Annotated in this window: 54 protein-coding genes, 1 other RNA gene and 1 pseudogene (1 of these 56 only partly in view); 33 read left to right on the plus strand and 23 right to left on the minus strand. The window is 73.6% G+C overall.

The genetic code is table 11. From position 1 onward, the window contains the following. From LG395_RS27775 to LG395_RS27785, 3 genes are all read right to left on the minus strand, one after another. Positions 1 to 424 carry the 5' portion of an N-acetylmuramoyl-L-alanine amidase gene (locus tag LG395_RS27775; protein ID WP_225811601.1) on the minus strand. Its footprint begins 530 nt before the window's first position, so only the first 424 of its 954 coding nucleotides appear in the window; the start codon lies at positions 422 to 424; its stop codon lies beyond the left edge, outside the window. Positions 425 to 446: 22 nt separating this feature from the next. Further along, a complete protein-coding gene (locus tag LG395_RS27780) occupies positions 447 to 1,097 on the minus strand; it encodes a class I SAM-dependent methyltransferase (RefSeq protein WP_225811602.1) in 651 nt (216 codons plus the stop codon). 157 nt (positions 1,098 to 1,254) lie between these two features. Then, positions 1,255 to 2,997, minus strand: coding sequence for an MFS transporter (locus LG395_RS27785; RefSeq protein WP_171156807.1), 1,743 nt, complete (start codon positions 2,995 to 2,997; stop codon positions 1,255 to 1,257). 193 nt (positions 2,998 to 3,190) lie between these two features. Between LG395_RS27785 and LG395_RS27790 the strand changes: the two genes are divergently transcribed. Then, positions 3,191 to 3,730: a SigE family RNA polymerase sigma factor gene (locus LG395_RS27790; protein WP_171156809.1), complete on the plus strand. Its 540-nt coding sequence runs from the start codon at positions 3,191 to 3,193 to the stop codon at positions 3,728 to 3,730. Further along, positions 3,727 to 4,551, plus strand: coding sequence for a hypothetical protein (locus LG395_RS27795; protein WP_225811603.1), 825 nt, complete (start codon positions 3,727 to 3,729; stop codon positions 4,549 to 4,551). Before LG395_RS27790 ends, LG395_RS27795 begins: the two co-directional genes overlap by 4 nt. Before the next feature lie 22 nt (positions 4,552 to 4,573). On the opposite strand, the gene LG395_RS27800 is transcribed toward LG395_RS27795, so the two are convergent. Continuing rightward, a complete protein-coding gene (locus tag LG395_RS27800; RefSeq protein WP_225811698.1) occupies positions 4,574 to 5,206 on the minus strand; it encodes a response regulator transcription factor in 633 nt (210 codons plus the stop codon). Positions 5,207 to 5,586: 380 nt separating this feature from the next. On the opposite strand from LG395_RS27800, the gene LG395_RS27805 reads away from it, so the two are divergent. Further along, positions 5,587 to 6,204, plus strand: coding sequence for a TOPRIM nucleotidyl transferase/hydrolase domain-containing protein (locus LG395_RS27805; RefSeq protein WP_225811604.1), 618 nt, complete (start codon positions 5,587 to 5,589; stop codon positions 6,202 to 6,204). A gap of 78 nt (positions 6,205 to 6,282) precedes the next feature. Beyond that, positions 6,283 to 7,017 carry an AbfB domain-containing protein gene (locus LG395_RS27810; RefSeq protein WP_308071381.1) on the plus strand — a complete coding sequence of 245 codons (735 nt, stop codon included), beginning with the start codon at positions 6,283 to 6,285 and terminating at the stop codon, positions 7,015 to 7,017. On the opposite strand, the gene LG395_RS27815 is transcribed toward LG395_RS27810, so the two are convergent. Further along, the gene (locus LG395_RS27815; RefSeq protein ID WP_225811605.1) at positions 6,983 to 8,368 is read right to left on the minus strand and encodes a sensor histidine kinase; all 1,386 of its coding nucleotides are present in this window, start codon (positions 8,366 to 8,368) and stop codon (positions 6,983 to 6,985) included. The two genes, LG395_RS27810 and LG395_RS27815, sit on opposite strands and share 35 nt — an antisense overlap. Positions 8,369 to 8,685: 317 nt before the next feature. Here LG395_RS27815 and chsH3 point away from each other — a divergent pair, with 317 nt between their 5' ends. Next, entirely contained in the window at positions 8,686 to 9,543 is an 858-nt protein-coding gene (gene chsH3 / locus LG395_RS27820) for an enoyl-CoA hydratase ChsH3 (RefSeq protein WP_225811606.1), read from the plus strand. 82 nt (positions 9,544 to 9,625) lie between these two features. On the opposite strand, the gene LG395_RS27825 is transcribed toward chsH3, so the two are convergent. Next, positions 9,626 to 9,784, minus strand: a complete 159-nt coding sequence (locus tag LG395_RS27825) for a hypothetical protein (RefSeq protein WP_225811607.1) — start codon at positions 9,782 to 9,784, stop codon at positions 9,626 to 9,628. A gap of 96 nt (positions 9,785 to 9,880) precedes the next feature. Beyond that, positions 9,881 to 11,173: a hypothetical protein gene (locus LG395_RS27830; protein WP_225811608.1), complete on the minus strand. Its 1,293-nt coding sequence runs from the start codon at positions 11,171 to 11,173 to the stop codon at positions 9,881 to 9,883. Between the two features lie 187 nt (positions 11,174 to 11,360). Here LG395_RS27830 and LG395_RS27835 point away from each other — a divergent pair, with 187 nt between their 5' ends. From LG395_RS27835 to LG395_RS27845, 3 genes are read left to right on the plus strand one after another with little or no spacing between them, the layout of a single operon-like run. Next, positions 11,361 to 12,314, plus strand: coding sequence for a Nif3-like dinuclear metal center hexameric protein (locus tag LG395_RS27835; protein ID WP_225811609.1), 954 nt, complete (start codon positions 11,361 to 11,363; stop codon positions 12,312 to 12,314). After that, positions 12,311 to 13,054 (plus strand): zinc ribbon domain-containing protein, encoded by a 744-nt coding sequence (locus LG395_RS41500; RefSeq protein ID WP_171160055.1) that lies wholly within the window; start codon positions 12,311 to 12,313, stop codon positions 13,052 to 13,054. Before LG395_RS27835 ends, LG395_RS41500 begins: the two co-directional genes overlap by 4 nt. A 12-nt stretch (positions 13,055 to 13,066) precedes the next feature. Next, complete coding sequence (locus LG395_RS27845) at positions 13,067 to 14,503, plus strand: bifunctional RNase H/acid phosphatase (RefSeq protein ID WP_225811611.1); 1,437 nt, start codon at positions 13,067 to 13,069, stop codon at positions 14,501 to 14,503. Between the two features lie 12 nt (positions 14,504 to 14,515). Here LG395_RS27845 and eda read toward each other — a convergent pair whose 3' ends face one another. After that, complete coding sequence (gene eda, locus LG395_RS27850; RefSeq protein ID WP_225811612.1) at positions 14,516 to 15,178, minus strand: bifunctional 4-hydroxy-2-oxoglutarate aldolase/2-dehydro-3-deoxy-phosphogluconate aldolase; 663 nt, start codon at positions 15,176 to 15,178, stop codon at positions 14,516 to 14,518. A gap of 72 nt (positions 15,179 to 15,250) precedes the next feature. Beyond that, positions 15,251 to 16,033 carry a peroxide stress protein YaaA gene (gene yaaA, locus LG395_RS27855; protein WP_171156828.1) on the minus strand — a complete coding sequence of 261 codons (783 nt, stop codon included), beginning with the start codon at positions 16,031 to 16,033 and terminating at the stop codon, positions 15,251 to 15,253. A 74-nt stretch (positions 16,034 to 16,107) separates the two neighbouring features. Between yaaA and LG395_RS27860 the strand changes: the two genes are divergently transcribed. The 4 genes and pseudogenes from LG395_RS27860 to rnpB all read left to right on the plus strand — a co-directional run bounded on the left by LG395_RS27860 (position 16,108) and on the right by rnpB (position 19,803). After that, entirely contained in the window at positions 16,108 to 17,541 is a 1,434-nt protein-coding gene (locus LG395_RS27860) for an RNB domain-containing ribonuclease (protein ID WP_225811613.1), read from the plus strand. Positions 17,542 to 17,651: 110 nt separating this feature from the next. Next, positions 17,652 to 18,500 carry an AraC family transcriptional regulator gene (locus LG395_RS27865; RefSeq protein ID WP_225811614.1) on the plus strand — a complete coding sequence of 283 codons (849 nt, stop codon included), beginning with the start codon at positions 17,652 to 17,654 and terminating at the stop codon, positions 18,498 to 18,500. Between the two features lie 59 nt (positions 18,501 to 18,559). After that, a pseudogene (locus LG395_RS41720) lies at positions 18,560 to 19,276 on the plus strand (DMT family transporter); the annotation flags it as partial. Between the two features lie 115 nt (positions 19,277 to 19,391). Next, an RNA gene (gene rnpB / locus LG395_RS27875) (RNase P RNA component class A) lies at positions 19,392 to 19,803 on the plus strand. 164 nt (positions 19,804 to 19,967) lie between these two features. Here rnpB and LG395_RS27880 read toward each other — a convergent pair. Then, the gene (locus tag LG395_RS27880; protein WP_171156833.1) at positions 19,968 to 20,513 is read right to left on the minus strand and encodes a DoxX family membrane protein; all 546 of its coding nucleotides are present in this window, start codon (positions 20,511 to 20,513) and stop codon (positions 19,968 to 19,970) included. 120 nt (positions 20,514 to 20,633) lie between these two features. On the opposite strand from LG395_RS27880, the gene LG395_RS27885 reads away from it, so the two are divergent. The 3 genes from LG395_RS27885 to LG395_RS27895 all read left to right on the plus strand — a co-directional run bounded on the left by LG395_RS27885 (position 20,634) and on the right by LG395_RS27895 (position 23,252). Then, the gene (locus tag LG395_RS27885; RefSeq protein WP_225811615.1) at positions 20,634 to 20,852 is read left to right on the plus strand and encodes a hypothetical protein; all 219 of its coding nucleotides are present in this window, start codon (positions 20,634 to 20,636) and stop codon (positions 20,850 to 20,852) included. A gap of 72 nt (positions 20,853 to 20,924) precedes the next feature. Further along, entirely contained in the window at positions 20,925 to 21,905 is a 981-nt protein-coding gene (locus LG395_RS27890) for an aldo/keto reductase (RefSeq protein WP_225811616.1), read from the plus strand. Between the two features lie 120 nt (positions 21,906 to 22,025). After that, positions 22,026 to 23,252, plus strand: a complete 1,227-nt coding sequence (locus tag LG395_RS27895; protein ID WP_372463475.1) for a D-alanyl-D-alanine carboxypeptidase family protein — start codon at positions 22,026 to 22,028, stop codon at positions 23,250 to 23,252. Between the two features lie 315 nt (positions 23,253 to 23,567). Here LG395_RS27895 and LG395_RS27900 read toward each other — a convergent pair whose 3' ends face one another. Then, the gene (locus tag LG395_RS27900; RefSeq protein ID WP_225811618.1) at positions 23,568 to 24,326 is read right to left on the minus strand and encodes an SDR family oxidoreductase; all 759 of its coding nucleotides are present in this window, start codon (positions 24,324 to 24,326) and stop codon (positions 23,568 to 23,570) included. A gap of 86 nt (positions 24,327 to 24,412) precedes the next feature. Further along, positions 24,413 to 25,444 (minus strand): Gfo/Idh/MocA family protein, encoded by a 1,032-nt coding sequence (locus LG395_RS27905; protein WP_225811619.1) that lies wholly within the window; start codon positions 25,442 to 25,444, stop codon positions 24,413 to 24,415. Between the two features lie 128 nt (positions 25,445 to 25,572). Between LG395_RS27905 and LG395_RS27910 the strand changes: the two genes are divergently transcribed. From LG395_RS27910 to LG395_RS27930, 5 genes are all read left to right on the plus strand, one after another. Further along, positions 25,573 to 26,889: a multidrug effflux MFS transporter gene (locus LG395_RS27910; RefSeq protein ID WP_225811620.1), complete on the plus strand. Its 1,317-nt coding sequence runs from the start codon at positions 25,573 to 25,575 to the stop codon at positions 26,887 to 26,889. Next, entirely contained in the window at positions 26,826 to 28,010 is a 1,185-nt protein-coding gene (locus tag LG395_RS27915) for a serine hydrolase domain-containing protein (protein ID WP_225811621.1), read from the plus strand. Before LG395_RS27910 ends, LG395_RS27915 begins: the two co-directional genes overlap by 64 nt. A gap of 167 nt (positions 28,011 to 28,177) precedes the next feature. Continuing rightward, the gene (locus LG395_RS27920; protein WP_225811622.1) at positions 28,178 to 29,152 is read left to right on the plus strand and encodes a small ribosomal subunit Rsm22 family protein; all 975 of its coding nucleotides are present in this window, start codon (positions 28,178 to 28,180) and stop codon (positions 29,150 to 29,152) included. Between the two features lie 43 nt (positions 29,153 to 29,195). Continuing rightward, positions 29,196 to 29,810 (plus strand): TetR/AcrR family transcriptional regulator, encoded by a 615-nt coding sequence (locus tag LG395_RS27925; RefSeq protein WP_171156844.1) that lies wholly within the window; start codon positions 29,196 to 29,198, stop codon positions 29,808 to 29,810. 139 nt (positions 29,811 to 29,949) lie between these two features. Then, on the plus strand, positions 29,950 to 30,690 hold the full coding sequence (locus tag LG395_RS27930; protein WP_225811623.1) for a bifunctional DNA primase/polymerase: 741 nt from the start codon (positions 29,950 to 29,952) through the stop codon (positions 30,688 to 30,690). A 30-nt stretch (positions 30,691 to 30,720) separates the two neighbouring features. Here the strand turns inward: LG395_RS27930 and LG395_RS27935 are convergent, their stop codons facing one another. Genes LG395_RS27935 through efeO form a run of 4 tightly spaced genes read right to left on the minus strand, consistent with a single transcriptional unit; the run spans position 30,721 to position 34,959 of the window. After that, the gene (locus LG395_RS27935) at positions 30,721 to 31,713 is read right to left on the minus strand and encodes an SCO2278 family lipoprotein (RefSeq protein ID WP_225811624.1); all 993 of its coding nucleotides are present in this window, start codon (positions 31,711 to 31,713) and stop codon (positions 30,721 to 30,723) included. Continuing rightward, a complete protein-coding gene (gene efeU, locus LG395_RS27940; protein ID WP_171156850.1) occupies positions 31,673 to 32,545 on the minus strand; it encodes an iron uptake transporter permease EfeU in 873 nt (290 codons plus the stop codon). Before efeU ends, LG395_RS27935 begins: the two co-directional genes overlap by 41 nt. A 3-nt stretch (positions 32,546 to 32,548) precedes the next feature. After that, on the minus strand, positions 32,549 to 33,805 hold the full coding sequence (gene efeB / locus LG395_RS27945) for an iron uptake transporter deferrochelatase/peroxidase subunit (RefSeq protein WP_171156852.1): 1,257 nt from the start codon (positions 33,803 to 33,805) through the stop codon (positions 32,549 to 32,551). Between the two features lie 17 nt (positions 33,806 to 33,822). Continuing rightward, a complete protein-coding gene (efeO, locus tag LG395_RS27950; protein ID WP_171156854.1) occupies positions 33,823 to 34,959 on the minus strand; it encodes an iron uptake system protein EfeO in 1,137 nt (378 codons plus the stop codon). Between the two features lie 313 nt (positions 34,960 to 35,272). Here efeO and LG395_RS27955 point away from each other — a divergent pair, with 313 nt between their 5' ends. Continuing rightward, a complete protein-coding gene (locus tag LG395_RS27955) occupies positions 35,273 to 35,917 on the plus strand; it encodes a PhzF family phenazine biosynthesis protein (RefSeq protein ID WP_225811625.1) in 645 nt (214 codons plus the stop codon). Positions 35,918 to 36,043: 126 nt separating this feature from the next. After that, entirely contained in the window at positions 36,044 to 36,241 is a 198-nt protein-coding gene (locus tag LG395_RS27960) for a hypothetical protein (RefSeq protein WP_171156858.1), read from the plus strand. Between the two features lie 51 nt (positions 36,242 to 36,292). On the opposite strand, the gene map is transcribed toward LG395_RS27960, so the two are convergent. Further along, positions 36,293 to 37,150: a type I methionyl aminopeptidase gene (gene map / locus LG395_RS27965; RefSeq protein ID WP_171156859.1), complete on the minus strand. Its 858-nt coding sequence runs from the start codon at positions 37,148 to 37,150 to the stop codon at positions 36,293 to 36,295. Between the two features lie 58 nt (positions 37,151 to 37,208). Here map and LG395_RS27970 point away from each other — a divergent pair, with 58 nt between their 5' ends. Beyond that, positions 37,209 to 37,442: a hypothetical protein gene (locus LG395_RS27970; RefSeq protein WP_171156861.1), complete on the plus strand. Its 234-nt coding sequence runs from the start codon at positions 37,209 to 37,211 to the stop codon at positions 37,440 to 37,442. Here the strand turns inward: LG395_RS27970 and LG395_RS27975 are convergent, their stop codons facing one another. After that, positions 37,443 to 38,711, minus strand: a complete 1,269-nt coding sequence (locus LG395_RS27975) for an MFS transporter (protein WP_171156863.1) — start codon at positions 38,709 to 38,711, stop codon at positions 37,443 to 37,445. Positions 38,712 to 38,799: 88 nt separating this feature from the next. Next, on the minus strand, positions 38,800 to 39,396 hold the full coding sequence (locus LG395_RS27980; protein ID WP_171150015.1) for a hypothetical protein: 597 nt from the start codon (positions 39,394 to 39,396) through the stop codon (positions 38,800 to 38,802). A gap of 115 nt (positions 39,397 to 39,511) precedes the next feature. Here LG395_RS27980 and LG395_RS27985 point away from each other — a divergent pair, with 115 nt between their 5' ends. The 3 genes from LG395_RS27985 (at position 39,512) to LG395_RS27995 (ending at position 41,596) form a co-directional block, all read left to right on the plus strand. Beyond that, positions 39,512 to 40,585: a sialidase family protein gene (locus LG395_RS27985; RefSeq protein ID WP_225811626.1), complete on the plus strand. Its 1,074-nt coding sequence runs from the start codon at positions 39,512 to 39,514 to the stop codon at positions 40,583 to 40,585. A gap of 37 nt (positions 40,586 to 40,622) precedes the next feature. Then, complete coding sequence (npdG, locus tag LG395_RS27990) at positions 40,623 to 41,336, plus strand: NADPH-dependent F420 reductase (RefSeq protein ID WP_171156867.1); 714 nt, start codon at positions 40,623 to 40,625, stop codon at positions 41,334 to 41,336. A gap of 71 nt (positions 41,337 to 41,407) precedes the next feature. After that, the gene (locus tag LG395_RS27995; protein WP_171156869.1) at positions 41,408 to 41,596 is read left to right on the plus strand and encodes a hypothetical protein; all 189 of its coding nucleotides are present in this window, start codon (positions 41,408 to 41,410) and stop codon (positions 41,594 to 41,596) included. Here the strand turns inward: LG395_RS27995 and LG395_RS28000 are convergent. After that, positions 41,586 to 42,386 carry a site-2 protease family protein gene (locus tag LG395_RS28000; RefSeq protein ID WP_225811627.1) on the minus strand — a complete coding sequence of 267 codons (801 nt, stop codon included), beginning with the start codon at positions 42,384 to 42,386 and terminating at the stop codon, positions 41,586 to 41,588. The genes LG395_RS27995 and LG395_RS28000 overlap by 11 nt on opposite strands. Before the next feature lie 133 nt (positions 42,387 to 42,519). Between LG395_RS28000 and LG395_RS28005 the strand changes: the two genes are divergently transcribed. Then, complete coding sequence (locus LG395_RS28005) at positions 42,520 to 43,065, plus strand: Uma2 family endonuclease (protein WP_171156873.1); 546 nt, start codon at positions 42,520 to 42,522, stop codon at positions 43,063 to 43,065. 35 nt (positions 43,066 to 43,100) lie between these two features. Further along, on the plus strand, positions 43,101 to 46,358 hold the full coding sequence (locus tag LG395_RS28010; RefSeq protein ID WP_225811628.1) for an AfsR/SARP family transcriptional regulator: 3,258 nt from the start codon (positions 43,101 to 43,103) through the stop codon (positions 46,356 to 46,358). 13 nt (positions 46,359 to 46,371) lie between these two features. On the opposite strand, the gene LG395_RS28015 is transcribed toward LG395_RS28010, so the two are convergent. From LG395_RS28015 to panB, 3 genes are all read right to left on the minus strand, one after another. Continuing rightward, a complete protein-coding gene (locus LG395_RS28015; RefSeq protein ID WP_171156877.1) occupies positions 46,372 to 47,193 on the minus strand; it encodes an ABC transporter permease in 822 nt (273 codons plus the stop codon). Continuing rightward, entirely contained in the window at positions 47,190 to 48,215 is a 1,026-nt protein-coding gene (locus tag LG395_RS28020; RefSeq protein ID WP_171156879.1) for an ATP-binding cassette domain-containing protein, read from the minus strand. The genes LG395_RS28015 and LG395_RS28020 overlap by 4 nt, the downstream gene beginning before the upstream one ends. 144 nt (positions 48,216 to 48,359) lie before the next feature. After that, positions 48,360 to 49,238: a 3-methyl-2-oxobutanoate hydroxymethyltransferase gene (gene panB, locus LG395_RS28025; protein WP_171156881.1), complete on the minus strand. Its 879-nt coding sequence runs from the start codon at positions 49,236 to 49,238 to the stop codon at positions 48,360 to 48,362. 180 nt (positions 49,239 to 49,418) lie between these two features. Here panB and LG395_RS28030 point away from each other — a divergent pair, with 180 nt between their 5' ends. The 5 genes from LG395_RS28030 (at position 49,419) to LG395_RS28050 (ending at position 54,874) form a co-directional block, all read left to right on the plus strand. Then, entirely contained in the window at positions 49,419 to 51,005 is a 1,587-nt protein-coding gene (locus tag LG395_RS28030; protein ID WP_225811629.1) for an MFS transporter, read from the plus strand. Positions 51,006 to 51,081: 76 nt separating this feature from the next. After that, on the plus strand, positions 51,082 to 51,711 hold the full coding sequence (locus tag LG395_RS28035; protein ID WP_171156884.1) for a TetR/AcrR family transcriptional regulator: 630 nt from the start codon (positions 51,082 to 51,084) through the stop codon (positions 51,709 to 51,711). 187 nt (positions 51,712 to 51,898) lie between these two features. Continuing rightward, the gene (locus tag LG395_RS28040) at positions 51,899 to 52,948 is read left to right on the plus strand and encodes an endonuclease/exonuclease/phosphatase family protein (RefSeq protein WP_171156886.1); all 1,050 of its coding nucleotides are present in this window, start codon (positions 51,899 to 51,901) and stop codon (positions 52,946 to 52,948) included. 97 nt (positions 52,949 to 53,045) lie between these two features. Continuing rightward, a complete protein-coding gene (locus LG395_RS28045; protein WP_171156887.1) occupies positions 53,046 to 54,263 on the plus strand; it encodes an MFS transporter in 1,218 nt (405 codons plus the stop codon). 83 nt (positions 54,264 to 54,346) lie between these two features. Then, positions 54,347 to 54,874 carry an STM3941 family protein gene (locus LG395_RS28050; protein ID WP_225811630.1) on the plus strand — a complete coding sequence of 176 codons (528 nt, stop codon included), beginning with the start codon at positions 54,347 to 54,349 and terminating at the stop codon, positions 54,872 to 54,874. Positions 54,875 to 54,885 lie beyond the last annotated feature (11 nt).

The raw sequence follows: 54,885 nt of genomic DNA on the forward strand, positions 1-54,885 counted from the left end.
CGGTGTAACCGTCGTTGGTGGACGTGCCGGTGGTGTCGCACTCCTTGTGGTTCGTGCCGATGTCCACCGGGCGGCCGATCTCCGCCGTGTGCCGGAAGTTGCCCTGGTTGTGCCCCGGGTCGATGACGACGACCTTCCCCTTGAGCGATCCGGAACCGCCCGGACGCGCGGAGGGCGGGGCGGACGCCTTGGCGTCGTCGCCACCGCCGCTCGGGGAGGGGGCCGGAGCGGAGGACACCGCCGAGCTGCGCGGCGCCGGCGCGGGGGAGGCCGCGTGGTCCGCACCGCCACCGCCACCGACCGCCTCGTACACCATCCAGCCGAGCAGCGCCCCGGGCACGAGGGCGGCGAGCGCGACGGTCAGCGGGCGCCGCCGGGGCCGGCGGGGCTGCGGGGGATCGAAGTCCGGGCCAACGTACGACACGTCTGCGACTCTAACCGGGGCCTCAGATCCCCGCTCCCGTTCGCCGCAGGACACGCAGCGAGCCGGTCGCCGAGACCTCCGTGAACGCCCCGGAACCAAGGGCCCGCAGGTAGACCCGGTACGGCGCCTGGCCGGTGAACTCGTCCTCCGGGTGGGGGAAGACGTCGTGGATGACCAGCAGCCCGCCCTCGGCCACGTGCGGCGCCCAGCCTTCGTAGTCCGCCGTGGCGTGCTCGTCCGTGTGGCCGCCGTCGACGAACACGAACCCGAGCGGGGAGTTCCAGACCGCCGCGATCCGCGGGGAGCGGCCGACGAGGGCGACCACGTGCTCCTCCAGCCCCGCTTTGAACAGCGTGCGCCGGAAGGTGGGCAGCGTGTCCATCAGGCCGACCTCGGGATCGACCGTCTCCGGGTCGTGGTAGTCCCAGCCGGGCTGCTGCTCCTCGCTGCCCCGGTGGTGATCGACGGTGAGCGCCGAGACCCCGGCCGCGCGCGCGGCGTCGGCGAGCAGGATGGTGGAGCGCCCGCAGTACGTGCCGACCTCCAGCAGCGGCAGCCCGAGCCGGCCGGCGGTGACGGCGGCGTCGTGGAGGGCGAGCCCCTCGTCCAGGGGCATGAACCCCTTCGCCGCCTCGAACGCGGCGAGGATCTCGGGCTGGGGAGCGGCGGGCATGGAGCGCCTTTCGGTCGTACGTCGGTCCGTGCGCCCATGCTGCCGCACCCCCGGTCGGCGGGCTGACCGGGGGTGGGTGCGTGGGGATGGGGCGCGGGAACCGCGCCCGACACGTACAGACGGCGCGATCCCCGCAGGAGGCGTGAGCCCGTGGGTCTCAGGCGCTCACCGATTCCCCGGGCAGGGCGAGATCCAGGTCCACGGCCCGCTCCGCCCCGGAATGCGTCACCGAGGAAGCCAGCGGCCCATGGCCGAGGGCCCGTGCCGCGAGCACGTACGCCCCCTCGCCCGGCACCGGCAGCACGTAGCTGCCGTCCGCGGCGGACAGGGTCGCACCGGCCTGCCGCCCCCGGCGGTCGATCAGGGTGACCTTGGCGCGGGCGACGGGCGTGCCGCCGGCGTCCACGATCCGCCCCCGGAACCCGCGCAGCACCTCCTCGGCGCGCTCCAGGCCTGCCTCCTCCTCGCTGCTCGCCCGCAGCTGGGTGTGGAGCGCCGGGCGGGCCGCCTTCGGGAGGAAGACCGCCAGGACGAGCCCCACCGCGACGGCGGCGGTGGCGATCATGAAGGAGACCCGGAAGCCGTGCATGGTCGGGATGGCGACGCCGTTCACGTTGTGCGCGGTGTTGGCCAGCACCATGCCGATGACGGCGCTCGACACCGAGGTGCCGATGGACCGCATGAGGGTGTTCAGACCGTTGGCCGCGCCGGTCTCCGAGGCCGGGACCGCGCCGACGATGAGCGCGGGCAGCGAGGAGTAGGCGAGGCCGATGCCCGCGCCCAGGACGACGGACGTGATGATCGTCTGCCAGGCCGCGTCCATCAGGCCGAGGCCGCCGCCGTAGCCGATGGCGATGACGACGAGGCCGGTGATCAGGGTGACCTTCGGGCCGTAGCGGGCCGACAGCCGGGCGTACACCGGTGCCGTGAACATCATCGTCAGGCCCAGCGGGGCCACGCACAGGCCCGCGACGACCATGGACTGGCCGAGGCCGTAGCCGGTCGCGGCGGGCAGCTGGAGCAGCTGGGGCAGGACGAGCGAGACGACGTAGAAGCTGACGCCGACCATGATCGAGGCGAGGTTGGTGAGCAGCACCTCGCGGCGGGCGGTGGTGCGCAGGTCGACCAGGGGTGCCTGGACGCGCAGCTCGTACAGGCCCCACAGCAGCAGGACGACGACGGCCGCGGCGAACAGGCCGAGCGTCGTGCCCGAGGACCAGCCCCAGTCGCTGCCCTTGGTGATGGGCAGCAGGAGCAGCACCAGGCCGGCGGACAGGCCGATCGCGCCGGGCGCGTCGAAGGAGCCCTTGGCGCGCATCGGGGACTCGGGGACGACGAGGAGGGTGAGGAGGATGGCGAGCGCGCCGAGGCCGGCGGCGCCGTAGAACAGGGCGTGCCAGTCGGTGTGCTGCGCGACCAGGGCCGCGGCGGGCAGCGCGAGGCCGCCGCCGACGCCGATCGAGGAGCTCATCAGGGCCATGGCCGAGCCCAGCCTCTCGCGCGGCAGCATGTCGCGCATCAGGCCGATGCCGAGCGGTATCGCGCCCATGGCGAAGCCCTGGAGGGTCCGGCCGACGATCATGGTGAGCAGCTGGTCGGTGAAGGCGCTGACCAGGGCGCCGACCACCATCACGGCGAGGCTGAGGACCAGCATGCGGCGCTTGCCGTAGAGGTCGCCGAGCCGGCCCATGATCGGGGTGGCGACGGCGCCCGACAGGAGGGTCGAGGTGAGGACCCACGTGGCGTTGCTGGGGGCGGTGTCCAGCAGCTGCGGCAGGTCCTTGATGACCGGCACGAGCAGCGTCTGCATCACCGCGACCACGATGCCCGCGAAGGCGAGCACGGGGACCACGGTGCCGCCCGCTTGCCGGGTGGGCTGGTCGGTCGTCGTCTCTGGCATGGGGTGAGGCCTTCCGCGTGTCATAAGTGCCGGGTAAACCTCGTATGCACAGGCAACTATTCCGTTGCTTCGGGCCTCTAACGAATTCTTGACCCTTCTATGGGTTACTGACGAGGTGTCATGGAATCTTCCCGTCGGCCGGGGCAACGGTCCGGGCGGCCCAGGGACTCCTTTAGACATCTAGGAGGTGCCCATGGGGGACGGGAAGCAGACTCGGAACGAGGAGTTCCAGAGCTTCGTGGTCGGCCGCTGGCCGCGGTTGATGCGTACGGCATTTCTCCTCACGGGGGAGCAGCACGCCGCCGAGGACCTGGTCCAGTCGACGCTCGAACAGGTCTATGTGGCCTGGCGCCGGGTCGGCGGCGCGGACGACCCGGAGGCGTACGTACGCCGCGTCATGATCAACGCGCACGCGCGCAGACACCGGCGCAGGCTCCGGGAGTTCCTGGCGCCGAAGGACGACTCCGGGCTGGTGCGCGAGGTGGCCGACACCGGCGACCGGATCGCCCAGGCCGACGACCGCAGCGCCCTGCTCGAGGCGCTCGCGCGACTGCCCGCCCGGCAGCGCGAGGCGGTCGTGCTGCGCTACTGGGAGGACCTGACGGAGACACAGACGGCGGAGGCGATGGGCTGCTCGGTCGGCACGGTGAAGAGCAACGCGGCGAAGGGGATCGCGAAACTCCGCGCCATACCGGGTCTGGCCGACATGGTGACGCACGGAGGGCGGAAGTGATGAGCGCGGACCGGGAGAACCACGACATGACGCAGACGGACATCGCCCTCCTGCTCGCCGACGCGGCGGACGGGGTCGAGATCGGCATAGCCCCGGTCCAGGCCGTCATCCGCGGCGGCCGGCGACGCAGAGCGCGGCGCTGGGCCGTGGCGGCGGCCACCACCCTGGTGCTGGCGGGCTCGACGGGGGCCACGCTGGCCTTCGCCGGGCTGCCGGGGGGGCGCGCCGACCGGGGGACGCCGACGGCGCCCGGCCCGGCGTCCGCCGAGGAGAGACACGTGTACCGGCCGCAGCGGACGGAGCTGGCGCGGGGGACGGAGCACGGCAGGCAGTGGCGGGTCTGGGTCGAGGTGTGGGGTGCCCCTCGAGACGCGCGGGAGGCGGACCGGCAGTTCGCCGCCATGAAGCGGACGGGCGTGCGGCCGGCGGTGGACAAGGCCGCCGACCTGGTCGGCAAGACCTCGTACTTCTCGATGCGGTCCTACGGTGACGGCCGTTCCCTGGTCGTCATGTTCGACACGCACCAGAGGACCGACCGCCTCACGGGCACCGACCTCATGGCCGCCGCCGTCAGCCTGGAGGAGGTCGGTCCCACGGCGCCCGAACGGCTGGTGGTCGGCCATGTGGCGAAGTCCGCCCGGGAGGTCACCTGCCGCTGGAAGGACGGCAGGTCCACCGTGGCCCGGCCGGCGGGCTCGGCGTCCGCCGCCCAGGACGCCACCGCGCTGATCCGGCCGGTGGCGGGCTACCCGGGAGGGAACTGGTTCGTGTGCCTCGCCCCGGAGGGGACGGTCTACGAGGACGCGCACGTGACCAGGTGACCCGGTGCGCGGGAGACCCCGCTCAGAGCCAGCCCCGCTGCCGGGCCTCCCGTACCGCCTCGGTCCGGTTGCGGGTGCCGGTCTTGCCGATCGCGGAGGAGAGGTAGTTGCGGACGGTCGACTCGGACAGGTGCAGCCTGCCGGCGATGTCGGCGACGGTCGCCCCGTCCACCGACGCCGTCAGCACCTCCCGCTCACGGGGCGTCAGCGGATTCGGCCCGGCGCTGAGCGCGGCGGCGGCCAGCGCCGGATCGACCACGGTCCGGCCGGTGAGCACACTCCGGATCGCCGCGGCCAGCTCCTCCACGGGCCCGTCCTTGACGAGGAAGCCGGCCGCTCCGGCCTCCAGGGCCCGGCGCAGATAGCCCGGCCGTCCGAAGGTGGTCAGGATCAGCACCCGGCAGTCGGGAGCCTGGGCCCGCAGTTCGGCCGCCGCGTCCAGGCCGCTCATGCCCGGCAGCTCGATGTCCAGCAGGGCCACGTCCGGCCGGTGCGTGAGCACGGCGTCCACGATGCCGCCACCCGAGCCCAGCTGGGCCACGACCTCGATGTCCTCCTCCATGCCGAGCAGCAGGGCGAGAGCGCCACGCATCATGCCCTGGTCCTCGGCCAGCAGCACCCGGATGCGTGTGCCGGGCCGGTGACTGCGGGGCATCTCGTCGTCCACCGCCCCAGATTACGCCGGGCGGCCTCGGGTGACCCCGCGTCACCCCTGACCGTGCGGCGCCCGGCCGGGCGAACCCGACGCTTCCCCGGCGGGTGGCGGGTGGTGGGTGGCGTGCGGCCGGCGGGCGCCGGGGGCGGGCCGGACGGCGCGGGTGCCGGGGCGGGGATGCCCCCGCCCCCGCCCCGACCGCTGTACGACCCGCGCTTCCCGGGCCCGACCGCCGTGGTCTCGCCGCACCGGCCCCGGCCGCCGTACCGCTGTGACGCGTCAGCCCGCAGGGCGTGTCGGCAGGCTGGTGGCCGCGGGCAGCGGTGCGCGTCCGCCGAAATTCCCTGCCGCGGGCGTGGGAAAGGGCGGAGACTCGGCTCATGGCTGACATGGGGGCGTTCCGGGAGGCGGTCATCGCGTGGGCGGCCGGTGGGTCCGGGGGCCCCGCGCGGGAGCTGGCCGCGCGGCTGTCCGTCCGGGTGGCCGTCCTGCTCGAAGGACCGAGTGACGCGGCGGCGGTCGACGCGCTGGCCGCGGGCCGTGGACGGGACCTGGCGGCCGAAGGGGTCTGCGTCCTGCCGATGGGCGGGGCGATGAACGTCGGGCGGTTCGCCGGCCTCCTCGGGCCGGCCGGGCTGGGCCTGCGCCTCACCGGGCTGTGCGACGAGCGGGAGCGCCCGTACTACGCCCGTGGCTGGGAGCGGGCCGGTGCGGAGCGGCACGGGTACTTCGTCTGCGCGGCGGATCTGGAGGACGAGCTGATCCGCGCACTGGGCGTGACCCGGGTGACGGAACTGGTCCGGGCGCAGGGCGATCTGCGCGCCCTGCAGACTTTCCTGCGCCAGCCGGCGCAGCGGGGCCGCACCGCACAGCAGCAGTTGCGGCGCTTCCTCGGCACGAAGAAGGGCCGGAAGATCCACTACGGCCGTGTCCTGGTCGAGGCCCTCGATCCCGGCGGCGCGCCCGCCCCGCTCGACGGTCTGCTCGCCAGTCTCTGACCGGAGGGACGACTGACGGCTCGTCACGCGCTGCCGGTCGCGGACAGCCGGTCGTGCGCTGCTGGTTACGGACCCCCGATCACGGACAGCCGGTCACGGGCCGGCGGGTCACGGGCGACTGGTCACGGGCGAGTCGGGGCGGGGGCTCGTAAAGACTCGGCATGCTCCGGCGCGGCCGGGGTTGTCGTCCTGGGCACCGCCGGTGACAACAGCAACGGCTCGGCAGGTTCCTTCTTCGAGGGCGTGATGACCGCGGGCATCCCGACGGACGCCGCCGACGACGCGGTCCAGGCCGACATCGTCTCCGTGGGCTACGGCGGCCCGACCGGCAGCACCGGCACACTGAGCCCCGGCTCCGAGACCTCCCTGCGCGCCACGACCTCCTGCTGCACCGGTGACTACGTCCGCCACCAGAACGACGCGGCCGTCATCTCCCCGGTGACGTCGAGCAGTTCCTCCCTCGACAAGAACGACGCCACCTGGATCGTCCGTCGCGGACTGGCCGACGCCTCCTGCGTCTCCTTCGAGTCACGGAACTACCCCGGTGACTTCCTGCGCCACTTCGACTACCGGGTCTACCGGCAGCCCATGGACGGCACCGCCCAGTTCCGGGCCGACGCCACCTTCTGCCCGCAGGCCGGGAAGAGCGGCACCGGCACCTCGTTCGCCTCGTACAACTACCCGACGCGCTACCTGCGCCACTACGACCACGGCCTGTACGTAGCGAGCAACGGCGGAGCCAACGCCTTCGACAGCAGTACGTCGTGGACGGCCGACGTCAGCTGGGCGGTCGCGGCGCCCTGGGCGCCGTAGCCGCAGCCGTATCCGCGGGGGCCGTGTCCGCAGCGGCCGTATCCGCCGCAGTCGTAGCGGCACCCGTACCCGCCACCGTCGCCAGCTGGACACCGCTCACCGGAAGGTCACCGCTCACCGGAAGGTCCGCGGTGACCGTGAAGCCGCCGCGTGGCGCCGGGCCGGCCGTGAGGGAGCCGCCCGCCGCCGCGAGGCGTTCGGCCAGCCCCTTCAGCCCCGTGCCGCCGACGCCCGCACCGGCGCCCGCACCGACGCCCGCACCGGCGGACGGGACCCCGCTGCCCGTGCCGTTGTCCGTGACCGTCAGCCTGACCCGCTCGGCGGTTGCCTCGACGGTGATCTCGCAGCGGTCGGCACGGCTGTGCCGGACCACGTTGGTGACCGCCTCGCGCACCACCCAGCCGAGCAGCGCCTCGGTCCGCGGGGACAGCGGCGCCCCGGTCTGACGGACCACGGGTTCCACGCTCGCCGCGGAGAGCGCCGACCGGGCCCGGGCGAGTTCGGTGGCCAGGCTGCCCTCGCGGTAGCCGGTCACCGCCTCCCGGATCTCGGTGAGCGCCTGCCGGCCCACCGACTCGATGTCCGAGACCTGTGCCAGCGCCGCGTCGAGGTCGCGTGGCGCGAGCCGGCGGGCCGCCTCCGACTTCACCACGACCACCGACAGCGTGTGCCCGAGCAGATCGTGCAGATCGCGGGAGAAGCGCAGCCGCTCCTCCGCCACCGCGCGCCGGGCCAGTTCCTCGCGGGCGGCCCGCAGCTCCCGCACGGCCTCGGACAGGCCGAGGATCGCGGCGGTGACCATGCTGGACAGGAAGGTGGCGTAGGCGATGCCCGATGCGTCGTCCCAGCCGTCCCGCAGCCAGGTGGCGGCCCCCGCGTAGAGCGTGAGCAGCAGGCCGACGCGGCCGAGCCACGGTCCGCGCACGGTGGCGCCCGTGGCGAGGCCCAGCAGCGGGAAGAACATCAGCCAGTTGCCGCCGTACCCGAGGGCGAGGCCCGTCGTGACCAGGCCGAGCAGGCCCAGCGCCACCCGGGTGGACGCCGACTCGCGCCTGGCCCGGTCGAAGGCGCGGAAGGTGACGTAGACGTAGAGGGAGTTGAAGGCGAGCAGGCCCAGGCCGCCGACCCAGGGGTTCGGGGTCTCGCCCTTGATCACGTTGGAGAGGGAGCCCATGCCCAGCAGCAGCCAGGGCAGCAGGGTGAAGCCGGTGGGCGGCGGGCCCGGGCGCTCGGCGGTGGAGGGGTCCGCGCCCGCGCACCGGGCGGCCCGCCGCCCGGCACGGAAGCGCCGCATGTCCGCCCGCCACGCCGGCCGTTCGCCCTGCCGGCGCGGGCTTTGCCACCACGTCATCTCCGAGTCCCCCCGTCCCAGTCGTTCCGGCGGCCCGTCCCGCACGAGGGCGGGAGGGCGGCGCGGCGTACGGATCGAACGGTACGGACTCGGGCCCGGCCCCGGCAGACACGCGTGTACCGAATCGGGCAGGACAAATGTCACGGCCGTCCATCGGCGTGAGTTGACACACCGTCAGGTGTCTTCACAACCGCGGAGGACTCGGCTATACAGGGGGCGCCGGACTGGAACGCGTTCTAAACCCGCAGGTGGACGACCTCGGTGCGGCCGGCGGTGCGGACGTCCGCACCGAGGTCCCGAGACCCGTCAGGAGCTTCATGCCCATCGACGCCGCCAAGGCACTCGCCGCCGAGCCCCGGTCGGGAGAGATCTCCTGGACGCGCAAGGACGTCCTGCTGTACCACCTCGGCATCGGCGCGGGCGTCCCGGCCACCGACCCCGACGAGCTGCGCTACACCCTGGAGTCCCGGCTGCACGTCCTGCCCGGCTTCGCCACCGTCGCGGGCGCCGGCTCACCGGGCGTGATCAGCGGGCTGTCCATGCCCGGCGTCGACGTGGACCTCGCCCGCGTGCTGCACGGCGGCCAGGCGCTCACCCTGCACCGGCCCATCCCCGTGGAGGGCACCGCCACCGCCACCGGCCGCATCACCGCCGTGTACGACAAGGGCACGGCCGCCGTCCTCGTCATGCGCACGGAAGTCGCGGACGCGGACGGCCCGTTGTGGACCGGCGAGGCGCAGATCTTCGTACGGGGAGAGGGCGGCTGGGGCGGCGACCGGGGACCGTCCGCCCGGACCGCACCGCCCGCCGGCCGGCCGGACCGGGTCGTCGAGCGGCGCCTGCGCGAGGACCAGGCCCTGCTCTACCGCCTGTCCGGCGACTGGAACCCCCTGCACGCCGACCCCGGGTTCGCCAGGCTCGCCGGCTTCGAACGGCCCGTCCTGCACGGCCTGTGCACCTACGGCGTCACGCTCAAGGCGGTCGTCGACACCCTGCTCGGCGGGGACGTGAGCCGGGTGCGGTCGTACGCCACGCGGTTCGCCGGGGTCGTGTACCCGGGGGAGACCCTGCGGATCCGGCTGTGGGCCTCGGAGGGCTCCGTGCGGGCCGCCGTGAGCGCCGTCGAACGGGACGACGCGCCCGTCCTCGCCGACACCGTCGTCCGGCACCGCTGAACGGACCGGGAGCGACAGACGCCTTCGACGGAAAGGCGAAGGGGGCGCCCGCCGAGCGAACGCCCCCTCTTCTTTCCTACCGTCAGGCAGCTGCCTCCACCGTCTCCTGGGCCGGTTTGCGGTGCCGGCCGTGCGGAGCCGACTCGCTCTCCTGGGCCGCGACCGGGCCCCGGTGCCGGCCGTGGCCGGTGTGCTCGGAAGAGCCGGCAGACAGCTGCTCAGTGGTGCTGGTGTCGCTCATCGGACGTATTCACCCCGTCAACCTGATCTTTCGTACAGCCGGGCGAGTGTAACCGGCACACCACGGACCGAATCCAGGCGCACACGCCAACCGGCACTAGTTCGTTACAAGACGCCCCAGGGGGGCCTGTTGCAACGGCACCGGCCGGGCCGCCGCCGGCACCGCGGGGCCGGGTTCCGCCCCCGCCGGACCCGCCCGTTCCGCGGTCCCGGCGCCGCCGTCCCGGTCCGGCACCAGGGCGTCCTGCGTCCCCTGCGCGGCGACGTGCCCGGGCCCGGCAGCGGCTGCGTCGCCGACCCCGGCAGTGGCTGCGTCGCCGCCCCCGGCAGCGGTCAGGTCCCCCGCTCCCGCCGTGGTCGCGCCCCAGCCCGGCGCCGTCAGGTCCGACAGGCCGCACGGAGTCGCCGGCGTGGCGTACGGCAGACGGAGCATCCCGTCGCGCGTGCACAGCCCGCTGCCCGCCAGCCAGCCCTCGGGCGCCGGGAGGTGCCGGACCTCGCGGTCGGCCGGGCGCCACAGCCCCACCCAGGTGCCGAAGGACCCGTCGATGCGCAGGCCCACCGCGCAGTTCTCCGGCATCAGCACCTGTCCGGGCTGGATCGCGAACGGCGTCACCAGGCACTCCGGCACCCGCAGGCACTCCGGGAACCGCACCGGCAGGGTGCTGCCGAGGACACCCCAGCCCAGGCGTGCCCGTCCTGGGGAGGGCGCGTCCGAGGAGATCAGCAGCAGGCCGCTGTCCGGATCGGCGAGCAGCAGCCGGTCGTCGCTGCCCTCCGCGATCTGGAGCAGCGGCGAGACCTCGCCGGCGCGCCCCAGGTCCACCACGACCGTCTTGGTGCGTCCGTCCAGTTCCCGGTCCAGCGCCAGCATCCGCCCGGAACCGTCCAGCCAGACCCCGCCCGAACAGCGCCCGGGCACCTCGGCGCACCGCTCCGGGCCGAACGTCCCGCCGGCCACCAGCCACACCGCGCTGGAGCGCGCCCCGACCGAGAGGGCGTACGCCCGCACGCCCCCCGGCGCCGGCGGCAGCAGGGTGAGCCGGGTGCCGGGTCCGGCGCACTCCACGGCGCCCAGCGGCAGCTCACCGGTGCCGGGCCCGGTCGGGTACAGCAGCGAGAAGGCGTGCCGCCCGGCCACCAGGCGGTGGATCAGCACCCGCCCGTCACCCATCGGCTGCACCTCGGTCCCGGGCTCCTCCGGCTGGTTGCCGGGCAGGGGCACCGCGTACGGCTCCGGGCCGTCCAGGGTCCAGCGCTCCGGGAACCAGGAGTCACCGTCCCGGGCGAGCCGCGCGGCGTACGCGCCGTCCGCCGTGATCGCGCACCCCGCCGCCGGCACGCCGTCGGTCCCGTCCGTGGAGGGGGGGTCGATCGCACAGACCGTCATCGTTCGGTCACCTCCGGCGACGAAGCTAGTTTTCGTACGCACAGGCGGGGGACCGGCCCTCCCCGGCTTCACACGTAAGGGTGGTGCAGAAGCGATTCAGCTGAGGAAACCGGGGCGTCTGTGCTGAGCGGGGGCAGACCGGACGCATGCGGTACAGCCCCGCCGGGCAGCCAGGTAGCCTTGGGCCGTGCCCCGTCTGTCTGAAGTCATCGCCGCGCTGGAGACCCTGTGGCCCGCCGAGCGGGCCGAGTCCTGGGACGCGGTCGGCACGGTCGTGGGCGACCCCGGCCAGGAGGTCACCCGGGTCCTGTTCGCCGTCGACCCCGTGCAGGAGATCGTCGACGAGGCGGTGCGGCTCGGCGCCGACCTGCTGGTCACCCACCACCCGCTCTATCTGCGCGGCACGACCACGGTCGCGGCCACGCACTTCAAGGGCCGGGTCGTGCACACCCTGATCAAGAACGACATCGCGCTGCACGTCGCCCACACCAACGCCGACACCGCCGACCCGGGCGTCTCCGACGCCCTCGCCGGGGCCCTCGACCTCCGCGTCGTAGGCCCCCTCGTGCCCGACCCCACCGACCCCGAGGGCCGCCGGGGCCTGGGCCGCGTCTGCGAGCTCGACCACCCCCTCACCGTCCGCGAGCTGGCCGCGCGCGCCGCCGAGCGGCTGCCCGCCACCGCGCAGGGCATCAGGGTGGCCGGCGACCCAGAGGCCGTCGTCCGCACCATCGCCGTCAGCGGCGGCTCCGGCGACGGCCTCTTCGACCAGGTCCGCGCGGCCGGGGTCGACGCCTTCCTCACCGCCGACCTGCGCCACCACCCGGCCTCCGAGGCGGTGGCCCACAGTCCCCTCGCGCTGCTCGACGCGGCGCACTGGGCCACCGAGTGGCCCTGGTGCGAGCTGGCCGCGAGCCAGCTCGACGAGATCTCCGACCGTCACGGCTGGGACCTGCGCGTCCACGTCTCCAAGGCGGTCACCGATCCCTGGACGGCCCACGCGGCGTCCACGGCCCACCCGTCACCCACCACCACCCTTCCAACGAGCGCTGCGCGCGCCCCTTCCGACCCGTCACCCACCACCCCCCTTCCAACGAGCGCTTCGCGCGCCCCTTCCGATACCACGGGAGCCCCCAACTGAACGCCGCGCCCGCCGACCAGATCCGACTCCTCGACGTCCAGGCCCTCGACGTCCGCCTGCAGCAGCTCGCGCACAAGCGGAGGTCCCTGCCCGAGCACGCCGAGATCGAGTCGCTGACGAAGGACCTCACGCAGCTGCGCGACCTGCTCGTCGCCGCGCAGACCGAGGAGAGCGACTGCGCCCGCGAGCAGACCAAGGCCGAGCAGGACGTCGACCAGGTGCGCCAGCGCGCCACCCGCGACCAGCAGCGCCTGGACTCCGGCGCGGTCACCTCGCCGAAGGACCTGTCCAACCTCCAGCACGAGATCGCCTCCCTCGCCAAGCGGCAGGGCGACCTGGAGGACGTGGTCCTGGAGGTCATGGAGCGCCGCGAGGCCGCGCAGGAGCGGGTGAACGAGCTGACCGAGCGTGTCGCCTCCGTCCAGTCGAAGATCGACGACGCGACCGGCCGCCGGGACGCGGCGTTCGAGGAGATCGACGGCGAGGCCGCCTCGGTGACCAAGGAGCGCGAGGTCGTGGCGGCCTCCGTGCCCGCGGACCTGCTGCGGCTCTACGACAAGCTGCGCGAGCAGCAGGGCGGCATCGGCGCGGCCAAGCTGTACGCCCGCACCTGCCAGGGGTGCCGCCAGGAGCTGGCCATCACCGAGCTGAACGAGATCCGCTCGGCGGCGCCGGACACGGTGGTCCGCTGCGAGAACTGCCGCCGCATCCTGGTGCGCACGGCCGAGTCGGGTCTGTAGGGAGCGGCAGGGGTGCGGGAGTTCATCGTCGAGGCCGACGGCGGGTCGCGGGGCAACCCCGGGCCCGCGGGCTACGGGGCGGTCGTGCTCGACGGGGCCACGGGTGAGGCCCTGACCGAGGCCGCGGAGTACATCGGCGTCGCCACGAACAACGTCGCCGAGTACCGCGGCCTGCTGGCCGGCCTCCGCGCCGCCCGCGCCCTCGACCCGTCGGCCCGGGTCCACGTCCGCATGGACTCCAAGCTCGTCATCGAGCAGATGTCGGGCCGCTGGAAGATCAAACACCCCGACATGAAGCCGCTGGCGACGGAGGCGAGGTCCGTCTACCCGCCGGACCAGGTCACCTACGAGTGGATCCCCCGCGAGCGGAACAAACACGCGGACCGCTTGGCGAACGAGGCGATGGACGCGGGGGCGAAGGGCCGGCAGTGGTCACCGTCGCAGTCCCGCGCGGCCCTGGACACCCCGCCGCCGGGCCCGCCCGGAGACGCGGCGGCGGGCGCGGCGAGGGCCCGCGCTGCTCTGGCGGAGAGCCGGGCCGCCGGTGCGGTCGCGGATTCCGCGGTCGCCGCGGAGGTCCGCCCCGCCGGTGCGGCCCCTGAACCCGCCGCAGCCGAGGGCGGCCGTGCCGCCGGTGCGGCGCCCCTCCCGGACGCGGCACCTCCCGGCGAGCAGCACCCCGCGGCACCCGGCGAGGGGCAGGCACGCGGCGAGCAGCACCCCGAGCACTCCGGCGAAGGGGGTCCCTCCGGTTCCGGTGGGGAAACCGTGGACGAGCGGCGCGTCACCAGTGCCCCCGGCTGGAGCGCCGCCCCCGACCTGGGCGCGCCCGCCACCTTCGTCCTCCTGCGGCACGGGGAGACCCCCCTGACCCCCCAGAAACGCTTCTCCGGCAGCGGCGGCACCGACCCCTCCCTCTCCGCGGCGGGCCGGGAGCAGGCGCACCGCGTCGCCGAGTCCCTGGCGCGGCGCGGCACGATCCAGGCCGTCGTCGCCTCCCCCCTCGCCCGCACCCGCGAGACAGCCGAGATCGTCGCCGCCCGCCTGCGCCTGGACGTCACGGTCGACGACGGTCTGCGCGAGACGGACTTCGGCGCCTGGGAGGGTCTGACCTTCGGCGAGGTCCGCGAGCGCCACCCGGACGACCTCGACGCCTGGCTCGCCGACCCGGAGGCCCACCCCACCGGCGGCGGCGAGAGCTTCGCCGAGACGGCCACCCGGATCGCCGCGACCCGCGACAAGCTGATCGCGGCCCACGCGGGCCGGACGGTCCTGCTGGTCACGCACGTCACCCCGATCAAGACCCTCGTCCGTCTCGCGCTCGGCGCCCCGCCCAAGTCGCTGTTCCGGATGGAGCTCTCGGCGGCCTCCCTGTCGGCGGTGGCGTACTACGCGGACGGCAACGCGAGCGTACGGCTGTTCAACGACACCTCTCACCTGCGCCCCTGAGCCCCCGGGCGGCTACGCCCCCGAGCCGCCCGAGGACCTCAGCCCGGCCGCCCCGCGCGCCAGTTCCTCGATCCGCCCCCAGTCCCGGGCGGTCACGGCCTCCGCCGGGACCATCCAGCTCCCGCCCACGCAGCCGACATTGGGAAGGGCGAGGTACTCGGGCGCGGTCTGCGGCCCGATCCCGCCCGTGGGGCAGAACCGGGCCTGCGGCAACGGCCCGGCCAGCGACCGCAGGTACGCCGTACCGCCCGCCGCCTGCGCCGGGAAGAACTTCATCTCCCGTACCCCGCGCTCCAGCAGCGCGACGACCTCCGAGGCGGTCGACACCCCGGGCAGGAACGGCACCCCGGACCCGCGCATCGCCTCCAGCAGCGCCTCCGTCCACCCGGGACTGACCAGGAACCGCGCCCCGTCCGCCGTGCACGCGGCCACCTGCTCCGGTGTGATCACCGTGCCCGCCCCGACGACGGCCTCGGGGACCTCGGCGGCGATGGCCCGGATCGCGGCCGGCGCCGCGGGGGTCCGCAGGGTCACCTCGATGGCGGGCAGTCCGCCCGCGACCAGCGCCCGCGCGAGCGGTACGGCGTCGGCGGCGTCGTCGAGCACCACCACGGGCACGACGGGGGCGAGGTCCAGCACGGAGGCAGCCGGGAACGAGGGCAGCGGCGAGGTCATGCGCTCATCGTGCCCAGCTACTGCAATGTCCGCAACGAGCGTTGCGTATCTTGCAATGCCGTCGGTGTCTTCTCAGTGCACCTCGTCCACCAGCACGTCCAGCGCCCACGCCTTGCCCGCCTTCCCGGGCGCCTCCGCCTCCACGGCGTACCCCAGCTCCCGCAGCACCCCCACCAGCTCCCCGGGATCCTTCGGCTCGGCCCCCGCGGTCAGCAGGCTCCGGACGATCCGGCCCTTCGTCGCCTTGTTGAAGTGGCTGACGACCTTGCGGGTCGGCGCGTGCAGCACCCGTACCGTCGCCGTGCGCCCGGCCACCTCGCCCTTCGGCCGCCAGGCCGCCGCGTACGCCGAGGACCGCAGGTCGAGCACCAAGCCGTCGGCCGCCGCCTCCGGCAGCACCTCCGCCATCGGCGCCCGCCAGTGCCCGGCCAGCGCGCCGAGACCCGGCAGCTTCACGCCCATCGAACAGCGGTAGGAGGGAATCCGGTCCGTCACCCGCACGGCACCCCACAGCCCGGAGAAGACCAGCAGCGAGTCCGCCGCACGGCGCCGTGCCGCCGCGTCCAGCGTGGCCAGGCCGAGGGCGTCGTACAGGACACCGGTGTAGATCTCCCCGGCCGGGCGGGCGCCCGCCGCGCGCAGCCCGGCGTTCTTCGCGACCTCGCCGCGCAGCCCCTCGCTCAGCCCCAGCACCTCGCGGGCCTTCTCCTCGTCACCGGAGCACAACTCGACCAGCTCCCCGAGCACGGCCTCCCGCGCGGCGGTCAGCCCCGGCAGGGACAGCGACTCCGGCCGAAGCGGGGCGCCCTCGCCCCCGTTCGCCTTGCCTTCCGAGGGCGGCAGCAGGACCAGCAACACGTACTCCTCACGTAGACCTCCGCGCCAGGGTACGGCGTGACTCCCGTGCCACCTCCGCCTACGCTCGCCCCATGCCCCGCCGCAAGATCCGCGTCACCGGCGCCCCAGAAGCCCCCCTCCGGGCCGCGCTCGCCGCGCTCCGCTCCGAACTCGGCATCCCGGAGACCTTCCCGCCACAGGTCCTGGCGGTGGCCGAGCAGGCGGCCAAGGACCCGGCCCTGCCCGTGCACGACGCCACCGACATCCCCTTCTTCACCCTGGACCCGCCCACCTCCACCGACCTCGACCAGGCCACCCACCTGTCCCGGCACGGCACCGGCTACCGCGTCCGGTACGCCATCGCCGACGTCGCCGCCTTCGTGGCACCCGGCTCGGCCCTGGACGCGGAGGCGCACCGCCGGGTGACCACCCTGTACTTCCCCGACGAGAGGGTCCCGCTGCACCCCGCCGTGCTCAGCGAGGGCGCGGCCAGCCTGCTGCCCGGACAGACCCGGCCGGCCGTGCTGTGGACGATCGACCTGGACGCCCAGGGCCGCGCCCTCGCCGTCGACGTGCGCCGCGCCCTGGTCCGCAGCCGGGCAAAGCTCGACTACGCCCACGTGCAGCGGGACATCGACGCGGGGACCGCCGAGGAACCCGTCGCGCTGCTCAAGGAGATCGGCGAGGCGCGGGAACGGCTGGAGGCCGAGCGCGGCGGAATCTCCCTGCACGTGCCCGAGCAGGAGATCGTCCAGCGGGACCACACCTACGCGCTGCGCTACCGCGCCCCGCTGCCCGCCGACCGCTGGAACGCCCAGCTCTCCCTGCTCACCGGCATGGCCGCCGCCGATCTGATGCTCGCCCACGGCACCGGCATCCTGCGCACCCTGCCCACCGCCCCCGACGGCGCCGTCGCACGGCTGCGCCGTACCGCCACGGCCCTGCACATCGACTGGCCGCACCACGTGAGTTACGCGGCCCTGCTGCGCACCCTCGACCCGCACGACCCGCACCACGCGGCCTTCCTCCAGGAGTGCACCACCCTGCTGCGCGGGGCCGGATACACCGTCTTCCGGGACGGCGAGCTGCCCGCGCTCACCACGCACGCGGCCGTCGCCGCCGCCTACGCGCACTGCACCGCCCCGCTGCGCCGCCTCGCCGACCGGTACGCCGCGGAGATCTGCCTCGCCGCCGTCGCCGGCCAGGAGCCGCCCGACTGGGTGCTCGCCGCACTAGACGCGCTGCCCCGGCGGATGGCCGACGGCTCCCGGCGCGCGGGCACGGTCGAGCGGGAGTGCGTCGACATCGTGGAAGCCGCCCTGCTCAAGGACCGGGTCGGGGACGTCTTCGACGGCTGCGTCGTGGACGTGGACGAGCGCCGGCCGACCGTGGGCACCGTCCAGGTGCTGTCCCCGGCGGTCATCGGACGGATCGAGGGCCCGGACCTGCCGCTCGGCGAACGCCTGCGCGTCCGGCTCACCCGCGCCGACCCGGGCACGTCGAAGGTCCTCTTCGCCGTGGCGTGAACCGCCTGGACGAACGCGGCATGGAACGGCGGCTTCCGGCGCTGTACGCGGTGAGGGGAGCCGCGGCGCGGGACGGGCGCCGTCGGCGGAAGTCGTGGGAGGACGGTCCGATGGGGGAACAGGCGCGCTGGACACGGGCCCGGCTGGGACGCTGCGGACCCCCGCTCGACCTGCTCACCGCGAGCTTCCGCCGGCACGTCTACGCCCCGCACGCCCACGACGAGTACACGATCGGCGTCTGCGTCGGCGGCTCCGAGATCATCGACTACCGGGGCGGCCACATCCGCACCGGCCCCGGCACCATCGTCGTCCTCGAACCCGGCGAGATGCACACCGGCGGCCCCGGCAACCCCACCGACGGCTACGCCTACCGCGCCCTGTACGCCGAGCCGTCCCTGCTGGCCGACGGCACCCTCGGCGGTCCGCCGCACTTCCGCGAACCCCTCATCGACGACCCGGCGCTGGCCCGGGCCCTGCGCACCGCCCACACGCGGCTCAGCACCTGCCCCGACCCGCTGGAGGCCGAATCGGTGCTGCCCTGGGTGCTCACCGCCCTCGCCCGGCGCCACTCCACCGCCCGCCCGCTCGCCGACCGCGTCCCCGGCGCCGCCGCCATCGCCCGCGCGGTCCGCGACCGCCTCGCCGACGAACTCACCGACCCGCCCTCCCTGGCCCTGCTCGCCACCGACCTCGGCCTGTCCCGCTACCAGCTCCTGCGCGCCTTCCGCACGACGATGGGCATACCCCCCTACGCCTGGCTCGCCCAGCACCGGGTCACCAAGGCGCGGGTCCTGCTGGAGGCCGGCCTGCGCCCCGCCGAAGTGGCCGCCCTCGTCGGCTTCGCCGACCAGGCCCACCTCACCCGCTGGTTCCGCCGGGTGCTCGGGGTGACCCCGGCGGCCTACCGCAACAGCGTTCAAGACAGCCCCGGACCGGGCGGCCGACACTCGGCCGCATGACTGCACGCGGCTGGTTCCTGTTCTCCCTGATGGGAGTGGTCTGGGGCATCCCCTATCTGATGATCAAGGTGGCGGTGGACGCGGTGTCCCCGCCGGTGGTGGTGTTCACGCGCTGTGCGCTCGGTGCCGCCCTGCTGCTCCCGTTCGCCCTCCGCCAGGGCGGCCTCGGCGACGCGGTACGACGCCACTGGCGCCCCATGCTGGCCTTCGCGGTCCTGGAGATCATGATCCCCTGGTTCACCCTGACCGACGCCGAACGGCACCTGTCAAGCTCGACGGCGGGCCTGCTGATCGCGGGCGTGCCGATCGTCGGCGTGGTCCTGGCCCGGTTCCTGGGCGACACGGAACACCTCGGCGTCCGCCGGATCGCGGGCCTGGCCCTGGGGCTGGCGGGGGTGACGGTCCTCACCCTCCCGCACCTCACCGGCGGTGACGCCCGCTCCCTTGCGGAGGTGCTGGTGACGGTCCTGGGCTATGCCACGGCCCCCCTGATCGCCGCCCGCCGCCTCAAGGAGGTCCCGTCGCTCCATCTGACGGCCGCCTGCCTCACCCTGGCCGCCGTCGTCTACGCCCCCGCGGCGGCCCTCACCCGCCCGGCCGCCCTGCCCTCGCCCACCGTCCTGGCCGCGCTCGCCGGACTGGGCGTGATCTGCACCGCCGTGGCGTTCGTGGCGTTCCTGGAACTGATCAGGGAGGCCGGCCCCACCCGGGCCACGGTGATCACCTACGTCAACCCGGCGGTGGCGGTGGCGGCGGGCGCCCTGTTCCTGGACGAACCGCTGACCCTCCCGGTGCTGGCCGCCTTCGCCCTCATCCTGGCCGGCTCGGTCCTCGCCACCGCCGCGGGTCCCAGGCGCGGCACGCGCCCGGTACCATGGTCGACACGGCAGACGAGCCGGGCGGACGGCCGCGTGGAGTCCCCTTAGGGGCTTCCCGAGGAACGTCCGGGCTCCACAGGGCAGGGTGGTGGCTAACGGCCACCCGGGGTGACCCGCGGGACAGTGCCACAGAAAGCAGACCGCCCGGGGCTCCGGCCCCTGGTAAGGGTGAAACGGTGGTGTAAGAGACCACCAGTGCCCAGGGTGACCTGGGCAGCTAGGTAAACCCCACCCGGAGCAAGGTCAAGAGGGGCCGCCTCTCGCGAGAGGGGCGTCCCTGCGCGGACGACCGAGGGCTGCCCGCCCGAGTCCGCGGGTAGACCGCACGAGGCCGGCGGCAACGCCGGCCCTAGATGGATGGCCGTCGCCCCGGCGTCCGCGAGGACACCGGGGAACAGAACCCGGCGTACAGCCCGACTCGTCTGCCGCTCCGTTCTCGCGCGGGGCCGGCCACGTGTGCCGTCGCGCGCCGTCGCCACCAGGGCCCGGGACCCCCTGGGACCCCACGGAAACCGCCGTTGGCCGCACGGCGCCAAGCGCCGCCCGCCGCCCCGCGGGACGCCCGCCATCCCCCAGGACGACCGCCCGCTCACTCCTCGAACAACGTCTCCTGCTCGCCCTCCGCCCGCTGCCTCACCCGGCGGTTGCGGGCGCCCACCACCAGGGCCGTCGCCGCCGCGGTGACGCCGAGGGCGGCCGGGACCATCCAGCCGCGGTCGAAGACGTGGCCGAGGGCGTGGTCGAGGGAGAGCCGGCCCGGGCCGGCGACGGCGAGGCCGGCCGCGGCCAGGCCGAGGGTCGCCGCGTACTCGTAGCCGCCCTCCTGCGCGAAGAAGCCGTGGGGCATGTGCACGGCCGCCGCTCCCGCCATCCCGCCGGCCGCCGCCGCGCCCGCCGCCGGGGTCGCGAGGCCCAGGGCCAGCAGGGTGCCGCCGCCCGCCTCCGCCAGGCCCGACGCCGTCGCGCTCAGCTTGCCGGGCGCGAAGCCGATGGACTCCATGTACTGGCCGGTGCCCTCCAGCCCGTGCCCGCCGAACCAGCCGAACAGCTTCTGCGCGCCGTGTGCCGCCAGTACTCCGCCGGTGCTCAGCCGAAGCAGCAGCAGGCCCAGATCACGTCGGTCGTAACAGGTCACGGTGACTCCCCAGCTGACAGGCGGACACGTCCCCTCCCGCGTCCCACCCTCGCACCGGGGACGCCGCCCGGCCCGTCCTCGCTGCCGTTCGGGTGGCGGGACCGCCGGGGGCCTGGCGCCATGGCGATGCAGCCGGCCATGCCCAGCGACCCCGTGGTCCGGCCTTCGCCCACGCCGTCCACGCCGTCCACGCCCACCGACCGCGAGGGCTTCATGGCCCTGCTCGCACCCGGGGCGGCCATGGCCGACGACGGCTCCGGCCGGGACCTGGCCGACTGGATCGACCGGGGCGGATCTCGCGGTCCGACACCGGGCAGGCGTAGGAAGGCCCAAGCCTGAGGAGACGTACGCGCGGACAACGCCCCCCGGGGTCTTGTGTTCGCGTGCGCTCCAACTCCTAGCGTCCCACCCATGACGACACGGACGCTGGGACGCAGCGGCATCGAGGTGAGCGCGCTCGGTTTCGGGTGCTGGGCCATCGGGGGTGAGCACCGGACCGCCGACGGGCAGCCCGTCGGCTGGGGGAAGGTGGACGACGAGGAGTCCGTACGGGCCGTCCGCCGGGCGCTGGACCTCGGTGTCACCTTCTTCGACACCGCCGACTCCTACGGCACCGGGCACAGCGAGGAGATTCTCGCCAAGGCCCTCGGCAAGCGGCGGGACGACGTCGTCCTCGCCACCAAGTGGGGCAACGTCTTCGACGCGGACACCCGCACGCTCACCGGCACCGACGCCACCCCGGAGTACGCCCGCCGGGCCCTGACCGCCTCCCTGCGCCGCCTCGGCACCGACCGCGTCGACCTCTACCAGCTCCACATCTCCGACGCGGACCCGGTGCGGGCCGCCGAACTCCGCGACGCCTGCGAGGAGTTCGTCGCCGAAGGGCTCGTGCGTGCCTACGGCTGGAGCACCGACGACCCCGCGCGGGCCGCCGTCTTCGCGAAGGGCCCGCACTGCACGGCCGTGCAGCACACCCTCAACGTGCTCCAGGACGCGCCGGACGTCGTGGCCCTGTGCGAGCGGCTGGAGCTGGCGAGCGTCAACCGCGGCCCGCTCGCCATGGGGCTGCTCGCCGGGCGACGCGGCGGACCGCTGGAGGCCGGGGACATCCGGAGCCGGCCGCCCGCCTGGCTCCCGGGGTACGCGGCCGACGGCTCCGGCGCCGATCCCGAGTGGCTGGCCAGGATCGACGCGGTCCGCTCCGTCCTCACCAGCGACGGCCGCAGCCTCGCCCAGGGCGCCCTCGCCTGGCTGTGGGCCCGCAGCCCGCGCACGGTGCCCATCCCCGGCTTCCGGACCGTCGCCCAGGCCGAGGAGAACGCCGGGGCGCTCGCGAAGGGTCCCCTCACCCCGGCGCAGTCCGCCGAGATCGACCGCCTGCTCGGCAGGTGAGCGGCCCCTGGGGCCGTGCGGGGGAGACGGGTGGGGCGGGTGCCGCGCGCACGAGGGCGTCACATGGATCGTCGGAATTTCATAACGCGGCAAATTCCGTGCCGTCTCGGCCACCAGTTCGTGAAGTCCCTGCTGGACGCGGTGTACGGTCCCCGGGTGCGTGAATGTTCCCGGCTCAGCCGGCGTGCCGTCCTCGGGCTGACGGCCGCCGCCCTTCCCTTGTCCACGGCCACCTCCGCCGCCGCCGCCGCGACCGTCGTCGGCGGCGAGCGGCTGGCCCGCACCGGCGTCCAGGTGCGCGGCGCCACCGGGCTGCCCAGGAAGCTCACCGCCCGCTCCTGGCTGGTCGCCGACTGCGAGAGCGGGGAGGTGCTCGCCTCCTTCAACGCGCACCGGCGGCTCGCGCCCGCGTCCACGCTGAAGATGCTGTTCGCGGACACCGTGCTGAAGAGGTTCGACCGCACCGAGCGCTACCGGGTCACCGACGCCGATCTCGCCGACATCCCGGCCGGTTCCAGCCTGGTCGGCATCAGGCCCGGCCTCACCTACACCGTCGAGCAGCTGTGGCAGGGCGTGTTCCTGCGCTCGGGCAACGACGCCGTGCACGTCCTGTCCCACATGAACGGCGGCATCGCGAAGACCGTCGCCGAGATGCAGGCCAAGGCCGTGGACCTCCAGGCCCTGGACACCCATGTGGTCAGCCCCGACGGCTTCGACCACAAGGGGCAGCTCTCCTCGGCGTACGACCTCACGCTCTTCGCCCGCCACGGCCTGAAGGACCCCGACTTCCGCGCCTACTGCGGCACGCGGACCGCCGACTTCCCGGCGGGCGGGAAGAAGACCTTCCAGATCCAGAACACCGACCGCCTGCTGACCGGGGCGTGGGGGCTGAAGACGTACGACGGCCTGATCGGTGTCAAGAACGGCTACACCAGCCATGCCGGGAACACCTTCACCGGCGCGGCGACCCGGGGCGGGCGCACCCTGCTGGTGACCGTGATGCATCCCGACGCGGGCGGCAACGCCGTCTACGAGCACACCGCCGCGCTGCTCGACTGGGGCTTCACCCACGGGCGTTCGGCGCAGCCGGTGGGCCTGCTGGTCGAGCCGCTCAGCGCGGGCGGGGCGAGCGCGACGCCGGTGCCCGCGCGGAAGACGGTGCGGGCGGCGGCCGGTGCACCCGGCCCGGTGGCCGGCGGCGGCTCGGGCCTGCGGATCGCGGAGGGCGCCGCCGGGGCGCTCGCGCTGCTGGGAGCGGGGGCCTGGACCCTGCGCAGGCGCCGGGCGCGGACGGCGGCGGCGGGCGAGGCGGCGCGGACGGGGAGCGGGCGCCGGCGCCGGCGCTGACCGGGGTGCGGGCGCGGGCCGTGGCACGGCACCGGAGCCGAACGGCCGTACCGCCCGCCCGGCCGGCGAACCCGCGGTACGGCGGTTTGTGGCGGCGGTCGTTCCACCGGCCGGTGTGTACCCCGCGGCCCGCCGCGAGGTCCACCCCCAACTCCCGTCCGGTGGAACGGCCGCCGCCTCCCCCCTGGCGGTGGCTGCGGAACCTCTGTGCTCCAACTGTGAAGCTCTGGTGGAGAAAAGTTGAGCACATGTCATCCATTGACCGCAATAGCGCGGATGTTCAAATTCCGTTTGCCGGGGCGGCGGGAGCGCGCCTCAGCCCCGCCCGATGTACGGCATCGCCGTCGCCAGTACCGTCACGAACTGCACGTTCGCCTCCAGCGGCAGCTCCGCCATGTGCCGTACCGTGCGGGCCACATCGGCCACGTCCATCACCGGCTCCGGGACCACCTCCCCGTTCGCCTGGAGCGCGCCCGTCCCCATCCGGGCCGTCATGTCCGTCGCCGCGTTGCCGATGTCGATCTGGCCCACCGCGATGCGGTACTGACGCCCGTCCAGGGACAGCGACTTGGTCAGGCCGGTCAGCGCGTGCTTGGTCGCGGTGTAGGCGACCGACCGCGGGCGGGGCGCGTGGGCCGAGACGGAGCCGTTGTTGATGATCCGGCCGCCCTGGGGCTCCTGCTCCTTCATCCGCCGGTAGGCCGCCTGGGCGCACAGGAACGCGCCGTTCAGGTTGGTGTCCACCACGTGCCGCCAGGCGTCGTAGGGCAGTTCCTCGACCGGGACCCCGCCGGGCCCGAAGGTCCCCGCGTTGTTGAACAGCAGGTCCACCCGGCCGAAGCGGTCCACGGTCGCCGTGAACAGCGCCTCGACGTCCTCGGGGCGTGACACGTCGGTGGGTACGGCGAGCGAGGCCGCCCCCGGCACCAGCGCCGCCGTCCGTGCCAGCGGCTCCGCGCGCCGGCCGGCCAGCGCCACCGACCAGCCGGCCCGCAGCAGTTCCACGGCGACGGCCCGCCCGATGCCGGAGCCGGCCCCGGTCACCACCGCGATGTTCGATTGCCTGTCGGTCATGGTTCCGCAGCGTAGGCGGGAAGTCCGCCATGCGGAATCAGGTGTCCGCCATACGGTTACCCGTCGTACGGCTGCCCGCCATCCGGTTACCCGGCGAGGACGACCGCCTCGTCGCCCGCCGGCTCCTCCCCGGGGTAGCGCACCCCGATCAGCTCCCGCACCGCGTCCAGCGTCCGCATCACCGCGAGCGTGCCCTCCAGCGGCACCAGCGGCGACTCCTTCTCGCCCGCCCGCACCGCCCGCATGACCTCCGCCGCCTCGTGCCGCATGCTGGTGCGCGGCCCGTCGGCCGGGTCGGCGGCGAACTCCTCCGGGTCACGGCCGTCCCGGTGCAGCACGAACCGGTCGGGGTGGAAGAAACCGGACGGGACGTCGATCCGGCCGCGCGAACCGGTGACCGACGCCGTGACCGCCGTACCCCCGACGATCGAGCAGTGCAGCGAGGCCAGCGCGCCGCTCTCCCAGGACAGCACGGTTCCCGTCTGGAGATCGACGCCCTCGGGCGACAGCACCGCGCTGGCGGCGACCCCGTCCGGCTCGCCCAGCAGCAACTGCGCGAACGACACCGGGTACACGCCCAGGTCCAGCAGCGCCCCGCCGCCCAGCGCGGGGTCCCGCAGCCGGTGCGCCGCAGGGAAGGGACCGGCCAGGCCGAAGTCGGCGTGCACCGTGCGCACCTCGCCGATCGCCCCGTCGTCCACCAGCGCCTTCAGCCGCCGGACCAGCGGGTTGCAGTACATCCACATCGCCTCCATCAGGAAGCGGCCGTGCTCCCGCGCCAGCGCGACGAGTTCCTCCGCCTCGCGCAGGTTCAGCGTGAACGGCTTCTCGCACAGCACGTTCCGGCCCGCCTCCAGGCACAGCCCGGCCGCCGCCCGGTGCGCCGCGTGCGGAGTGGCGACGTACACCACGTCGACGTCCGCGTCCGCCGCCAGGGACTCCCAGTCGCCGTACGCCCTCTCCACCCCGAAGCGCTCGGCGAACGCCTCCGCCGACTCCCGCCGGCGCGACGCCACCGCCACGATCTCCGCGTCCGGCAGATCGACCAGATCCGCCGCGAACGCCGCCGCGATCCCGCCCGTCGCCAGGATTCCCCAGCGCACGTTCTCTCCCGCCATCCCCACCCTCGCTCATCCGTGCCTCGGCAGTGTGTACGAGCTGAGAGCATAGGTGCCGGTCGTGCCGGCGACACCGATGTCGGAGCAGCACGAGCAGCACGAGCAGCCAGGGAAGCAGGGAGGGGCACATGCCGGACCACGCGGCGGCACCGACACCGGAACGGGACCGGCGGCCCGCCTCCGCCCCCGCACCGTCACCGGTCCGCGCCCCCGACCGCACCGGCCCCCTCGTCACCTTCCTCCTCGGCGGCCTCACCGCGACCACCCCGCTCGCGATGGACATGTACCTGCCCTCGCTGCCACAGGTCACCCGCTCGCTGGACGCCCCCGCCGTCACCGTCCAGCTCACCCTCACCGCCTGCATGGCCGGACTCGCGTTCGGCCAGCTCGTCGTCGGCCCCCTCAGCGACCGCTGGGGCCGGCGCCGCCCGCTGCTCGCCGGACTCGCCGTCTACCTGGCCGCCACCGCCCTGTGCGCCCTCGCCCCGACCGTCGAGACGCTGATCGCCTTCCGGCTGGTGCAGGGCCTCGCCGGCGCGGCCGGAGTGGTCATCGCCCGGGCCGTCGTCCGCGACCTGTACGACGGCGTCGCCATGGCCCGCTTCTTCTCCACCCTCATGCTGATCTCCGGGGCCGCCCCCATCGTCGCGCCGCTCGTCGGCGGGCAGATCCTCCGGGTGACGGACTGGCGGGGCGTCTTCCTGGTGCTCACGGTGGTCGGCGCCGCGCTCACCGCGCTGGTCTGGGCGCGGCTGCCGGAGACCCTGCCGCCGGGCCGACGGCACGGCGGCGGAACCGGCGAGACCCTGCGGACGATGCGCGGCCTCCTCGCGGACCTGCCCTTCACCGGCTACATGCTCGCCGGCGGTTTCGCCTTCGCCGCGCTGTTCGCCTACGTGAGCGCGTCCCCCTTCGTCGTCCAGGAGATCTACGGCGCCTCCCCGCAGACCTTCAGCCTGCTGTTCGGCCTCAACTCCGTCGGCCTCGTGGCCGCCGGCCAGTTCAACGGCAAGGTGCTGGTCGGCCGGGTCGGCCTGGACAAGGTGCTCGCCTGCGGCCTGGCGGTGATCGTGCTCGCCGCGACCGCCCTGCTGCTCATGGCCACCGGCGTCTTCGGCGACACCGGCCTCGTCCCCGTCGCCGCCGCCCTCTTCGTCCTGATGTCCGCGATGGGCGTCACCCTGCCCAACGCCCAGACCCTCGCCCTGCTGCGCACCCGGCACGCCGCCGGCTCCGCCTCCGCGCTGCTCGGCACCTCCTCCTTCCTCGTCGGCGCGGTCGCCTCCCCCCTCGTCGGCGTCGCCGGGGAGCACACCGCCGTCCCGATGGCCGTCGTCCAGCTGGCCGGAGCGCTGGTCGCGGTGGCCTGCTTCGTGGGAATGTGCCGTCCCTGGGCGGCGGCACGGGTGACCACCCGTGCCGGGTCGGAGGGAGACGAGAGCTGAGCGCACCGAGACTGCGCGCCGGCACAGCGGAACGGGCCGGGCTCGACCCCGTCGAACTCGGGCACCTGGCCGACGAGGTGCACGCCCTCACCGCCGGCGAGCGCCCCTGGGCGGCCGGCGCCGTCGTCCTGGCCGGCCGCGGACCCGTGATCGCCGTGGCCGAGGCGGCAGGCTGGGCCGTGCGCTACGCCGCCCTCGACCCCGAGACCGGCGCCGGCGTGGAACTGCCGCCGGCCGCCCGGGTCCCGGCCACCGTCGACACCCCCTTCGACCTGGCGTCCCTGACCAAGCTGTTCACGTCCGTCGCCGCCGTGCAGCAGATCGAGCGCGGCACCGTCGGCATGGACGCCCGCGTCGGCGACTACCTGCCCGACTTCCACGCCGCCGCCGCGCACCGCGTCACGGTGCGCCAGCTGCTCACCCACACCTCCGGCCTGCGCCCCGAACTGCCCCTGTACGACTGCCCGGACGACGCCACCCGTCTCGACCTGCTGCGCGCGGAGGCCCCGTCCGGGGAGACGGGCCGGTACCGGTACTCGGACCTGAACATGCTGCTGCTCCAGTTCGTCCTGGAACGCGTCACCGGGCGCACCCTCGACGTGCTCGTGCGGGACTGCATCACCCGGCCGCTCGGCATGACCGCCACCGGGTTCGGGCCCTGCCCCGGCGCCGCGGCCACCGAGGACCAGCGGCGTCCGTGGGCCAAGGCCGACCGGGGGATGCTGCGGGGCGTGGTCCACGACGAGAACGCCTGGGCGCTCGGCGGGGTCGCCGGCCACGCGGGCCTCTTCTCCACCGCGCCCGACCTGGCCGTCTTCTGCCGTGCCCTGCTCGCGGGCGGCTCCTACGGCCCCGCGCGCATCCTCGGCCCCGACTACGTGGAGCTGCTGTTCACCCCGCCCGGACTGGGTTTCCGCCTGGACCAGCCCTGGTTCATGGGAGAGCTGGCGGGCCGGGGCGCGGCGGGCCACACCGGCTTCACTGGCACGGCTCTGATCCTGGACCGGGCGACGGACACGTTCCTCGTGCTCCTGGCCAACACGGTTCACCCGAGACGCCGGCCCCCGGACAGCGGTCCACGAGCGAGGCTGGCGACGCACCTGGCGAGAGCCGTCATCTGAGGACCACCCGAGCCGGAGCCCGTGACGGACCCGTCCCGGCCGACCGGGACGGGTGACGGGCGGGCACAGGTGCCGGGGTCCGGGGGCGGAGCCCCCAGCGGGCCGGCACCTGTGCCGGGTGCCGGGGAGTGTCCCCCGCGGGGGCCGGGCGCCCGTAGAATCGCCAGGTGAACGACCTCCTGCGCACAGCCCTGGCCGAGCTGCTGGACGGCCTGCCCCCCACGGAGGTCACCGCCGCCGTGGACCGGCTGATCGCCAACTACCGCGGCGACACCCCCACCCACGCGCCGATCCTCCGCGACCGCGCCGACGTGGCCGCGTACGCCGCCTACCGCATGCCCGCCACCTTCGAGGCCGTGCACCGCGCGCTGGAGGCGTTCGCCGCGACCGTCCCCGACTGGACCCCCGCCGGCCACGCCGACGTCGGCGGCGGCACCGGCGCCGCCACCTGGGCCGTCAGCGCCACCTGGCCCGGCGAGCGAGGCGTCACGGTGCTGGACTGGGCCGAACCCGCCCTCGCCCTCGGCCGGGAGATCGCCGCCGCCAACCCGGCCCTGAAGGACGCCCGCTGGCAGCGCGCCCGGATCGGCAAGGACCTCACCCTGGACGCCACCGACCTGGTCACGGTGTCGTACGTCCTCAACGAACTCGCCGAGGCCGACCGCGCCGCCCTCGTCGACGCCGCCGGTGCCGCGCGGACCGTCGTGATCGTCGAGGCCGGCACCCCGGCCGGCTACGCGCGCGTCATCGAGGCCCGCGACCGGCTGATCCGGGCCGGCTTCCGCATCGCCGCCCCCTGCCCGCACAGCGCCGCCTGCCCCATCGCGCCCGGCACGGACTGGTGCCACTTCTCCGCCCGCGTCGGCCGCTCCTCCCTGCACCGCCAGGTCAAGGGCGGCTCACTGGCGTACGAGGACGAGAAGTTCTCCTACGTGGCCGCGACCCGGCTGCCCGCCGGGCCCGCCCCCGCCCGGGTGGTCCGGCGCCCGCAGATCCGCAAGGGCCAGGTGCTGCTCGACCTGTGCGAGAGCGAGGAGCGGCTGCGCCGCACGACGGTCACCAAGCGCCACGGCGACCTGTACAAGGCGGCCCGGGACGCGGACTGGGGCGACGCCTGGCCGCCGTACGACCCCGCGTCCTGAAGGGTGTCGTACCCGGACCCCGCCGCTTGTTACTTTCGACCCCATGGTCAGCAAGCCCGCACCCGACGCCACCCGCCGCAGCGAGAGGTCCCGCCGGGCCATCTACGCCGCCGCCCTCGCCCTGGTCGGGGAGGTCGGGTACCCGAGGACCACGGTGGAGGCCATCGCCGCGCGGGCCGGGGTCGGCAAGCAGACCATCTACCGCTGGTGGTCGTCCAAGGCGGACGTCCTGCTGGAGGCGTTCCTGGACCTCGCCGGGCAGGCGGCGCGGGCGTCGGGGCAGGACGCGGACGCCCTCCCGGACACCGGTGACCTGGCCGCCGACCTCAAGGCGGTGCTGCGGGCCACGGTGGACGAGCTGTTCGACCCGCGCTTCGAGGCGCCGGCGCGGGCGCTGGCCGCGGAGGGCGTGGTCAACGAGCAGCTCGGCCGCGAGGTCGTCGCCAAGCTGCTGGAACCGCAGCTCCAGCTCTACGTCGCCCGGTTGCGCTCGGCCCAGGAGGCGGGAGCCGTACGCGCCGGCGTCGACCCCCGGATCGCGCTGGAGCTGTTCGTCTCCCCGCTCGCGCAACGCTGGCTGCAACGCAGCGGACCGGTCTCGTACGCGTACACGGACACCCTCGTCGAGTACGCGCTGCACGGAATCGCCCCGCGCTGAACCGCCCCGCCGAACCGCCCGCCCACCCGCCGGTGACAGCCGGCCACCCGTCCGCGGCGACCCCCGGAGCACGCGAGGATGGGACGATGAGGCATGCTGTCCGCACAGCAGCGAGGCGACCACCAGACCGAGGGGATAGATGAGCGCGACGTACGGCGGCCGGAGCGGCCGGCAGGGCAAACTCTCCCAATGGCTGCTCGGACGCCGACCGAAGGAGGCCGGCGCCGCCGACAGCGGCCGTGAGACCCTGCTGCTCGCAGCCGCCGCGGCGGGCCTGCCCCTCGCCCCCGCCGCGCACCCCGCCGACGGCTACCGCTGCTCCTGCGACCGCGTGGGCTGTCCCACCCCCGCCCGGCACCCGGTGTCGTTCGCCTGGCAGACGCAGTCCACCACCGACCGCGCCCAGATCGAGCGCTGGGCCCGGCACCAGCCGGCGGCGAACTTCGTCACCGCCACCGGCATGGTGCACGACGTGCTGGACGTGCCCCTGGCGGCCGGCCGCGAGGCGCTGGACCGGCTGCTCGGCTCCGGCGTCGAGGTCGGCCCGGTCGCCGAGAGCGACGACGGCCGCATGCTGTTCTTCACCCTCACCCGGGGCACCCCCGAGGACGAGGACGAATGGTGGCCCTGTGAGCTGGACTGCCACCCCGAGACGATGGACGAGCACCCAGGGCTGCGCTGGCACTGCCGGGGCTCCTACGTCCTCGTACCGCCCGCCCGGCTGCCCGGCGACGCCGACCAGCGCGTGCGCTGGCTGCGCGGCCCGGAGCATCCGCTGCCGGACCCGCTGAGCCTGCTGGAGGCACTGACCGACGCCTGCGCCCGGCACCCGGGCACCGAGCCCGGCCAGCACGGCACGGCCTGGCCCCTGCACCGCTGACGGCCGGCGCGGCCCCGCCTCCTGCCCGCCCTACCCGCCCTGCGCGGACGTCAGCCCCTGCACCCGCCCCAGCATCCGCACCGGGCCGCTGCCGGCCGGGTCGAGCACGGCCTGGTTGGCGATCGACTCCAGCGTCAGGGACTGCTTCACGTCGCCCTTGGTCAAGGCCCGCACGTCCTTGTTCGGGACCGGCACGGTGGCGCCCGTGTAGGCGGTCTGCCTCTCGTAGTGGTGCGTGGTGAAGAACACCAGCGCCCCGCCGTCCGCCGTGCGCAGCGCGAGCGGCGCGTAGTCGCCGTGGGTGAGCGGTTCGTCGATGAACTGCCTGACCAGACCCGGCTTCTCGGCCTCCTTCGCGCGGGCCGCGCGCAGCCCGCTGGTGTCGCGCCCGTCCGCGAAGGCCTTCCCGCCGTTCTTCAGGTAGTCCGCGTACGTCTTGCCCAACTCGTCAGGCCGGACGGCGAGCCCGCCGGCCGCGGCCGGTACGGCCTCGGCCCAGCCGTCCTCGTCCGTCCTGAACTCGGGGACGGTGCCGGGGGCCATGAGCGTCAGGTAGCTCACCTGCCAGCGTTCGCCGAGGTCGCCCCGGGTGAAGACCAGCACCCAGCGGTAGCTGCCGCCCTTGTTGCCCCGGGCGTCGGCGACGAACCAGCGGGGCCAGCCGGCCTTCTCCGGGATCGTGATCCTCACGTCCGTCAGCGTCAGCGGGGTGTGGCTGGCGTTCCCCGACGGGCTGTTGACGTGCCCGGCCCGCAGCCGGGCGGAGTCGATGTCGGAGAGGGCGCCGGTGACATAGGGAGCGTCCAGGGAGCTGTCGTAGGCCTTGTCGGCCTTGTTGTACGCGTCCGTGAACGCGGTGACCGCCCTGGCGGCCTCGGCACGGGTGGCCGCGGGCACCACCACCCGCTCCCCGTGCACCACCACGCATCCGCTCGCGGTCAGCGACAAAGCGGTCAGCGAGGCCGCTACGAGTGCGTTCCGGTCACGCCTGCGAAGCCGCTGACGGCTGCGTTCCCTTCTCATCGGGCTCCTTCACCTTCCCCTTCCCGGAGGCGAACCCTACCGGGGAGAGGAACAGCGCGAGCACCGGGACCAGGTACAGCGCCCACACCGTGACCTGAAGGACCGTCGGGTCCGGCTGGAAGTTGAACACGCCCTTCAGCAGGGTGCCGTACCAGCTGTCCGGCGGGATGGCGCCGCTGATGTCGAAGGCCAGGTCGGTCAGGCCCGGGATCCAGCCGGCCTCCTGGAGGTCGTGGAAGCCGTACGCCAGCACGCCCGCGGCGACCACGACCAGCATCCCGCCGGTCCAGGTGAAGAACTTGGCCAGGTTGATCTTCAGGGCGCCCCGGTAGAACAGCCAGCCCAGCAGCACCGCCGTGGCGAGGCCGAGGGCGACGCCGACCAGCGGGCGCGGAGTGCCGTCGCTCGCCGCGTGCACCGACGCCCACACGAACAGCGCGGTCTCCAGACCCTCCCGGCCGACCGCGAGGAACGCCGTGGCGACCAGCGCGCCCGTGCCGAGGGCGAGCGCGGCGTCCAGCTTGCCGTGCAGCTCGGACTTCAGGTGTCGGGCGGTGCGCCGCATCCAGAACACCATCCAGGTCACCAGGCCGACGGCGACGACCGACAGGGAGCCGCCGAGCGCCTCCTGCGCCTGGAACGTCAGCTCCTGCGAGCCGAACTCCAGGGCGCAGCCGAAGCCCATGGCGATGGCGATGGCGATGCCGATGCCGATCCAGATCGGCCGCAGGGCGTCCTTGCGGCCGGTCTTGACCAGGTAGGCGATCAGGATGCAGACGACGAGCGACGCCTCGAGTCCCTCGCGCAGGCCGATCAGGTAGTTGGAGAACACGGGCTATGCCCCCTTCGAGAACAGCGTGCGGCCCCACCAGTCGCCGGAGTCCCGGACGCCGGGCGGGATCGCGAAGACCGCCGAACCCACGTGCTGGATGTACTCGTTGAGCGCGTCGTGCGCGGCGAGGTTGCGCTGGAGCGGGATGAAGCCCTTGCGCACGTCCCGCTGGTAGGCGAGGAAGAACAGGCCCGCGTCCAGGCGGCCGAGGCCGTCGGTGCCGTCGGTGAAGGAGTAGCCCCGGCGCAGGATGGTGATCCCGTTGTTGGAGTCGGGGTGCGCGAGCCGCACGTGCGCGTCGGGCTTCATCGCCTTCAGGAACGGCTCGTCGTGCTCCTTGGCCTTGCCGACCGGGGCGCCCTCGCGCTTGTCCCGGCCGAACACGTCCTCCTGCTCCTGGAGCGAGGCGCGGTCCCAGGTCTCGATGTTCATGCGGATGCGCCGGGCGACCAGGTACGAGCCGCCGGTCATCCAGTCCGGCCCGTCCTCCTCGCCGACCCACACGAACTTCCTCAGCCGGTCGGTCTCGGTGCCCGCGATGTTGCGGGTGCCGTCCTTGAAACCCATGAGGTTGCGCGGGGTCTGGGCGCCCGGGGTGGTGGAGGAGGTCTTGCCGAAGCCGAGCTGGGACCAGCGGATGGCGACCTTGCCGAAGCCGATCCGGGCGAGGTTGCGGATGGCGTGCACGGCGACCTGCGGGTCGTCGGCGCAGGCCTGCACGCACAGGTCGCCGCCGGTGCGGGACCTGTCGAGGTTGTCGCCGGGGAACCTGGGCAGGTCGACCAGGGCCTCGGGCCGCCGGTCCGCCAGCCCGAACCTGTCGAAGAGCGAGGGACCGAACCCGATGGTGAGCGTGAGCCGGGACGGCTTGAGCCCGAGCGCCTCACCGGTGTCGTCCGGCGGGGCCTCGGCGAGCCCGCCGTAGGCGCCTTCTCCGACGGCCTTCCCGGCGGTCATCCGGCGGGCCGCGGCCGTCCAGTCCTTGAGCATGTGGACGAACTGTTCGCGGTCGTCGGTCTTCACGTCGAACGCGGCGAAGTGCAGCCGGTCCTGCACCGGGGTGGCGATGCCGGCCTGGTGGGCGCCGTGGAACTCCACCGCGCCGCCGGTCTCGGCGGCGGCCGGGTCCATGTCGTCGCCCGTCCTGGCCATGGCCGCGGCCCCGCCGGCCGCGGCGGCCCCGAGCGCGAGCCCGGCACCGCCCCAGCCGATCAGCGCGCGGCGCGACGGACTGGCCTGGGTCTTGTGGGTCTCGGTCATCGCCTCTGCCCCCTCGTCTACTTCACGACCGCGGCGGCGAGCTTGGACAGCGGCTCGGCGAGCGCGTTCACCGCGTCCGACAGCTCCTTGCGCTGGTCCTTGGTGACCTTGTCGTAGGAGACGAAGTCGTAGGACGTCTTGTCGGTGCGGTACTTGTCGAGCAGCGTGTCCAGCGCCGCGAACTGCTTGTCGAGTTCCTCGGTGAGCGCGGGGTCGTTCTTCGCGGCGACCGGCTTCAGCAGCTCGTACGCCTTCTGGGCGCCCTCGACGTTGCCCTTGAAGTCGACCAGGTCGGTGTGGGCGTAGCGGTCCTCCTCGCCGGTGACCTTGCCGGTGGCGACCTCGTCCAGCAGCTCCTTGGCGCCGTTGGCCATGGAGGTCGGGGTGATCTCCGCCTTGCCGACCCGGCCCTGCCAGTCCTTGAGGTCCGTCAGCAACCGGCCGGCGAGGGCCTTCTCCTCGGCGCCGATCTTCTTGTCGTGCCAGAGGGCCTTCTCCAGCCGGTGCCAGCCGGTCCACTTCTGGCCGGCCTCCAGGCCGTCCTCGCGGACGTCGACCTTCGGGTCGATGTCGCCGAAGGACTCGGCGACCGGCTCGGTGCGCTCCCAGCCGAGCCGGGAGAGGCCGTAGGCCTTCTTCGCGGCCTCCAGGTCGCCGTCCTCGACCGCCTTCACGAAGGTCTCGGCCTTCGGCAGCGTCTCGTCGGCCTGGTCCTGGGCGTACTGGCGGTACTCGGCGACCGCCTGGTCCAGCTTCGGGTTGCGCTTGGCGGCGCCGGCGCCTCCGGTCACGGTCAGCTTCTGCCGCACGCCGTGGCCCTTCATGCCGGGCCGGCAGGCGATCTCGTACGAGCCGGCCTTCACCTCGGCGGTGAGCGTGTACTTGGTGCCCGGACCGATGTTCTCCTTCTCGGAGACGATCCGGTCGTCCGGGAACAGGATCTCGACCTCGGTCGCCTTGGAGCCCTTGTTCTCTATCTTCAGCGTGACCTGGCCGGCCGGCACCGACGTGCTGGAGGTCTCGCACGTGGAGTCGGCGGCCGTGACCTGGATGGCGTCACCGTCCTTGGCGTCACTCTTCGCGGTGCAGGCCGAGAGGGCGGTCAGAGCCGCCGCGGTGGCGGCGGCGGTGACGGTCAGTCGGACGGCGCGCATGCAGGCTCCCAGCGGATCTGGTGTGGTGAGGCTGCCCTAACTTACATGAGGCTATCCTCACCCGTCCCCCCGCCTCCCGTGATTCGGCTCTCACGACAAGATCACGGACACGGCTTGATCGCGACGCCCCAAAGGGGACGGCAACGGACGGTAAAGGCGAGGCCAAGAGACCGGGGACGGACGGCCGGAGACGGCCCGCCGCGCGGGGTGCTCGCCCGGGCGCCGGACGAGGAGGCCGCACCCGGACCCGGCCGCTGCCCGGAGGGGTCCCGCCTGGGAGCGGTCGCCGCCGCCGCGATGTTTCAATTCCCCGGTGACTGACTACGACGTACTCCGCGTCTTCTGCGGGCCGAACGGCGGCTACGGCAACGAACTGGGCGTCGTCCGCGACGGCTCGGTGCTGCCCGAGCGGAGCGACCGGCAGGCGCTGGCGGCCAAACTCGGCTTCAGCGAGACCGTGTTCGTGGACGACCCCGAGCGCGGAGTGATCGACATCTACACGCCCACCCTGCGCCTGCCCTTCGCCGGCCACCCCTGCGTGGGCACGGCCTGGCTGCTCGACGTGCCCGAACTCGTCACCCCCGCCGGGGTCGTCGGGACCCGCCTGGACGGCGAGTTCACCTGGATCGAGGCCCGCGCGGAGTGGGCACCCCCGCGCACCCTGCGCCAGTACGCGAGCGCCGCCGAGGTGGACGCCCTCGACGTGCCGCCGCCGGGGGAGTGGCTGTACGCCTGGGCGTGGAAGGACGAGGCCGCCGGGCGGGTCCGGGCCCGCGCCTTTCCCGGGCGCGACGACTGCGTCGAGGAGGACGAGGCGACCGGGGCGGCGGCGCTGCTCCTCACCGACCTGCTGGGCCGGGCGCTGAACATCACCCAGGGCAGGGGCTCCCAGCTCCTGACCGCCCCTCAGCCGCACGGGTGGATCGAGGTCGGCGGACGGGTCCGCCTGGAGCGCTGACGCGTAGGCGCGTCCGGGGGATCGTCCGGGATCCCGTTCGGGTGGATCCACGGGTGCGCGCGAAGGCCGCCGCCGGCGAGCGGGGACCTCTGGGCGTGACCACTCCGTCTCCCTGAGAGGAGCACCATGCGCATCAGATCAGTCCTGGCCGCGACCGCCCTCGCCGCCGCTCTCGCCGCGTCCGGCGCCACGACGGCCAGTGCCGCCCACCACGACGAGAAGACCGACGACGAGGCCGTCTGCAGCCCGTACGCCGGCACTCTCACCTCGCTGGAGAACCACCTGACGTGGTCGGGCGCCCACTGCGGCCACCACGGGCGCTGATCCGGCCCGGGTCCCCTCCCGCGCGCGGCGGGGGACCCGGTCGTACCGCGCTCAGGGGAGCGTCAGGATGTCCGCGCCGGTCTCCGTCACGACCAGCGTGTGCTCGAACTGCGCGGTCCGCTTGCGGTCCTTCGTCACGACCGTCCAGCCGTCGTCCCACATGTCGTACTCGTGGGTGCCCAGCGTCAGCATCGGCTCGATCGTGAACGTCATCCCCGGCTGCATCACGGTCGTCGCGTGCGGGCTGTCGTAGTGCGGGATGATCAGCCCCGAGTGGAACGCCGTGCTGATGCCGTGTCCGGTGAAGTCCCGCACCACGCCGTAGCCGAACCGCTTGGCGTACGACTCGATGACCCGGCCGATGACGTTGATCTGCCGCCCGGGCTTCACGGCCTTGACCGCACGGTTCAGCGCCTCGCGGGTGCGCTCCACCAGCAGCCGCGACTCCTCGTCCACGTCACCGACCAGGTAGGTGGCGTTGTTGTCGCCGTGGACCCCGCCGATGTACGCCGTCACGTCCAGGTTGACGATGTCGCCGTCCCGGAGGACCGTCGAGTCCGGGATGCCGTGGCAGATGACCTCGTTGACCGAGGTGCACAGCGACTTGGGGAAACCCCGGTAGCCGAGCGTGGACGGGTACGCCCCGTGGTCGCACATGTAGTCGTGGGCGACCTTGTCCAGCTGGTCCGTGGTGACCCCGGGCGCGATGATCTTCGCGGCCTCCGCCATCGCCCGCGCGGCGATGCGGCCCGCGGTCCGCATGGCCTCGACGGTCTCGGGGGTCTGCACCTCCGGCCCGGTGTACGGCGCCGGCGCGGGCTTGCCGACGTACTCGGGGCGGCGGATGTTTCCGGGAACCGGACGGGTGGGGGACAGCTCCCCTGGTACGAGCAGCGACTGGCCAGACATGCAAGCGAGTCTAACCAGCGGACATGGGGGAACATGTCGGTGGCGAGAGGAGCTGCCCATGGCCCTGTTCAAGAAGCGCACCGCCGGCAAGCCGGGCGAGTGGTACTACTGCCTGGAACACAAGAAGGTCGAGGAGGGCCCGGACTGCCCGGGCAAGGACCGCTTCGGGCCGTACGCCTCCCCCGAGGAGGCCCGGCACGCGATGGAGACCGCCGCCGAGCGCAACCTCCAGTGGGAGAACGACCCGCGCTGGCACGACGCGCCCGCCGGGGGCGGCACCGACGAGGACTGATCACGCCGGGACGGCCGCGCGCCGCTCGCGCATCCGTACCGCGTGCTCGTTCGTCCTGGCGTCGTACGCCATCAGCCCCGGCAGGCACAGCGCCAGCAGTCCCACCGCGCCCGCGCACGCCAGACCACCGGACCACACCGAGGCCCGTACGCCCGCCCACGCGGCCGTGCCGCCCGCCCGGACCTGACCGAGCTGCGGGCCGACCGAGTACGACAGCAGTTCGATCCCGGCGAGCCTGCCGCGCAGCTCGTCCGGGATCGTCTGGTTCCACATGGCCGCCCGGAAGATTCCGCTGACCATGTCGAAGCCGCCGCCGACGGCGAGGAACAGCAGCACCAGCCAGACGTTCCCGCAGACCCCGGCCGCCGCCACCGCCAGGCCCCACCCGGCGGCCGACAGCACCACCAGCACCCCGTGCCGGTGCACCCGCGAGGTCCAGCCGCTGGTCAGGCTCACCAGCAGCGCGCCCGCCGGGATCGTCGCGTACATCAGCCCGAGCGCCCACCGCGCGTGCAGGTCGTCCGCGAGGAACGGCAGCACGGCCAGCGGCATGGCCAGGAACATCGCCGCGAGGTCGACGGCGTAGGTGCCGAGGAGCTCCTTGCGGCTCCACGCGTACCGGGCGCCCTCCGCGATCGCCTTCAGATCCGGCTTCGCGGCCTCCTCGGCGGCCGGGGAGGGGGCGATCCGCGCGATGTACGCCAGCGAGACGGCGAAGGTCAGCAGATCGGCCGCGTAGGCCCAGCCGAGGCCCGCGTAGGCGACCACCACGCCCGCGACCGCCGGGCCCGCCACTCCGCCGACGGTCCAGCGCAGCGAGTTCAGCGAGGCCGCCGCCGGCATGTCGTCGTGGGCGACGATCCGGGGCCACAGCGAGTCCAGGGCCGGGCGCTGCACGGAGACCAGCGCGGAGGAGAGGGCGGCCACGACGTACAGCGGCCAGAGGGCGGGGCGGGGGAGCAGGGCGTTCAGCAGCAGGACGGCGCTGAGCAGGCCCTGGCCGGCCTCCGTCCACACGATCAGCATCCGCTTGTCCAGGGCGTCGGCGAGGGCGCCGCCGTAGAGACCGCACACGATGAGCGGCAGCAGCTCGACGGCGCCGATCGCGCCGACCGCCGCGGCGGACTCCGTCAGGTCCTTGAGCTGGACCGGCAGCGCGACGAACGTCAGGAAGCTGCCGAAGTTGCTGATCAGACCGGACTTCCACAGGCGACGGAAGTCGGCGGAGGCTTTCCAGGGGGCGAGGTCGGGAAGGAGGGCTCGGCTCACCGGTGCATGCTCGACGGCCCGGCACCGCCGGGCAACCGTTTTTCGGTCCCGTTCCAGCCGGGCGTCTCCGGTGGGCGGGCGAGGCGGGTCACCACGGGGCAGGCGGCGGAGCCGTCAGCGCTTCCGCCAGCCGTGAGAGGCGGTCCCGGAACCCCCGGCGCGCCCTCGGAGAGCCCCCGTTCTCGCCCGCCGCCGCACTGACCAGGTGCTGCACGCTGTCCAGGTCCAGCTCCGCCCCCTCGGGCACGGCCAGCGTGTCGTGCGCCATCGCGGCCAGCTCGCCCCCGCCCGCCCCGAGCGCCAGCACCGTCACCCCGGCCCGCCGGGCGTCGTGCACCCGCTCCAGCAGCGGCGCCGGTTCCTCGGGCGCCACCACCAGCAGCGTCTCCCCGCGCCGCGCCGCCGCGATCCGCCCCGGCCCCACCGCCAGGTGCGCGGGATCGCAGGGGCGCGCGTGATGCCGTACCAGCGTCGGCGCCAGCTCGGGCGTCCCCGACCACGCGGCCTCGTCCACCAGGTGAGCGGCCAGGTGCCACGGCTCGTACTCCGGCGTCCCCACCAGCAGCAGCCCGCCGCCGTGCGCCACCACCGACCCGCGCAGCACCCCCGCGAACCTCCGGGTGGCCCCCAGCCACTCGGTCCCGGCCAGCACTTCCCGCAGCAACGCGACCCGTACGGCGTCCATGCGACCGCATCCTGCCGCAGGACGGCACTCGTGACGCCGAGTTCACCGCGAATTCGCCCGACCCGGGGATGGTGGCTGCCATCCCGCCCGCCCCCACAGGCCGAGGAGCCGCCCGATGACCGACGTGTCCGTCCCCTTCCGCGCGGGCCGCGAGGGCTACGCGAGCTTCCGCATACCGGCCGTCGTCGCCACCCGGTCCGGCACCCTGCTCGCCTTCTGCGAGGGCCGCGTCGACTCCGCCGCCGACCACGGGCACATCGACATCGTGCTCAAACGCTCCACGGACGGCGGCCGGACCTGGGGCCCGCTCCAGGTCGCCGCGGACAACGGCGCGGACCTCGCCGGCAACCCCGCCCCCGTCGTGCTGGACACCGGCCGCGTCCTGCTCGTGCACATGCGCGCCGCCGCCTCCGCCACCGAGGCCGCCATCCTGCGCGGCCAGGTCGGGGACGCCGACGGGCGGCGCGTGTGGGTGCAGCACAGCGACGACGACGGGGTGACCTGGTCCAGGCCCAGGGAGATCACCCGGGAGGTGAAGAAGCCCGGCTGGCGCTGGTACGCCACCACCCCCGGCCACGCCCTGCAGCTGACCTCCGGCCGCGTCCTCGTCCCGGCCAACCACACCCTGCCGCCCACCGGCACCGACACCGGCGCCGAGGCCAGGTACAACAGCGGGCACTGCCTGCTCAGCGACGACCGCGGCGAGACCTGGTACCTGGGCTACCTGGACGAGAACACCGACGGCTACGTCAACGTCAACGAGACCACCGCCGCCGAACTCCCCGACGGCCGCGTCTACCTCAACACCCGCAACGACTCCCCGTCACCCGGCAACCGCGCCGACGCCCACTCCAAGGACGGCGGGAAGACCCTCGTCAAGCCCTTCCGGCCGCAGGCCGGGCTGACCGCGCCGGTCTGCGAGGCCTCCGTGCTCCAGCTCCGCGACCCCGACCTGCTCCTCTTCTCCGCCCCGGCCGACCCCGCCGCCCGCGCCCTGATGACGATCCGCGCCTCCGTCGACGGCGGCGTCACCTGGCGCCCGGCGTTCACCGTCGACGGGCTGCCCGCCGCCTACTCCGACCTCGTCCGCGTCGACCCGCACACCGTCGGGCTCCTGTACGAGACGGGCGACTTCGACGCCTACGCGACGATCACCTTCCGCCGGGTGCCCGTACACCGGCTGACCTGAGCCGGTACGGACCCGGCGGCGGACGTAGAGTCGGCCCATGACCTCTACCGACAGCGCACAGACCCCTGCCAAGGCCCCCGCCAAGGACCCCTGGGACCTGCCCGACGTCTCCGGGTACGTCGTCGGCGTTCTCGGCGGCACCGGACCGCAGGGCAAGGGCCTCGCCTACCGGCTCGCCCGGGCCGGCCAGAAGGTGATCATCGGCTCCCGCGCCGCCGAGCGGGCCCGGGCCGCCGCCGGGGAACTCGGACACGGCGTCGAGGGCGCCGACAACGCCGAGACCGCGCGCCGCAGCGACATCGTGATCGTCGCCGTGCCGTGGGAGGGCCACGGCGACACCTTGAGGTCGCTGCGCGAGGAACTGGCCGGAAAACTCGTCGTGGACTGCGTCAACCCGCTCGGCTTCGACAAGAAGGGCGCCTACGCCCTGAAGCCGGAGGAGGGCAGCGCCGCCGAGCAGGCCGCCGCCCTGCTGCCGGACTCCCGGGTCGCCGCCGCCTTCCACCACCTGTCGGCCGTCCTGCTCCAGGACCCGGAGATCGAGCAGATCGACACCGATGTGATGGTGCTCGGCGAGGAGCGCGCCGACGTGGAGATCGTGCAGGCGCTGGCCGGGCGCATCCCCGGCATGCGCGGCGTCTTCGCGGGCCGGCTGCGCAACGCCCACCAGGTCGAGTCGCTGGTCGCGAACCTGATCTCCGTCAACCGCCGGTACAAGGCACACGCCGGGCTCCGCGTCACCGACGTGTGAGCCGCGTCCGGCGATGGGGGACACTGGTGACCTCGAGCAGTGTCCCCCGACAGGATCCGGAGCCGGCCCCCATGCCCCGCATCGCCCTCTACACCTTGATCGTCTGCCTCCTCGCCGTGGCCGCCGCGGTCGTCTCCTTCGTCCAGGGCAGCTGGCTGGGGATCGTGTGGGTGCTGCTGGCGGGCCTGTCCTCCAACATGACCTGGTACTACGTCAAGCGCGGCCGGGCCGCCGGGCAGGGCCGCTCCGTCACGAACTGAGCGAGCAGATCTCCGGGGTGTCCTGCCAGAAGCGGTAGTCCGCCTCGCCGCAGTAGCGGGAGAAGTCGTCGACGTTCAGCGCCCGCATGATCGAGTCGATCACGTCGAAGAACGCGCTGTTGACCGACGGCAGCCACAGCAGCGCGAACACGAACAGCAGCCCGAACGGCGCGAACGGCTCCACCTGCCGCTTCACGCCGTACGACAGCCACGGCTCGATCACCCCGTAGCCGTCCAGGCCCGGCACCGGCAGGAAGTTCAGCAGCGCCGCCGTCACCTGGAGCAGCGCCAGGAAGGCCAGCGCGAACCGGAAGTCGGCGGGGACGCCGTCCAGCGCGTGCAGCCAGAACGGGGCCGTGCACACCGCCGCGAACAGCACGTTCGTCAGCGGGCCCGCCGCCGAGATCAGGCTGTGCCGCCAGCGGCCCCGGATGCGGCTCCGCTCGATGAACACCGCGCCGCCGGGCAGACCGATCCCGCCCATGATCACGAACAGCAGCGGGAGCACGATGCTCAGCAGCGCGTGCGTGTACTTCAGCGGGTTCAGCGTGAGGTAGCCCTTCGCGCCGACCGTGATGTCCCCGCTGTGCAGGGCGGTGCGGGCGTGCGCGTACTCGTGCAGGCACAGGGAGACGATCCAGGCCGCCGTCACGAACAGGAACACCGCGACGCCCGGCTGCGCGGCGAACCCGCTCCAGGTGGCCCAGCCGGTCACCGCCGTCACGGCCAGGATGCCGACGAACACCGGGCTGATCTGCCGATCGCCGTGGCGGGTGGTGGCGGTGGTCATGGCGGAGAGCTCCTCGGGTCGCGTCGGGCGGGCCGGGGTCGACCGTACCGGTGATCGCGGGGAAACGTCCTGCGAGCGGCCGGAGGTTCCTGCTAGTCGTTACGCTGTCATCGAGTCGACTGAGGAGGTGGCCATGACGCTCGCCGAGGGCTGGGTCGAGCTTGTCCAGGACGCCATTCACGTGCCGAAGAGCGCGCGCCTCCGCCTGACGAGGAACGGGCTCACCTTGGTACCGGTCACCTATGCGCACAGGGCGACACAGCGGCGCATCGAGAACCAGATCGAAGAACGGCTGCCGGGCTGGGTGGCGACGAGCGAGTTCTCCGTCGTCCCGCCCCGGGAGGGCTACAAGCCCGAACCCGATGCCACGGCGATTCCGCGCGACCTGGTCGAGACGGACAAGAGCGACATCAGCGAGGAGCTGCTGCCCTTCGTGGTCGAGGTCGTTTCACCGGAGAGCAAGAACCGCGACTACAACACCAAGCCGAGCCACTACGCTCTGCGCCGCATCCCCGCCTACCTGATCGTCGACGTGCTCGCAGGCCGCTGGACCCTGTTGACACGCCCGGAGGACGGCGAGTACCAGCACCAGGAGTCCGGCGTCTTCGGGGACCAGATCAAGATCCCCGTCGCCGACCAGACCCTCGTCCTCGACTCCTCCGAGTTCATCCGCATCTGAGACCCGCGAGCGGCGCCCGGTTCTCCCCGGGGACAATGGACCCCGTGCGCTATCGGCTGCTCGGCACCACCCAGGCGATCCGTCCCGACGGTACGGCCCTTCCGGTCGGCGGGACGCGGTTGCGCGCCCTGCTGAGCGTGCTCGCGCTCAGGGCCGGGCGGACCGTGCCCGCCGGGGTGCTGGTGGACGAGGTGTGGGGCGCCGACCCGCCCGCCGACGCCACCGGTGCCCTCCAGGCGCTCGTCGGCCGGCTCCGTCGTACCCTCGGCGCCGCCGCCGTCGTCTCCGCCGACGGCGGCTACCGGCTCACCGCCGCGCCCGACGACGTCGACCTCGTCCGCTTCGACCGGCTGACCGGCGACGGCCTCACCGCCCTCGCCGACGGCGACCCGGCCAAGGCCGCCGCCGTCCTCGACGACGCCCTCGCCCTGTGGCGCGGCCCCGCCCTCGCCGACCTGCCCGACCGCACCGCCGAGGCGGCCCGCTGGGAGACCCGCAGACTCGACGCCCTGCGCGCCCGGCACACCGCCGCGCTCGCCCTCGGCGAGGCCGAGCGGGTGCTGCCCGAGCTGACCGCCCTGTGCGACAGCCACCCGCTGGACGAACCCCTCCAGGCGCTGCGGCTGCGCGCCCTGCGCGACACCGGCCGCCCCGCCCGGGCACTTGCCGCCTACGAGGACGTACGGCGCCTCCTCGCGGACCGGCTCGGCTCCGACCCCGGCCCCGAACTGCGCGCCCTGCACGCCGAACTGCTGCGGGAGGAACCGGCCGAGCTGCCTGCGGCGGCCCGCCCGGGCAACCTGCCCGCCCGGCTCACCTCCTTCGTCGGCCGGGAAGCCGACCTCAGCGCCATCGGCGCCGACCTGGCGGCGGCCCGCCTGGTCACCCTGCTGGGGCCCGGCGGCGCCGGCAAGACCCGGCTCTCGCAGGAGGCCGCCGAGGCGGTACGGCACACCGTCCCGGACGGGGTGTGGCTCGCCGAGCTGGCCCCCGTGGACGCCCCGGACGCCGTACCGCAGGCCGTGCTCACCGCGATCGGCGCCCGCGAGACCGTGCTGCACGGCGCCGGCGTGGACGGCATGCGCGCGGTCTCCGACCGGCACGGCGACCCCGTCGAACGGCTCGTGGAACACTGCGCCCGGCGGCGCATGCTGATCATCCTGGACAACTGCGAGCACGTCGTGGACGCCGCCGCCCGGCTCGCCGAGCACCTGCTGGCCCGCTGCCCGGAGCTGACCGTCCTCGCCACCAGCCGGGAACCCCTCGGCGTGCCGGGGGAGCTGGTCCGGCCCGTGGAGCCGCTGCCCGAGCCGGTCGCGCTGCGGCTGCTCGCCGACCGGGGCGCGGCGGCCCGCCCCGGCTTCCGGGTCGAGGACGACCCGGAGGCGTGCGCCGAGATCTGCCGCCGCCTGGACGGACTGCCCCTGGCGATCGAGCTGGCGGCGGCCCGGCTGCGCATGCTGGCACCCCGTCAGATAGCGGACCGGCTGGACGACCGCTTCCGGCTGCTCACCTCCGGCAGCCGCACCGTGCTGCCCCGCCAGCAGACCCTCAGGGCCGTCGTCGACTGGTCCTGGGACCTGCTGGACGCCGGCGAACGGGACGTCCTCGCCCGGCTGTCGGTGTTCGCCGGCGGCTGTGACCTCGCCGCCGCCGAGGCGGTGTGCGGGCCGGCCGCCCTGGACGCGCTGGGCTCGCTGGTCGACAAGTCCCTCGTGGTGGCCGCCCCGGCGGCCGACGGCGGCATGCGCTACCGGCTGCTGGAGACCGTCGCCGAGTACGCCGCCGAACGCCTCACCGAGACCGGCCACCGCGCCCAGGCCCAGCGCGCCCACCTGACGTACTACCGGGAACTCGCCCGCACCACCGACCCGTTGCTGCGCGGCTCCGGGCAGCGCGCCGCCATCGACCGGTTCCAGCTGGAGTACGAGAACCTGCGCACCGCCTTCCGCCACGCCCTCGCCCAGCGCGACGAACAGGAGGGCCTGTGCATGGTCCTGTCCCTGTTCTGGTTCTGGCAGATGCGCGACCAGCGCATCGAGATCCGCACCTGGTGCCGGGAGGTCATGACGCTCGGCCCCGACCCGTTCACCGAACCGGTCCGCCGCGCCGAACCGGTGTGGCAACGCTGCACCGACACCCCGCCCCCGTACACCGGCGAACTCCTCGCCGAGGCCCGGCGCGGGGTCCATCTGGCCCATCTGGCGTGCATGGACACCGAGATCGACCTCTGGCAGACCCCCGAGGCGAAGGCGAAGCTCCGCGTCGTCGCCCAGGTCTACGAGCCCGGCCTGCCGCAGACCTGCCGGCCCCCGGGCATGCTGTGGTTCTTCGCCGGTCTGCTGACCGGCGGCGCCGAACAGGTGCGCACCATCGTGGACGCCAACGTGCGGACCTGCCGGGAGACCCCGGGCTACGAGTGGGAGCTGGCCGGTGCCCTCCACCTGCGCGCCAACCTCCTGGCCAACCGCACCTCCTGGGCTGGTGACGCCACCCGCGACGCCGACGAGTCCCTGGAGATCTACCACCGGCTCGGCGACGCCTGGGGCACCACCGAGGCCCTGTCCGCGCGCGGCGAGGCCAACGAACGCAAGGGCGCCCACCGCGAGGCCGCCGCCGACTACCAGGCCGCCATCGAACACGCCGAACGCCTCGGTGCCCGCGCCCAGGTGGCCGTGCTCCGCGCCCGGCTCGGCAGCGTGCTCGTGCAGGCCGGCGAGAGCGAACGCGGCGAGCGGATGCTCCGTGACGTCACCATGACCCAGGGGGGCGTCCACAACGAGGCCGTGCCCTTCGCGCGGCTCTTCCTCGCCGGCTGGCTCAGTCTGACCGGCCGCACCGCGGAGGCCCGCGAACAGCTCCGGCTGACGCGCGAGGAGGTCACCATCGCGCGTTTCGTCGTGTTCGACGCGCTGATCACCTCCCAGGAGGCCTGGGTGGACGCCGTGGAGGAGCGTACGGAGGAAGCCCTCACCCGGGTCCGCAGGGCCGTCCGTCTCGGCGCCGACCCGCTGTCCGAGGCCCTCAACCCGCATCTGAACTCCATCTGCCTCACCACGGCGGCGATGGCCCTGGCCCGCGCCGACGGTGGCGACCGCGCCGCCGACGCCGCCCGCTGTCTGGGCGCCGCCGACGCGCTGCTGCCGGCCGGCCACATCCCCTCCGACGTGGAGCGGCGGTGCCACGCCATGACCGAGGCGCGGATCCGGGAGACGCTCGACCCGGAGGCGTACGAGGCCGCGTACGCCGAGGGCGGTGGCCTCTCCCTCGCGGAGGCCACCGCCCTGATCTGAGTGCCGGGAGGCGTCAGCTCTTCGTGCGGAACTTGTGGATGGCGACCGGGGCCATGACCGCGGTCAGGCCGACCGACCAGATCAGCGTCACCCACAGGTCGTGCGCGACCGGGCCGCCCTCCATCAGGCCGCGCGCGGTGTCGGCCAGCGACGACAGCGGGTTGTAGTCGGTGAACGCCTGGAGCCAGCCCGGCATCGAGGAGGTCGGCGCGAAGATCGACGAGCCGAACTGCAGCGGCATCAGCACCAGGAAACCCATCGCCTGCACCGACTGCGCGTTCTTCATCACCACGCCGAGGGTCAGGAACACCCACATCAGCGCCGAGCCGAACACCGCCGACAGCCCCACGGAGGCCAGCAGACCGCTCCAGCTGTTGATGTCGTAGCCCACGAGGAGGGCCACCACCAGCAGCACCAGGGTCGCGAACAGCATTCGCATCAGCTCCACCGCGATCTTCGCGAAGAGCACGGAGCCGCGTCCGATCGGCAGGGACCGGAAGCGGTCCATGACGCCGGAGTTGAAGTCCTGGTTGAAACCGGTGCCCACACCCTGGGCCATGTTCATGCCCATCATGGCCATGAGGCCGGGGACGACGTACTGGACGTACTGGTCCTGCCCGCCGCCGAGGGACTTGCCGATGGAGCCGCCGAAGACGTACACGAACAGCAGGGTGAAGACGACCGGGAACAGGATCGCGTCGAACATCGACTCCGGGTCCTGGCGGATCCACAGCAGGTTGCGGCGGACCAGCGCGCCGGTGTGGCGCAGGTGGGCGCGCAGCGGGATCGGCGTGTCGGTCTTCGGGGCGGCCGGGGAGAGGGTGGCGGCGGTCATACGGCGACCTCCTGACGGTCGTCGGCGGGCATGGCGTCCTGCGGGGCACTGGCGCGGTGGCCGGTGAGCGACAGGAACACCTCGTCCAGGCTCGGCAGTTCGGTGGTGACGGAGGAGACCGTGATGCCGCGCGCGGTGACCGCGCCGACCACGGCCGTCAGCTGCTCGTCGCTGAGGATCGGCACCAGCAGGGTCCCGGTCTCGGTGTCCACGGTGGTCGTGGCGAGCCCGGTGATGCCCAGCTCGTCCAGCATCACGGCGAGCGGGCGCAGCTCCAGCGGGTCCACCGGCCGCACCCGCAGGGTCCGTCCGCCGACGCGGGCCTTCAGCTCCTCGATCCCGCCGTTGGCGATGACCTTGCCGCGGTCCACCACGGTCAGTTCGGAGGCGAGCTGCTCGGCCTCCTCCATGTACTGGGTGGTGAGCAGCACGGTGACGCCGTCGCCGACCATCGCCTTCACCTCGTCCCACACCTCGTTGCGGGTGCGCGGGTCGAGGCCGGTGGTCGGCTCGTCCAGGTACAGCACGGCGGGCCGGCCGATCATGGACGCGGCCAGGTCCAGCCGCCGCCGCATGCCGCCGGAGTACGTGCCCGCGGGCCGCCTGGCCGCCTCCGTCAGCGAGAACCGCTCCAGCAGTTCGTCGGCGCGGGCGCGGGCGTCCCGGCGGGACAGGTCCAGCAGCCGCCCGATCAGGTACAGGTTCTCCCAGCCCGGGAGCTTCTCGTCCACCGAGGCGTACTGGCCGGTGAGTCCGATGACGCGGCGCAGCTGACGGGGCTGCCGTACGACGTCGTAGCCGGCCACCGTGGCCTGCCCGGCGTCGGGGGTGATGAGGGTGGACAGGATGCGTACGAGGGTGGTCTTGCCGGCGCCGTTCGGCCCGAGCACACCCATCACGGTGCCCTCGCGCACGTCCAGGTCGACACCGTCCAGTGCCCTGGTCTCGCCGTAGTGCTTGACCAGTCCCCGTACGGTCACGGCGGAGCGTCCGCCGGCGGGGTTGTCGTCGATGCGTGTCATGCCGATGACAGTGCCAGGCCCCACCGACAAACCACCGACAGCCGGCCGACACGCTGCCGACAGCCCTGGGGACGCGCGCCCCCAGACGGCGGCAGCCCGCCGACGGGGGACGATCGGCGGGCTGCCCGGTGGTGCCGCAGTGGTCTAGTGGACGGAGTGCTCCTCCAGCGGGAACGTCCCGCCGACGACGTCCTCCGCGAACGCCTTGACCGCGTCGCCCATGACCTCACGCAGGTTCGCGTACTTCTTGACGAACTTCGGGACCCGGCCGGAGGTCAGCCCGAGCATGTCCGTCCACACCAGGACCTGCGCGTCCGTCTCCGGTCCCGCGCCGATGCCGACCGTCGGGATGTGCAGCACCCGCGTCACCTCGGCCGCCAGCTCCGCCGGGACCAGCTCCAGCACCACCGCGAACGCGCCCGCGTCCTGCACGGCCTTGGCGTCGCGCAGCAGCTGCTGTGCCGCCTCCTCGCCGCGCCCCTGCACGCGGTAGCCCATCGCGTTGACGGACTGCGGGGTCAGCCCGATGTGGGCCATGACCGGGATGCCGGACTCCACCAGCAGCCGGATCTGCTCGTGCGACCGCTCGCCGCCCTCCAGCTTGACCGCGCCGACGCCGGCCTCCTTCACCAGCCGGGTCGCCGAGCGCAGCGCCTGCACCGGGCCCTCCTGGTAGGAGCCGAAGGGCAGGTCGCCGACGATCAGGGAACGGGTGGTGCCGCGTACGACGGCCGCGGACAGCATGGTCATCTCGTCGAGGGTGACGGGGACGGTGGTGTCGTACCCGAGGTGGCAGTTGCCCGCCGAGTCGCCGACCAGGATGACCGGGATCCCGGCCTCGTCGAAGACGGACGCGGTCATCGCGTCGTAGGCGGTGAGCATGGGCCACTTCTCGCCCCGCTCCTTGGCGAGGGCGATGTCGCGGACGGTGATGCGGCGGGTGCCCTTTCCTCCGTAGAGGCCCCCGTACAGCGCCTTGCTGCCGTCGGAAGGCTTGTTCTGGGCAGCCGAAAGCTGCGTCATGGCAACGGCTCCTTCAGTCATCTCGAGGCGCCCTGACGGCGTCCCCGGATCGACTCCATGGTGGCACCTCGTGCCATTCGGGGCCAGGGGTACCCCCTTGTGAGCCCAGCCGCGTAAGGGCTTGGTAAAGAAATAAGATACGATACGGTTCCGTATCGAAATGATCGTAGGCTCGAACACATGACAAGTCCCGTCCCTGCCTCCCGAATACCGGAAGCGGTGCACCGGCGCCGCTGGGCGATCCTCGGCGTGCTCATGCTCAGCCTGCTGATCGTGGTGCTCGACAACTCGATCCTGAACGTCGCCATCAAGACGATCGCCACCCCGGCGCCCACCGGCCTCGGCGCCACGCAGAGCGAGATCGAGTGGGCGATCAACGCCTACACTCTCGTCTTCGCCGGCCTGCTGTTCACCGCCGGACTCGTCGGCGACCGGCTCGGCCGCAAGAAGGTGCTGCTCGGCGGCATCCTCGTGTTCGGCATCGGTTCCGCGCTCGCCGCCGAGTCCGGCTCGCCCGGCCAGCTGATCGCCTACCGCGCGCTGATGGCCCTCGGTGCCGCGTTCGTCATGCCCGCCACCCTCGCGGTGCTCATGAACGTCTTCGAACGCGAGGAACAGCCCAAGGCCATCGGCATCTGGGCCGGCGGCGTCGGCCTCGCCATCGCCATCGGCCCGATCACCGGCGGCGCCCTCCTCGACCACTTCTGGTGGGGCTCGGTCTTCCTCGTCAACGTGCCCATCGTGATCGTCGCGCTGGTCCTGATGGCCTGGCTGGTGCCCGACTCCCGCGACCCGCGGCCCGGCCGCCTCGATCCCATCGGCGTGGTCCTGTCCGTCGTCGGCCTGGTGCTGCTCGTCTACGGCATCATCAAGGGCGGCGAGCTGGCCGACTTCACCGACGCCAAGGCGCTGGGCGCCATCGCCGCCGGCCTCGTCGTCCTGGCCGCCTTCGTCGTGTTCGAGAAGCGCAGCGACCACCCGTCGCTGGACGTCACCTACTTCCGCAACAAGGTCTTCTCGGCCGCCATGAGCGCCATCGCGCTCGTCTTCTTCGCGCTGATGGGCGTCACCTTCTTCGGCGTCTTCTACACCCAGAGCGTGCGCGGCTACTCCCCGCTGGAGTCCGGCGTGCTGATGCTGCCGCTCGCCGCCGCCCAGCTGATCTTCGCGCCCCGGGCACGGCTGCTGGTCGACCGGTTCGGCAACAAGGCCACCACCACCGGCGGTCTGGTGCTCATCGCCGCGACGCTGGCCGCGTTCGCCACGTTCGAGGCCGACACGCCGATCTGGCTGCTGGAGGTCGTGTTCTTCCTCATGGGCACCGGCATGGCGCACATCATGACCCCGACCTCGGTCGTCATCATGCAGGCCCTGCCCCGTGAGAAGGCCGGCTCCGCCTCGGCGCTCAGCAACACCTTCCGCCAGGTCGGCGGCGCCCTCGGCATCGCCGTCCTCGGCTCCGTGCTCGCCACCGCGTACCGCAACGGCATCGAGGACAAGCTCGGCCTGCTGCCGCCCGGCCTGCGCACGACCGCCGGCGAGTCCATCGAGGCCACCCTCGGCGTCGCCGAGAAGCTCGGCCCGCGGGGCGAGGCCCTGGTCACCCCCGCCCACGACGCGTTCCTGCACGCCATGCACGTCACCGCCCTGTGCGGTACGGGCGTCGCGCTGATCGGCGCCGTGGTGACCTTCCTGTTCCTGCCGGGCAAGCCGCCCGCCGGCCGGCGGCAGGACAAGGAGCCGGAGCTGGTCGCCGCCGGGGAGTGAGGCACACGCGCGGTTCCACGGGGGAAGGAGGCGGCTGCGGGACAATTCCCGCAGCACAGTGAGAGGACGGATCGTCGTGAGCCTTGCCGAGAGCCGACCGCGACCGGACGGACCCGCACGGGGCCGGCCGCGCAGCGAAGCGGTGGAACGCGCCATCCTGGAAGGCGTGATGAAGCTCCTGGAGGAGGGCGTGCCCCTCGCCGAGCTGTCCATCGAGCGGGTCGCCCGCACGGCCGGGGTCGGCAAGGCCACCATCTACCGCCGCTGGAGCGGCAAGGAGGAACTGTTCGTCGACGTCGTACGCGCCGCCGAACCCCCCGACCCCGAACTCCCCGGCACCAGCCTGCGCGACGACCTCGTCGTCCTGCTGGAGTCCCTGCGCCGGCGCGGCCTGGTCAGCCGCTCCTCGGCGATCCTGCACAACGTGTACGCCCAGATGAAGAGCAGCCCGCGGATCTGGGCGGCGTACCACGCCAGCGTCATAGCGCCCCGCCGCGACCTCGCCCTGGACCTGCTGCGCCGCGCGCAGGCGAGCGGCGAGATCCGCGCGGACATCGACCTGGACCTGGCCAACGACATGTTCGTCGGCCCCATGCTCGTCCGCTCCGTCATGCGTCCCGACGCCGAACTGCCCGAAGGGCTGGCGGAGCAGATCGTCGACGCGGTGCTGGACGGCCTACGGCCCGTCAGGTCCACGCCGGCGTAGCACTAATGTGCGCGTTTCGTCACAGACCCCGCGCGCCCCGGGGGTCACCGGAACTCGCGGCCCCGGCTCGTTCGTCCTCGTCTTCCGTACGGCCGTCATGGGACGGCGGAACGGAGCCGATCATCCCCTAGGGTCGGAAGAGCAAGGGGGGCGAACGGTGTGCACGGCAGGCAGTGAGGCAGACGGTATGGCGCAGCAGGCGTACATGACGGAGACGGTGGGCGACGGCTCGGAGCCCGAGCGACCGGGATCCCGGCTCCGACGCCTGGCGCACCGCCTCTTCACCGGGTGGCGCAGCGATCCGGGCGTCTGGCGGCGCGGCGTCGTCCTCGCCGTGCTGGCCCTGCTGCTGGCCCTGGTGATGCTGCTGCACGCCCACATGCCGAACGCGGTGGGCAACCTCGGCTCGCTCACCGAGACGTTCCTGCCCTGGCTGGGCCTGGCCGTGCCGGTGCTGCTGGTCCTCGCCCTGGTCCGCCGGTCGCTGACCGCGCTGATCGTGATCCTGCTCCCGGCGATCGTCTGGCTGAACCTCTTCGGCGGCCTGCTGACCGACAAGTCCGGCGCCGGCGGCGACCTGACGGTGGCCACCCACAACGTCAACGCCGACAACCCCGACCCGGCCGCGACCGCCACCGGCGTGGCCGCGTCCGGCGCCGACATCCTCGCCCTGGAGGAGCTGCCCGCCTCCGCCGTGCCCGTCTACGAGAAGGCGCTGGCGTCGACGTACAAGCACCACGCGGTCGTCGGCACGGTCGGGCTGTGGAGCAAGTACCCGATGACCGGCGTCCACGCCGTCGACATCAAGCTCGGCTGGAAGCGGGCGATGCGCGCCACCGTGACGACGCCCAAGGGGCCGGTCGCGGTCTACGTCGCCCACCTGCCCTCGGTGCGGGTGAAGATGGAGGCCGGGTTCACCGCCCGGCAGCGGGACAAGAGCGCCGACGCGCTCGGCGAGGCCATCTCCGACGAGCCCCTGAAGCAGGTCGTGCTGCTCGGCGACCTGAACGGCACCATGAACGACCGCGCGCTCAACGGCGTCACCTCCCAGATGCGCTCCACGCAGGGCGCGGCCGGCAGCGGCTTCGGGTTCAGCTGGCCGGCGTCGTTCCCGATGGCCCGCATCGACCAGATCATGGTGAAGGGCGTGGAGCCGGAGAAGAGCTGGACGCTGCCGCGCACGAACAGCGATCACCTGCCCGTAGCGGCCCGTGTGAAGCTCGACACAGGTTCTTGACCCGCCGGAATACCGGACCTGAGAGAGTTTGTTCCGTCCAGGAACATACTGCGAGACTCGAACCTGTACGGCACTCCGCTCTCTGAAAGGTCCCCTCATGCCCCTGGCCCTGCTCGCCCTCGCCGTGGGCGCCTTCGGCATCGGTACGACCGAGTTCGTGATGATGGGCCTGCTGCCCGACGTCGCGGACGACCTGCACATCTCGATCCCCGCCGCCGGCCACCTGGTCTCGGCGTACGCGCTGGGCGTCGTCATCGGCGCCCCGCTGCTGGCCGCGCTGACCGCGCGGATGTCCCGCCGCACGGTCCTGATCTCCCTCATGGCCCTGTTCGTCGCGGGCAACGCCCTGTCGGCGTTCGCCCCCGGCGACGGCTCCCTGCTGGCCGCCCGCTTCCTCAGCGGCCTGCCGCACGGCGCCTTCTTCGGGGTCGGCGCGGTCGTCGCCACGGCGATGGTCCCGCCGGAGCGCAAGGCCCGCTCGGTGTCCCTGATGTTCCTCGGCCTGACCGTCGCCAACATCGCGGGCGTCCCCGTCGCCACCCTGATGGGCCAGCACCTGGGCTGGCGGGCGACGTTCCTGGGAGTGAGCGTGATCGGCCTGGCGGCGATCGCCTCCCTGGCCCTGCTGATCCCCCACGACCGGAACCACGCGGCCACGTCGACGGGCCTGCGCGGCGAACTCGCGGCCCTGAGGTCGGTACCGGTCTGGCTGGCCCTCGGTACGACGGTGGCGGGCTTCGGCGCGCTCTTCGCCGCCTACAGCTACGTCACCCCGATGCTCACGGACGCGGCGGGCTACGCCGAGACCAGCGTGACCCTGCTCCTCGCCCTCTTCGGCGTCGGCGCCACGGCGGGCAACCTGCTGGGCGGCCGGCTCGCCGACCACTCCCTGCGCGCCACCCTCTTCGGCGGCCTGGCGTCCCTGGGCGCGGTCCTGGCGCTGTTCCCCCTGCTGATGCGGGCGGAGTGGAGCGCGGCCCTGGCGGTCGCCCTGCTGGGAATGGCGGCGTTCGTCACCGGCTCCCCGCTCCAGCTGATGGTGATGGAGAAGGCGTCGGCGGCCCCCTCCCTCGCCTCCTCGGCCAACCAGGCGGCGTTCAACCTGGCCAACGCGGGCGGCGCCTGGATCGGCGGCCTGACCCTGGCGGCCGGCTTCGGTACGACGTCCCCGGCGCTGGCGGGAGCGGCCCTGGCCGTCCTGGGCCTGGGCGTGGCGAGCGTGGCGTACGCGGTGGACCGCCGCCGGGAGACTCCGTCGGCGGGGCGGGTGGTGGCGTCCCGGGTTCCGGAGACGGAGGACGCGCTGTACCGCTGAGGGCGGCGAGGGGCCGTGCCGCCAAGGTGCCCCTCGCGGGAAGGGTTCCGCCGGCGAGGGCCCTGGTCCTATCGTCTGGGCCCGTGAACGAAAAAGCGGCTCCCCTGCCCCCGACGGTCTTCCCGCTCGCCAAGGGACGTGTGTGGGCGATGCTGGCCGGCTCGCTGGTCTTCGTCGTCCTCGGCATCGTCTTCCTGGTCGCCCACAGCACCGTGAAGATGACGGTGGCCGGCGCGCTGGCCGTCCTCTTCTTCGGGTTCTGCTCGGTGAGCTACGTCCGGCGTCTGCTCCGTGGCCGACCGGAGCTGGTACTGGACGACGCGGGCGTGGACCACGTGAGCCTGGGCCGGTTCGGCTGGGACGAGATAGCCGCCGTGCGGATACGCGAGCAGCGGGTGCGCACCACCTCGCAGCGGTTCATCGAGCTGGTCCTGCACGATCCGGACGCCTACCTGGCGCGGGCGCCCCGGCTCGTCCGCAGGACCGCCCCGGCGAACGCACGGCTCGGCCTCGGCCCGGCCAACATGGCCGTGAACACCTTGCCGGCGCCGCCGGAAGCGGTGCTGGACGCGATGCGGCGTCACTGCCCCGGACTCCCGGTCCAGCGGTGAGGGGGCCACTT

Source organism: Streptomyces spinosus (assembly GCF_020400655.1).
GTDB lineage: Bacteria > Actinomycetota > Actinomycetes > Streptomycetales > Streptomycetaceae > Streptomyces > Streptomyces argyrophylli.

What these genes read in the sequence shown, in the direction of transcription:
- LG395_RS27780 (WP_225811602.1), bottom strand. Translation starts at nt 1,097, where the DNA reads ATGCCCGCCGCTCCCCAGCCCGAGATCCTCGCCGCGTTCGAGGCGGCG.
- LG395_RS27785 (WP_171156807.1), bottom strand. Translation starts at nt 2,997, where the DNA reads ATGCCAGAGACGACGACCGACCAGCCCACCCGGCAAGCGGGCGGCACC.
- LG395_RS27790 (WP_171156809.1), top strand. Translation starts at nt 3,191, where the DNA reads ATGGGGGACGGGAAGCAGACTCGGAACGAGGAGTTCCAGAGCTTCGTG.
- LG395_RS27800 (WP_225811698.1), bottom strand. Translation starts at nt 5,206, where the DNA reads ATGCCCCGCAGTCACCGGCCCGGCACACGCATCCGGGTGCTGCTGGCC.
- LG395_RS27805 (WP_225811604.1), top strand. Translation starts at nt 5,587, where the DNA reads ATGGCTGACATGGGGGCGTTCCGGGAGGCGGTCATCGCGTGGGCGGCC.
- LG395_RS27815 (WP_225811605.1), bottom strand. Translation starts at nt 8,368, where the DNA reads ATGACGTGGTGGCAAAGCCCGCGCCGGCAGGGCGAACGGCCGGCGTGG.
- chsH3 (WP_225811606.1), top strand. Translation starts at nt 8,686, where the DNA reads ATGCCCATCGACGCCGCCAAGGCACTCGCCGCCGAGCCCCGGTCGGGA.
- LG395_RS27825 (WP_225811607.1), bottom strand. Translation starts at nt 9,784, where the DNA reads ATGAGCGACACCAGCACCACTGAGCAGCTGTCTGCCGGCTCTTCCGAG.
- LG395_RS27830 (WP_225811608.1), bottom strand. Translation starts at nt 11,173, where the DNA reads ATGACGGTCTGTGCGATCGACCCCCCCTCCACGGACGGGACCGACGGC.
- eda (WP_225811612.1), bottom strand. Translation starts at nt 15,178, where the DNA reads ATGACCTCGCCGCTGCCCTCGTTCCCGGCTGCCTCCGTGCTGGACCTC.
- LG395_RS27860 (WP_225811613.1), top strand. Translation starts at nt 16,108, where the DNA reads ATGCCCCGCCGCAAGATCCGCGTCACCGGCGCCCCAGAAGCCCCCCTC.
- LG395_RS27865 (WP_225811614.1), top strand. Translation starts at nt 17,652, where the DNA reads ATGGGGGAACAGGCGCGCTGGACACGGGCCCGGCTGGGACGCTGCGGA.
- LG395_RS27885 (WP_225811615.1), top strand. Translation starts at nt 20,634, where the DNA reads ATGGCGATGCAGCCGGCCATGCCCAGCGACCCCGTGGTCCGGCCTTCG.
- LG395_RS27890 (WP_225811616.1), top strand. Translation starts at nt 20,925, where the DNA reads ATGACGACACGGACGCTGGGACGCAGCGGCATCGAGGTGAGCGCGCTC.
- LG395_RS27900 (WP_225811618.1), bottom strand. Translation starts at nt 24,326, where the DNA reads ATGACCGACAGGCAATCGAACATCGCGGTGGTGACCGGGGCCGGCTCC.
- LG395_RS27905 (WP_225811619.1), bottom strand. Translation starts at nt 25,444, where the DNA reads ATGGCGGGAGAGAACGTGCGCTGGGGAATCCTGGCGACGGGCGGGATC.
- LG395_RS27910 (WP_225811620.1), top strand. Translation starts at nt 25,573, where the DNA reads ATGCCGGACCACGCGGCGGCACCGACACCGGAACGGGACCGGCGGCCC.
- LG395_RS27925 (WP_171156844.1), top strand. Translation starts at nt 29,196, where the DNA reads ATGGTCAGCAAGCCCGCACCCGACGCCACCCGCCGCAGCGAGAGGTCC.
- LG395_RS27930 (WP_225811623.1), top strand. Translation starts at nt 29,950, where the DNA reads ATGAGCGCGACGTACGGCGGCCGGAGCGGCCGGCAGGGCAAACTCTCC.
- LG395_RS27935 (WP_225811624.1), bottom strand. Translation starts at nt 31,713, where the DNA reads ATGAGAAGGGAACGCAGCCGTCAGCGGCTTCGCAGGCGTGACCGGAAC.
- efeB (WP_171156852.1), bottom strand. Translation starts at nt 33,805, where the DNA reads ATGACCGAGACCCACAAGACCCAGGCCAGTCCGTCGCGCCGCGCGCTG.
- efeO (WP_171156854.1), bottom strand. Translation starts at nt 34,959, where the DNA reads ATGCGCGCCGTCCGACTGACCGTCACCGCCGCCGCCACCGCGGCGGCT.
- LG395_RS27960 (WP_171156858.1), top strand. Translation starts at nt 36,044, where the DNA reads ATGCGCATCAGATCAGTCCTGGCCGCGACCGCCCTCGCCGCCGCTCTC.
- map (WP_171156859.1), bottom strand. Translation starts at nt 37,150, where the DNA reads ATGTCTGGCCAGTCGCTGCTCGTACCAGGGGAGCTGTCCCCCACCCGT.
- LG395_RS27970 (WP_171156861.1), top strand. Translation starts at nt 37,209, where the DNA reads ATGGCCCTGTTCAAGAAGCGCACCGCCGGCAAGCCGGGCGAGTGGTAC.
- LG395_RS27980 (WP_171150015.1), bottom strand. Translation starts at nt 39,396, where the DNA reads ATGGACGCCGTACGGGTCGCGTTGCTGCGGGAAGTGCTGGCCGGGACC.
- LG395_RS27985 (WP_225811626.1), top strand. Translation starts at nt 39,512, where the DNA reads ATGACCGACGTGTCCGTCCCCTTCCGCGCGGGCCGCGAGGGCTACGCG.
- npdG (WP_171156867.1), top strand. Translation starts at nt 40,623, where the DNA reads ATGACCTCTACCGACAGCGCACAGACCCCTGCCAAGGCCCCCGCCAAG.
- LG395_RS27995 (WP_171156869.1), top strand. Translation starts at nt 41,408, where the DNA reads ATGCCCCGCATCGCCCTCTACACCTTGATCGTCTGCCTCCTCGCCGTG.
- LG395_RS28000 (WP_225811627.1), bottom strand. Translation starts at nt 42,386, where the DNA reads ATGACCACCGCCACCACCCGCCACGGCGATCGGCAGATCAGCCCGGTG.
- LG395_RS28005 (WP_171156873.1), top strand. Translation starts at nt 42,520, where the DNA reads ATGACGCTCGCCGAGGGCTGGGTCGAGCTTGTCCAGGACGCCATTCAC.
- LG395_RS28010 (WP_225811628.1), top strand. Translation starts at nt 43,101, where the DNA reads ATGGACCCCGTGCGCTATCGGCTGCTCGGCACCACCCAGGCGATCCGT.
- LG395_RS28015 (WP_171156877.1), bottom strand. Translation starts at nt 47,193, where the DNA reads ATGACCGCCGCCACCCTCTCCCCGGCCGCCCCGAAGACCGACACGCCG.
- LG395_RS28020 (WP_171156879.1), bottom strand. Translation starts at nt 48,215, where the DNA reads ATGACACGCATCGACGACAACCCCGCCGGCGGACGCTCCGCCGTGACC.
- panB (WP_171156881.1), bottom strand. Translation starts at nt 49,238, where the DNA reads ATGACGCAGCTTTCGGCTGCCCAGAACAAGCCTTCCGACGGCAGCAAG.
- LG395_RS28030 (WP_225811629.1), top strand. Translation starts at nt 49,419, where the DNA reads ATGACAAGTCCCGTCCCTGCCTCCCGAATACCGGAAGCGGTGCACCGG.
- LG395_RS28040 (WP_171156886.1), top strand. Translation starts at nt 51,899, where the DNA reads ATGGCGCAGCAGGCGTACATGACGGAGACGGTGGGCGACGGCTCGGAG.
- LG395_RS28045 (WP_171156887.1), top strand. Translation starts at nt 53,046, where the DNA reads ATGCCCCTGGCCCTGCTCGCCCTCGCCGTGGGCGCCTTCGGCATCGGT.